Below are 57671 nucleotides of genomic sequence, written 5' to 3' on the forward strand. Positions count from 1 at the left end.
TTCGCTTTCTGCTTGAACAGAACTAACGTACAGGCAAAGGGGTTACCTCTAGCTATTTGGCTGTTATCAAAACGCTTTGGTCGACTGGTCGCTTGGGCATAAAGGTGACGAATACACTGCCACGTATTGCCGCTGTCGAGTGAGTAAAAATGCGGTTTGCGAACCCGTCCGACAATATCCCAGCCTAACGCTAATACTTCCCTGAACCAGGGTGATTTATATCCTGCGTCGGTGACGATAATGGGTCGGCAATTTGAAGGTAACATGGCGTGTAACGCCTTTAAGAATGCCTTGTGGCTGGCGGGTTTCTCTTTGGTCTTGTTGCAGTGAACTTCTTGATAAAGTGTGACGGGTCTACCCTTTAAAGATATGGCCGCGCGTAAAAGAAAGTGCGCTTTATGGTCATCTAAATCTGACCAGTCGATTGAGATAACAGGGCGAGATGTGCTGCCACAAAATAGTTGGCAAATAGATGCATAGATAAATGGTGTTTCACTTAATAAATGCGGGTTTGAAAGCAAGCGGTCGGCACGTTTAATCCGGTGTTTCTCAAAGGCTTTAGTCTCAATTCCTCGACCTATGCTGGTTACGGTTGCAGCGCTTCCGTTGAGCAGGCTCTTAACGCACGCCGTTACTGCATTCCGACGAGTTTTATGCATTTTATAGCTGACAAGCGATACGACTTTGTTCACAATAGATAGGGCATTCATGACTGTTTGGCCTCAGTGAAGTTTGGCGATTGATCTGATCACCAAACGTCATGAATGTTCCTATCTTTTTTATCTTATTGATATCGCAATATTATTTGTGGGGATACCTCAGACTCTGACCCCAAAACTAGGAAATAAAGCATGACTCAGCAACTTCTGCCGTGCGTAGAGATAAACCCATCCACTACGCCTGATGCCTGCGTTATCTGGCTTCACGGTCTTGGCGATTCAGGCCATGGTTTTGCGCCTATAGTGCCCGAGCTAAAACTGCCCGAATCAATGGCGGTTAAATTTCTCTTTCCTCACGCTCCAGAACGCCCTGTGACTATCAATGGCGGCATGAGAATGCGCGCTTGGTACGATATCAAATCGTTAGATTTTGAAAGCCGTGCGGACTTAGAAGGTGTAAAAGAGTCGGCTGCTCAGGTAGAAGCGCTTATCGAAGCACAAATTGAAAGTGGCATTCCTAGTGAACGTATTGTACTTGCAGGGTTTTCTCAGGGCGGTGTTATTGCTCTGCACTTAGCACCTAGATATGCCAATAAATTTGCAGGTGTTATCGCTCTATCTACCTACATGTGCGAGCCATCACTTCTTGGAAGCGAAGCAAAAGACACAAACCGCGAAACGCCAATTATGATGGCACATGGTGAGCAAGACGAAGTGGTGCCGGTATTTATGGGCAATGCTGCGTTCAAAACGCTGAGCGAAAGTGGCTTTAATGCCACGTGGCAGACTTACACCATGCAGCACAATGTTTGTATGCAAGAGCTTAACGACATTAGTGCGTGGCTTCAAAAAGTTCTAGGGTAATGTCTTAAGAGTCTGTTGGCTCTTGCTGCAAATTACATTCACATAACAAACATCAACAGGCCCTAGTATTTAAACAAAAGAAAGAGCTGGTGACGCATCAAAAGCCAGCTTTTTCTTAGCGTAAGTGGGTACACGTCTATCGATTGAAAAGTTGCGCCTTCCGTCTCTTCTTTATTTCACGTCTATTCCAAAACTATTCGACGACTCTGTTGCGCCCCGCATTTTTAGCTTTGTAAAGGTTGTCATCGGCCTGCTTCAAACAAGCGTGCAAGTTTGTATCAGTAAGCGCTGTGGCTACACCAAAGCTTGCGGTTATGGAGTGATTAACATCACCCTCTACAAACGGGTTAGCTTCAACCACCTTCCTCATTTTTTCCGCTAATTTTACCGCTTGGCTCAACGTCGCATGAGGGAATAAGACCAAAAACTCTTCACCACCGGTTCTTGCCACCACGTCAGTAGTTCTTACTGCTTCTTTCATTAGGCGAGTGATGTGTATAAGCACTTCGTCACCAATATCGTGGCCATAGGTATCGTTGATTGTTTTGAAATGGTCAATATCTACCACCACCGCACTTAAAGGGAAATGAGCACCGGGATCTTGCATTGCGCGTTCAAAAAAAACAGCTTCAAGGAATCGCCGGTTAGGAAGTTTTGTAAGCGGATCGGTATTAGCCTGACGCATGCGCTCTAAATTTTCACGCAGCATTTCTTTTCTGCTTTGATGCCAAAAATTTTCACCTATAAAGGCGACGCAAATGAAACAGAAGGTAGCGATTAGGAAACGGGAAACATGTTCTGCTGGGTACTCAGCCACTATTTTTTCTTGATTATAGAGCATAAAAATAGCGATACCCATGGTTACTGCTACGTAAACCATGGCTGGCTTGAAACGCACAACAACTATCTGAATAAAAAGCAGGGGAAAAATAAAATAAAGCCCAGTGTTATTGAGCCCGCCGGTATAAACCAAGCCGTTTATGGTGAATGCTACCACTAAGCCTGCTAGATAATAGAAGACATCGACGCGAGGGAACATATGGGATAACGCCACATTGGCGTACACAAAAGCAGCTGACCCCGCCAGCGTTCCAACGAGCAATGGGTTGTTTGTACCCATGTTGATCCACGCCATAAACGCCATAATGGTGCCACCAACATAAGATATGAAATATAGCGTTAAGCGCCTTCGTTTTGCTTCCGCTTCATCTTGCTGAGCGCTTCTAAGTAATTGACGCAACGACGAACTGTCCATAAAAAGACTTATCTCCGCATTTAAAACTAATTAACCATTATTCTTTTCAGCATAGACTGAATGTCTAATAATAACCAAGGAGAAAACTGCGCCTAATTTCAAACATTAATACAGAAAATGCGTATACTACGGGGTATATCGTATGACGTTATGTGATACTTCGTTTTAGTTTCTTTTTATATAGTTTGGAATAGCCATGAGTCACCTCAACACTACCCGCACCGTTCGAATTGCTACTAGAAAAAGTGCTTTAGCGCTTTGGCAAGCAGAGTATGTGAAGGCAAAATTGATGGAGCATTATCCGTCAATGACCGTTGAGCTTGTGCCTATGAGCACGCAGGGCGACAAAATTTTAGATACACCTCTGGCGAAAATTGGTGGTAAAGGACTTTTCATAAAAGAGCTTGAAATTGCCATGCTTGAAGGCCGCGCCGATATTGCCGTGCACTCTATGAAAGACGTACCGGTTGAATTTCCTGAAGGTTTTGGCCTTCACGCTATTTGTGAGCGAGAAAACCCGTTCGACGCTTTTGTTTCAAATAACCACGACAGTTTAGATGCCCTACCCCAGGGCGCAGTAGTAGGTACGTCTAGCCTTCGCAGACAGTGCCAAATTCGCAAGTATCGCCCTGACCTTATCATCAAGGACCTGCGCGGAAACGTGAATACTCGTCTAGCCAAGCTAGACGCAGGTGAGTACGACGCCATTATCTTAGCTTCTGCTGGCCTTATTCGCCTTGAAATGGAATCTCGTATTCGCATGCCGTTACCTGCTGATATTTCATTACCCGCCGTTGGGCAGGGTGCTGTAGGTATCGAGTGCCGTAACGACGATGAAGAGCTAATTAAGTTGCTACAGGCGCTGAACCATACAGACACTAATACACGCGTTACTGCGGAACGCGCCATGAACGAGAGATTGGAAGGCGGCTGCCAAGTACCTATTGGTAGCTTTGCCACGCTTGATGGCGATGTGCTGACACTAACCGGTATGGTTGGTAAGCCAGATGGTTCAGAACTGCTCTTTGCTTCTGCTACAGCGTCGCGAGAAAAAGCCGCAGATATTGGTGTTGAAGTAGCGGAATCCCTTCTTGAGCAAGGTGCCGGTGAAATCTTAAAGGCGCTTTATAACTAAGTTATAGTTTGTCGAATGCGTGCAGGTTTACGCAGTAAAATAAAAGGATGAAAATTCGATAGTATGTTGCTGTTTACACGCCCACTGCCAAAGTTAAAAGCAAGCGCTTCTGCCTTTGAAAAAGCCGGAATTGACGCGGTAGGCGTTGCCACGTCTAACATCATTGATATTTCGTCTGAAAGAAAAGCTGCTGCAGAATTTTTAGCGTCAAATGCAGTAAACGCAATTGTTGTTACCAGCGTATATGCTGTAGACACCGTTATTGAAGGCTTACGCGAAACGGCTAACGAATTACCATTGATCATAGCTGTGGGCGATGCCACTGCACGAAAATTACAAGCGGGACTTCAGGCGTTTTCATCGGCGCAGGTTGCTATCCCCGAAGCCCATACATCCGAAGGTATACTGGCAATGCACCAACTTAATGAGGCAAACTGTCAGTATGTCGTTATCATTAAGGGTGAAGGTGGGCGCGACGCCATAGCCACTGGATTAGACGAAAAAGGTATTTTAGTTAATAGCTTTTGCGTTTATAAGAGAGAGCAACTTACAAGCCCAATTTACACAAAACGGTGGAAAATGGGCGAAGTTAGCGGCATTATCGCTACAAGCGAAGCAATGGCACTGCAACTAATTGCGCAATTTGGCCAAGCACTTAAATCTATTAAATGGTTAACAGTGAGCGACCGAATTGCCAAAACCCTCACTAGCCAAGGCATTAATGAGGTAGCGGTTTGTCAGCGAGCCACCGATCAGGCACTCATCGCCTGGGTAAAGGATAACTGGGAGTATTGAATGGCCAACAACAATGAAAGTAGCCCACAAAAAGAGGAACTCGTGAAAGTGGAAGCTGAAAAAGACGTTATCGAATCTTCTGCCACGCACAGTGAATCAACATCGTCGGGTGCTGCTAAAAAGAAATCGTCGGGAAATGGTCTACTGTGGTTTGTTGTAATCATCCTTTTCCTTATTGTGCTTGGTATGGCTGGCGCAGGTTACTGGTATTACATGCAGCAACAGTCGGCAAGCAAGGACTCTGAATCTGCACTTCAAACGACGACCTCTCAGCTAAACACTATTGAGCGTGAGCGCGCTGGTCTTGTTGCCTCTATCGACAAAGTAGCTCGTACCAACCAGACGTTAGAAAGCACGGTAGCCGAGTTAAAAGCGCAAAACGAAAAGCTGACGCTGCAAGCTGAATCGACCCTTGAACAACTAAATAATATGGAAGGTCGCCGCCCGGCAGACTGGCTCATTGCTGAAGCTGATTACTTAGTTCGCATGGCAGGCAGAAAGCTTTGGTTAGAAAACGACGTACGCACAGCAATTTTGCTGCTAGTTAACGCAGATAAACGCTTAAAGTCGTTGGCCGATCCGTCGGTACTTCCGGTTCGCGCAAACCTTGCAGAAGATATTCAAACCTTACAACAGCTTAACCCTGTATCACAAAGTTCCGTCGCCCTCGCGCTTACGGGTATGATTGCTCAAATTGACAAACTGCCACTTGATACCTTCGAAAAACCAGAAGACGCCAATGCAGAAGACACGACCTTATCGGAGTCAGCTGACGACTGGCAGGAGAACCTTGCGAAGGTGTGGCGTTCGTTGGTGAACGATTTTCTTACGGTGAAAACTATTGAAGGCCCGGTTGAGCCAGTGCTTTCACTGGAAGCCCAGTTCCTAGCAAAAGAGCAGCTTCGTCTACAGCTTATGCACGCGCAAACCGCCGCGCTTCAGGGCGATGCAGGGCTTTACAGCCAGTCGCTTCAATACGCTCAAACGTTAATTATTGAAAAGTTCGACACCGAAAAAAACCAAGTAACGGGCTTTGTAGATGCACTACAAAACCTCATTGCTACCGATGTATCGCGCCCAATACCTACAGAGCTAGCGTCACAAAAACCGCTAGAGCGTCTATTGGATAGCCGCGTTAAACAGGTGTTCGGACAAGGAGCAAGTGCACTATGAAATGGTTAGCTATTGCCCTTGCGGTATTAGCCGCATTCGTTGTTGCACTCATTGTTGGCCCGATGTTGTTAGGCGATAAGGGCTACGTACTAATATCACTGGGTAACACCGCTGTTGAAATGACGGTGATTAGCTTTTGTATTTTAGTGATAGGTGCCATCATTGCCTGGTACGTACTGTCTCGACTGGTATTGTGGGCGTTGAGCCTGATCACAGGTTCACATAAATGGTTCGGCACTTTAGGTGAGCGCAAACGTAAGCGTGCGTTTTACGACGGCTTACACGCAATGGCTGCAGGTGATTCTGATACAGCTCAAAAGGCGCTAAGCAAAACCACCAACGGCGATTTCGAAGGCGTTAACTATTTGGCGTCAGCGCAAATTGCTTTTGCCAATAACGATTTAGCCAAAGCCCGTTATTTCCTTGTTCAGGCAACTGACTTTCCAAAAGCGAAAGTAGCCGCAACGGTCATGCACGCGCGTATTGATATGGCTGAAGAAAAATACGATGCGGCACTAGAGAAACTTAACGAACTTGACGAGAAAGAGCGTGAAAACAAGCAAGTTGTGCAGTTAAAAGCGCAAATTCTTGCCAAGCTAGGTAAATGGCAAGTACTTCAAGAGAATTTGTCAGGCTGGCGTAAAGCATTGCCCAAAGCAGACTACACTGCGTGGAGCCAGCGCATCGCCAAAGGTAAGTTTGCCGAAATTGCCAGCAAACAAGGCGCTGTCGAGCTTAAATCGTATTGGGAAACCCTACCTCGTAAGCTTCGTCACGACGATGCTTACCGCGCGGCCTACATTCAACAGTTACTTGACCAAGGTATGCATGCCGACGCACAGAATTTGCTAGTTGAATGGCAAAAACGTGGCCCGAATAGCGCCCTGTTTCCGCTGTTCACGCAGCTTAATATTCCTGATGCATCGCCATCACTACGACTGCTTGAAAGCTGGATAAAGCAAGACGAAGAAAACGTGTCGCTATACTCCACGCTAGGCCAAGTTGCATTTAACTCAGGCGATGATGTGTTGGCGGAAAAAGCCCTGCTTAAAGCCACCAAAATGAAGTCGCGCAAAGAAGACTTATTGCTGCTGTCTGCAATTAGCGAACGCAAGCACGACACAGCCACTGCACTTCAGCTTTACAAGGAAGGTCAGCAGCTAGCCAGCTAAATGAATATTCATTTAGCTTTCTGGTAGTACTTGTATTACCCGTAAAATTGAAGATATAGTAAAAAGGAATTCTCAATTCGGGTTGTTTCAACAACAACCCGAATTGACTTAAACAACTTGTCGGAGTGCTTCACTGTTAACCCAGTAAGCTGAGACCGCGAAAGTGGGATCCGTAGAACCTGATCAGGCTAATACCTGCGAAGGGAACAAGAAAATACAATGTGCACAATGTTAAACCGTGGTTTAGCGTTGTGAAGCGAAGTTGTTTTGCTGTTGATGATACAGACACACCCATGAAGGTGCTGCTCGTCACTCAAGGTAAACTGTTCAAGTTTATCCCCAAGTCAACATCAACGGAGTAAAGGGCTGTAATCACCAAAACCTTTACCAACAATCTCGCTAAAGTAACGGGGTTATCCCCTTCAACACTTACACTTTGTATTCTCCTTCACTCCTGACAAGCATTTTTAGAACCTAAACTTAAAAGGTAAAATGCTATGTCGAACAGACGCGAACAGCGCCAACAAGCACAACAATTCATTAATGAACTTGCGGGCGAAGCTTACCCAAATTCAACACGCCACTACGAGTGTGGCAGCCGTGACGATATTCGTGTGGCCATGCGCCTTATTCACCAACACGACAGTTTAGTGGGTGGAACAGAAGACAACCCTATTTTAGAACCAAATCCGCCAATTCCTGTTTACGACACTTCAGGCCCCTACGGCGACCCACAAGAAAACATAGATGTGCACAAAGGCCTAGCTCCGCTTCGCCAAACGTGGATTGAAGAGCGTAGCGATACCCTTGAATTAGAGGGCGTTTCGTCGAGCTTTGCAAAAGAGCGAGAAAACGACATATTTACCGAAGATTTCCGCTTTATTCGCAGCCGCAAACCACTAAAAGCAAAAGCAGGCAAAAACGTTACCCAGCTTCACTACGCAAGACAGGGCATTATTACCCCTGAAATGGAATACATTGCCATTCGCGAGAATATGGGTCGCCAAGCCATTAAAGATGCCGAACTGACGCAGCAGCACAAAGGCGAACACTTTGGTGCGAATTTACCCGAGACCATCACGCCTGAATTTGTACGCCAGGAAGTGGCCGCAGGCCGCGCCATTATTCCATGCAACATCAATCACCCCGAGTTGGAACCAATGATTATAGGGCGTAACTTTCTAGTAAAGATTAACGCAAACATTGGTAATTCAGCAGTAACCTCGTCTATTGAAGAAGAGGTAGAAAAGCTGGTGTGGTCAACGCGCTGGGGCGCCGATACCATCATGGATTTATCTACCGGCAGAAACATTCACGAAACCCGAGAGTGGCTGCTGCGAAACAGTCCTGTTCCTCTTGGCACCGTACCCATCTATCAAGCGCTAGAAAAAGTAAACGGTGTAGCCGAAGATTTAACGTGGGAGATGTTTAAAGACACCCTAATTGAGCAAGCTGAACAAGGCGTAGACTACTTCACCATTCACGCTGGCGTGCTGCTTGAGTACGTACACCTTACCGCAAAGCGGGTAACCGGCATTGTATCGCGCGGCGGTTCGATAATGGCAAAGTGGTGCTTAAGCCACCACCAACAAAGCTTTCTGTATGAACACTTTCACGATATTTGCGAAATTTGCGCTAAGTACGATGTGGCGCTGTCGCTAGGTGATGGCTTACGCCCTGGTAGCGTAGCTGACGCTAACGACGACGCGCAATTCTCTGAATTACGTACCCTTGGTGAGCTGACGAAAATTGCATGGGAGTACGATGTTCAGGTAATGATTGAAGGCCCGGGGCATGTGCCAATGCATATGATTAAAGCGAACATGGAAGAGCAGCTTAAGCACTGCCACGAAGCGCCGTTTTATACCCTTGGCCCCCTCACCACCGATATCGCTCCTGGCTACGATCACTTCACTTCAGGTATAGGTGCCGCCATGATTGGTTGGTATGGCTGCGCAATGCTGTGCTATGTAACACCTAAAGAGCATTTAGGCCTACCTAACAAAGAAGACGTTAAACAGGGGCTGATCACCTACAAAATTGCAGCCCACGCTGCCGACTTGGCAAAAGGCCACCCAGGTGCACAAATTCGCGACAACGCCATGTCGAAAGCACGCTTTGAATTCAGGTGGGAAGACCAGTTCAATTTAGCTCTCGACCCGCATACTGCGCGCGCTTATCACGATGAAACCTTGCCGCAGGCGTCTGGCAAAGTTGCGCATTTCTGCTCTATGTGCGGCCCTAAATTTTGCAGCATGAAAATTTCTCAGGAAGTGCGCGATGTGGCTAAACAAGCAGAGCAGCAAGAGTTTGAGAAAGAAAAAGGCATGAAAGAGATGGCCCAGGCATTCAATCAGTCTGGCGCAGAGCTTTATCACACTGCAGATAGCAAGGTAGAGCTACCATGATGGCGAAAGCGTCCATAAGCCCTGCATCCAACAACCTCACCACTGCACTTCCTGTAGTGTGGTGTGTGGGGGGCGTTGACTGTAGCGGTGGTGCGGGCGTTACCCGCGACGCCATTACATTGGCCGATCTGAACATCCATGCTTGTGTGCTCACTACACAGCTTACCGTGCAGTCCAACTCAATCATGCTTAGTAAGGAAAGCATGTGCGCGTCGGCATTAAATCAGCAGTGGCAGGTGCTGTTTGAAGATACCCCGCCACGCGCTATTAAGATTGGCGCTATTGCTAATGATGAGCAAGCGCTGTTGTTGTGTGCACGTATTCAAAAAACATCTAACCCTCGCCCCTTCGTTGTATGGGACCCTGTACTGTCTACCTCGTCCGGTGGCGTGCTGAGTGAGTTAAGCGAAAGCGTAGTTGACGAACTGTTGAATACGGTAGATATCGTTACGCCAAATATCGATGAGCTTGCGTGGCTCACCCATTTGCCTGTTGTTGATGAAGCGAGCTTGCTAACTGCAATCAATCGGCTAAGGGGTAAAGGCGCAAAGAGCGTTTACGTTAAGGGCGGTCACGCCCACTGGCAAAAAAACGTGAGCGATATTTTTGTTTGTGCCTCTCACACTCTTCGTTTTAGCCAGCCGAAATACGCTAACGGCAACCTTCGCGGCACAGGCTGTATGTTAGCCAGCGCATTAGCGGCATTCATTGTTCACGACTACTGCATTGAAGACGCACTTACGCTTGCTAATGCTTACGTCAGCGAAGTTCGTAGCCATACACTACCAAAGCAATGCGCAGCGGCTAACGCAAACGCCATAAGTAACGAATTAACCACCTACTTTGCACAAACCAACGGCTTTCCAGCAAAACCAGAGAGCTTTCCGCTGGTGACCTTTCACCAACGTGGCGCCACTGCTAATGAAAAAGAGCGGGATAAGGATACCCTTCTTGAAGCCTCGTCTTGTAAAGAAGCCCACTTTCCTGCACTTACTCATACTCATTTAGGCATCTACCCTGTAGTGGATAGCGTGCAATGGATAGCCCGCCTCTGGCCAACGGGCGTAAAAATAATGCAGCTACGGGTTAAGCAAGGCTCCCAAGAAGACATTCGTCAGCAAATAAAAGAGGCAATAGAATTGGTGAAACACACCGACTGCCAATTATTCATTAATGACTATTGGGAGCTGGCCATAGAACTCGGGGCTTACGGTGTGCACTTGGGGCAAGAGGATATCGACACCGCAGACCTAAACGCCATCCGTAGTGCGGGTTTACGGCTTGGAATATCAACGCACGGCTTCGCTGAAATTCAACGTGTTCGCGCTTTAAACCCGTCTTACATTGCCCTTGGTCATATCTTCCCCACCAATACCAAAGACATGCCTTCGAAGCCCCAAGGTGTAGCACGTTTAGAAAAGTATGTGCAGCTTTGCGATGGCATTCCCACCGTTGCTATTGGTGGTATTAACTTATCGCGTATAGGCGATGTAGCTAAAACCGGCGTTAGCGGCATTGCTGTGGTAAGTGCAATCACTCAGGCAGAACACCCGCTAAAAGCCTACCAAGCATTGGTTGAGGAGGCTGGGTTTGCTTAGTCATTCAGCTACTCATTCACTTAGTCACTCGGTAGGCCAGCAGTTAGCGCATCAGGATATACGTCGCTACAGCAGACAACTCTTACTCGATTGCATTGATCACGACGGACAGCTTAATTTGGCGGGTGCACACGCTGTTATCGTTGGCTTAGGTGGATTAGGCAGCTTAACCGCCCGCTATTTAGCAGGCGCAGGCGTGGGCAACATTACACTTATAGATGGTGACACCGTCGACATTAGTAATTTGCAGCGCCAAATAAGCTACAACGAAATGCACCTAGGCGAGCTTAAAGCTAAATCGCTTTACAATGAACTGCGTAAAGTGAACTCGCATTTAAACATCCAGTTTAAAAGCTTATTTGCTGATAGTAACAACTTACCAACATTAATTGCATCAGCCACCTGCGTGCTGGATTGCACCGACAACGTTACGGTACGAAGGCAGATAAACCTGGCCTCGTTTCGCGCCTCTATTCCGCTTTTTATTGCAGCAGCGAGTGGGCTTACCTGGCAAGCGCTGAACTTGCCTCAAAACTCAGCTACCTGCGGTTGCTATGAGTGTTTAGTGAATAATGTTGCCGTACGCGAGGATTGCGTTAGCAAAGGTGTACTGGGCCCCGTTGTAGGCATGGCAGCGTGCCACCAAGCTACCCAAGCCTTGTTATTTCTGGCAAGAGGCTTCGATGCCGATATTAAATGGGGCCAGTACGTAAACGCCCATGCAGGCCAAGGTACGCTGCAAAGTTTCAAGCTTCCCCCCTCTTCTTATTGTGAGGTATGCCAATGACCCAAATTAATATCAACGTGAACAATCAACCAATGAGCGTGATTTCTCCTATATCACTTAGTGAATTAATTGCCCTTAAACAATTGAAAGACGAAGGCACTGCCGTTGCCAAAAACGCGGCTATTGTCAGCAAGCAAGAATGGCCGACGACGTATTTAAGTAACAACGATACGGTGGATATATTTACCCTAGTGGCAGGAGGCTAAAATGCTAACACTCGCAAATCATACCTTCCCTTCCCGCCTGTTAACTGGCACTGGCAAATTTAGTAACCCAGACACCCTGAAAAGCGCGGTACAGGCAGCCAAGAGCAGCATGGTGACCTTGGCAATGAAGCGTGTCGCCAGCCATAGTTCACAAGATGAAACGCTTTCGGCATTAAAAGCATTGGGCGTTACTCTTTTGCCGAATACGTCGGGAGCGAAGAACGCTAAAGAAGCCATATTCGCCGCTGAACTTGCTTATGAAGCATTAGGTAGTCCTTGGGTGAAGCTGGAAATTCATCCAGACCAACGCTACTTGTTGCCCGACCCCATCGAAACCCTGCTTGCCGCAGAGGCACTGGTTAAAAAAGGGTTTCACGTTTTGCCTTACTGCGGAGCAGACCCCGTTTTATGTAAACGCTTAGAAGAGGTAGGCTGCGCTGCCGTCATGCCATTGGGCGCGCCAATTGGGAGCAATCAGGGATTACAAACCAAACCCTTTTTGCAAATTATTGTTGAACAAGCGTCGATACCCGTCATTGTAGATGCAGGCATTGGTAAGCCAAGCGAAGCTATGGCGGCCATGGAGCTGGGAGTAGATGCGGTACTGGTGAATACGGCTATCGCCACGGCTAAGGACCCAGTTGCTATGGCAGCAGCTTTCGCAAGCGCCGTAGAAACGGGGCGAAAAGCCTTTGAAGCTGGACTTGGTGCTACCAGCAGTTTTGCCCAAGCCTCTAGCCCGCTTACCGCCTTTTTGGAGCCGGCGGTATGAAGGTAGCACAGGCATTAATGCAGCAAGACTTGTCGCATGTGGCTATGTCGATAAACAGCAAAACAGCAGGAGACGTAGAACGAGCGCTAGGTAAAGATACACTTTCTTTAGACGACTTCATGGCGCTGATCTCCCCCGCTGGCGCTAAGTACTTAGAAGCCATGGCCTATCGCGCTAAAGCAATTACTCGCCATCGCTTTGGCAATACCATGCAGCTGTTTGTACCTTTGTATTTATCAAACTTGTGTGCCAACGAATGTACCTACTGCGGCTTTACAATGAGCAACAAAATAAAGCGCAAAACCCTGTCTATAAGCGAAGTGTTGACCGAAATTGAAGCCATCAAAGATTTAGGCTTTTCACAGGTGTTACTGGTTACTGGCGAACATGAAACCAAAGTGGGGATGGAATATTTTGAGCAAACACTAAGCGCCATTCGCGAAAAGGTGAGCTACCTTATGATGGAGGTACAGCCTTTAAAGCGCGAGCAATATGAAACCTTGAAGCACCTGGGCTTAGACGCGGTGTTAGTGTATCAAGAAACCTACTCACCGCAGCATTACGCTAATTACCACACTCGAGGTAAAAAACAGGACTTCCTATGGCGCTTAGAAGCCAGCGATCGCATAGGGAAAGCCGGCATTGATAAAATTGGCATTGGCGCGCTACTTGGTTTAGGCGACTGGCGGGTTGATAGCGCCATGACCGCCCTTCACGGCAAGTTAATACAGCAACACTACTGGCAAAGCCGTGTATCCATTGCTTTTCCGCGCCTTCGTAGCTGTGAAGGTAACAGCACAGGGGGCAATGCCCACACCAACAGTAAACTCCCTAACGAGCGAGATTTGCTGCAGCTAATATGCGCCCACCGCATTTTTAACCCACAAGCAGAACTCTCGCTGTCTACCCGAGAGTCGGCAGTATTTCGGGATGGCGTAATGCCGCTTGGCATAACGTCTATGAGTGCAGCGTCGCAAACACAGCCTGGCGGTTACAGCGCCCCATCGAAGGCACTAAATCAATTCGATATTGACGATAACCGATCTGTATCAGATGTCGTGAGCGCACTTTCAATGAAAGAACTGGAACCCGTATGGAAAGACTGGATGCCGTTTACAGAACGTGTTTAAGCGCAAGAATACCTGTATTTTTCGTTTGAAAACTCGCGCTAAAGAGCGCACTTTTAATGGATTAATCGATTAGTTTTTGTAAGGGAAAATAAGAGAAAATTTGTTTTGCTTTCGTGCAAAACCCTCCGTACAATCCGCCCAAATTTTAGCCAGACACTTTACCTATGCGTCTGGCTTTTTTGCCTCATTTATCTCATATTAGATTTATCAAAACTAAAGGGCAGTGCGTTGGATACCGTTGAATTTATTCAAATTCGTAGATTTATAGTGAAGCTAGGCAAAATGCTGCACAAGTACGGTACCCCTGCGTTCCGTCTTGAAGCTTACCTAGGTGAAGTCGCTAAGTATTTAGGCGTACACGCTTCATTTATTTCAACGCCAACTTCACTGACTTTTGTTATCTGGAGTGACCGCCACGAAGACGAATATAACCACGCTGCGCGTTTGCTTCCAGGCGAGCTAGACATGAACGCGTTGTCGCTTACCGATGAACTGGCCAGCGAACTGCTGACGGGCAAATTAACTTTAAGTGAAGCTGACAAGCGCTTAAATGAAATAGATGCCATGGGCAGCCCTTATGGCAAATGGGTTACTGGCGTTGCCTTTGCTATGGCCACCGGCGCGTTTGCTATGCTAATGGGTGCAAGCTGGAGTGAAATTGGCTGGTCGGGTGCCTTGGGTATTGTGGCTTATCTTTGGACCTTATGGGCACAGCAGTCTAAACGCGTAAACTTGATGCTAGAGCCTGTCACCGCGTTCGTTGGCGGCATTCTTGCCTGTGCTATTGGTCAATACGTTGACCCTGGCATTAACATTCCGCTGGTTGTGCTTTCATCGGTGATTGTATTTGTACCCGGACTAGCGCTGACTATGGGCCTTGCCGAGCTTTCATCGCGAAACATGGTGTCGGGCACGGCTCGTACTATGGACGCCATCATGCAGCTGTTTAAGCTGTATTTCGGTGCTTTCTTAGGTGTGTCAGTGGGCTTTAGTGCGTTTGGTGAAAACGTGTATACCCCTGCAGAATCGCTGCCTTACTGGGCTACTTGGCTAGCGGTATTCTTGCTGTGTATTGCCCTAGTTGCGATATTCAGAACGCGTATTAAACACATTCCATGGGCATTGGCAGCAGCATTTATTGCCTACAGTGCTACCGCATGGAGCTCTGACTACATGAGCCCTGGGCTAGGTGCATTCGTGGGTGCATTTGCGTTAGGCATTTTTGCTAATGCGTTCACCCGCATTGCTAACCAACCCGCGACCATTGTGGCTATGCACGGACTTATAGTGCTGGTGCCGGGGTCTAAGACCTATATTGGCTTGAACTCGTTTATGACGGGCCAAGACTTTGTGAAGGCAGACCATTTGGGGCAGGAAGTATTTCTTATCTTTATGTCGCTAGTGGCGGGATTAATCTTTGCTAACGTGGTGGTGCCCACTAAAAAGGCGCTATAACGTAAATACAGTAACCTAAGGGTTTCACGCTAGAGCGCGGCTGGTGCCACTAGGCTGCGCAAAATCACTAGCGCAGCCTAACAAGCGGGCAAAAGGCGCTATTTAAGTAACTTGATCAACGCTCGCCCTAAACGGGCGTTGAGCGCGCCCGCAGCAATCGCTTCAGCAGAATTTTCCATAAACTTCGCCGACAAGCTGCCGCCAATTTGATTGGCAACTTCGTCGGTAGCTAAGTCAAACACGCCTTGCGCCGCAATGTTTTGCGCCAACACTTTAAGCAACTTCCAGTTGCCTGCTGTACTTGGCCTTAGCCCATACACGCGGGCCATTCGACGAATGGTACGAAAGCTAATCCATACCACAGCAAAAGTTTGAATAAGATTATTTGGGCTTATAAACGCAAGGCTTCCGGCGGTCACCGACTCTTTATTCAGCACCTTGTGCGCCTTTTCCTGAACAGGTTTTAGTACCGTGTCTTCGTACAGGCCTAATCGTTCTGGGCCTGTCATGTCGTCTTGAAGCTGCTGCTTATAACGGTCGAAACAATGCGCTGCGTAAGACCCCCGCGAAAAGCGTTTGCCGTGCTGGCTTAGCACGCGATCAATTTTCTGTGGCGATGCTTCTGTTCCCGCTGATGGATTTTGTTTCGCTGAAGGCTCTTGTTTAGCTGAGGGCTCTACCCCATTACTAGCCAGCAAATCTCGGATAACGCTTGCATCTTCCATCGCCGTATTTACTTGCTTGTAGCCTCTCCACTCTTTAAAAGTCAAAAAGCTAAAGCAGCTAACAAACCCAACTAAAAGCGCGCCTAGTACACCTGTACCGATGGGGTGTTCAGAAACGTTGGCCGCAAGGGTGGTATAAGCTTCAAAAACGAAAAAGCCAATTAATGAAACAACGCCAAACCCTAATGTTGCCGCACCTAACGACAGGCCACCTTTTTTAGTATCCACTTCCCATACATCCTCGGTCACTTGTTGCGGAAGTTTGGTTTCAGGCTGCGCTATGTCTAAGGTTTGTGTTTTAACTTTGGTTTTGTATTGCGGTTTTGTTACCGCATCACTTTCATGGTCATTATTAGGTTTACCATAACCAGTCACCGCATTATGCTGATCTTCCTCACCGACACCGCCGTAAATTGCATCGCTTCTAAGCGTAGACTGGCTTGTTTCTTCTGGGCTTTCGTCAAATGTATAAGGTTTATCGCTCATTCTTACTCTCCTTTGCCCAGTAAAAACTGAAGCAATCTATCTACGCCCTTACCCGCTAAAATACGCGCCTTAAAATCGCTAGGTACACTCACATCAGGTACTGGAAAGTGGCTACCCTCTTCCATCTCTTTCAAAGTGCTGGGAATAGGTTCGAACGTAGACTCTACATAGCGGCCATCAGTGTCTTTGTAACGAATAGCATCATCATTACTACCTTCGTCGGTTACTTGCATGCTAGACACTAAAAAATGCTCGAATTGTATGGGTTTACCGTCAAACCGCGCTCTCGCTCCTTCGGTAATTTGGGTAAGTAAATTAAGTAAGTTAGCGCGCTGACTTACAGGCACTAAATCAGACTTAGTGGCCACAAACGCCACTCTGCCTATTTGTTCTTTTTTCAGCACATTGCGTGAAAACCACGTGCTTTGCCCGTACACAAAGGTGTCGGCCAAATGACTCAGAGTTTCTTTTAACTGATACAAATGCTGTCTGCTGTGGTTAAGCCCTTCAAACAAATCGACGAGAATTATCTGCTTGTCGGTTTCTTTGAAAATGGACTGCTTCAGCGGCATTAACCACCCACTTTGGAATTTAGCAAAGTGCTTGTCGAATATTTTAAACCAAGGATGTGATACATCGCTGGTGATGCTAGACGGAAGCGGCGTAAAACCAAAGGCCTGCCAATCGAAGTCGCTCGATTCCAATAAAAAACTGCCCGGTTGAAGAAGAGATATGCCGTTGGCCTTCGCGTCTACTAAATAATCGCGATAGGCATTAACCAGCAGCTGAATACGTTGTTCGGTTGGCTCTTGCTCAAAATCAAACTGATTAACAAACGCTTTCCACTGGTTGGCAAAATACTGCTGCGGCCCACTGCTAAGCTGAGCCCACGCAGAGTCTGACCAATGAGCATAGGTTTTACTTAGCATGGGAATGTCGGTCACCCATTCTCCAGGATAATCGATAAACTCAAACACCACATCGCTATGAGGCAGTACATGACGCTTCAATGAGGCGGTTTCTTTTAAACGCACCACCAGCTTAAAACCGAATGCTTCTTCGGTGGCTTTAGGCCACTGGCCGTGTTCAAGATCAGCAATGTTCTGTATATGCGGGAACGGTTTGTAGCCTTCAATGGGCTCTATGCGCATATCAAGCACTTGGGATGGCGGCAAATAACGTAGCAAAGGCAAACACGCATAGCCCTCTTCACTACGGCTTTTCAGCATAGTGATAAGGCTGGTGAACAGCATAGATTTACCGCTTCGACTTAGCCCAGTAATGGTGAATCGGTGGGTTTCTTTGTTAAACACACTGCTAAGTTTGTCGCCAGTTAGCGACGCCATTGCCCGAGTCTTGTCAAAAAGCGTAGCGATATTTTTTTGCATTATTTTGTTTGTATTCTGCCTTTGCAGTTCCTATTCCCTTAAACCTAAACCTTTAAAAATAATACCCAGAGAGTGCGGCCTATACATTATCGCCCTCTCGTTATTATAGATATGCCTATAGGATTAATGTGGTTATTAAGGGGGAAAAGCAAGGGCAGTGCCAGCTAAACACGCCGCTTCGTAAATAAGTAACGCTAACGACGGCTAATAAACTAATGCTCGCGAGTCTTATTGAATAGCTTTTTCTTTATGCGATTTTTACTGGAATGCCAGTGATTCTTAGGTTTGCGCGGCGCGTTTTCAATAACGTGTTCAAAATCGATATCCGACTTTTTGGTGGGCGGAACGTGAGCACAAAAGAATGTATCAATATGTGACTGGGCCAGCTTTTTTAAGCTTTCGCGATATTGGTTAGGGTGACATAACGGATATGGCGGTACCAGTTCACCTTTCACCTGCACCAATACATCGGCAATGTAAGCCTGCTGCGTGGGAATGTGCTTAAGCGTTAAATCGTGGTCGGTATGGCCCGGCGTGTACATAACCTGCCAATCAGGAAAACCGGGCAGTAACTGATTGTCGGCAAGCGTCATGTCTGGCGCTAGTATTGGGTTGTACCAAATGGGCATTCTTGGCTTGCCAATACGATTGGCCACCCACCAGGTTAGCAATAAATCTATGCCGTGAGCAGTACGCCCAGCAAACCCAGCATACCAATTAATGGCTTTGGGATGAGATGCCACCTGCGCACCAGTACGTTCACGTAGTTTAATGGCGCCTCCGGCGTGATCTGGATGCATATGTGTAACCACAATCAGCTTTAAGTCACTTAACGGACGACCTAAGGTTTGCGTAATGTATCGACACACGTTGTCTACATCGGCGCGGCTACAGCCATCAAGCAATAGCAAGCCCTTGCTGTCTTCAACAAGATAAATATGCTGTATGTAGCCTGCAAGTGTGTGAATATTCATTACTGCTTCCTTTTCACCAGAACGCGCGCCAACCGTGCTATCTGATATACCTCATGCACGCTAGCACTGAACCCCGCTAATCGCTGGCAAAGTGTGAGCTGCGTGATAATGCCTATAGCGCTAAATCCTATCAGAACCTATCTGGTAAGACCAGATTCAGCGAACAAGTGTAGCATTAAATTGCGTAACCACATTAGCCCGGGCTCGCCTTCCTGCTGGCTATGCCAGTAAAGGTGTGTTTCCAACGCGGGAAGCTGATACGGCAGTTTGGTGCTAATCAGGTTATCATCGCTTACCGCATCGGCCACAGAGCCTGGCAAGGTTAACAAAGCGTTAGTGCTAGCCACCACATCTGCCGCGGCGCGATAGTTTTGGCAACGCCATAATGAAGGACGGCTTATACCTAGTTGCTGCAGCGCGATTTCTTCTACCGACGCCCCTTTTGCCCGGTTCGACACCGTTATATGGCGAGCCTCTACATACTTCTTCTTATCTATATTTTGTGCCAGCGGGTTTTGCTTATTCATAAGCACCTTGTAGGTATCGCGGCGCAATAGTGAGTGAGAAATGGGCGCATCAACAGCGCGACCAATATCAATAACAAGGTGGAGGTTTCGATTTGTTAAGTCTGCCAGCATTGTATCGCGATGTAAGCGAGTGCTTACTATTTCAACATTAGGAGCTTGTTTTTCAAGGGTTGAAAGCAGAACAGGTAAAACGCCTAATTCTAGAGACTCTTGCATGGCAATAACAAAGCGCTGATGGCTGTGTAACGGGTCGAAGTCGGCAAACTCCCCCAATGCTTTTCGAATATCGCTTAAGGCTTTTAGAATAGCGGGCGCTAACCGTTCGCAGGCTGCAGTAGGCAACATGCTTTGTTTTTCTTTAACAAAAAGTGGGTTGCCCAAAGTATCCCTAAACCTGCGCATGGCATGGCTAACGGCCGATGGCGTAATGTGAAGCGCTTCAGCTACGCGGGTCATATTCCTATGCTGCCAAAGCGCTTCAAAAACCTTGAGCAGGTTTAGATCCAACTTCTCGAATTGTCTGTTTTCGAACATTGCCACAACCATGAATGAAATTCACACCATTTAAGGATTATATTTCATTTCATTCACTTAACAACTTTCTCTACTATGCGTTTAACAAACAGTTATCGCACGCTTTAGAGACAGCCCCTACATTTTAACTTGCGGCGACCAAGTGCGAGATGCGAAGCAAATACTCTCTATATTTAATTAGTACAAGTTCAACGAATGTAAAAAGGTGCCCTATGGATTTTTCACTTAACGACAAAACCAAAGCCTTACTAGAGAAGCTCGATAATTTTATAGCCGAGCATATAGCGCCAATTGAAGATGAAGTTTACGACTTTCACCATAAAGAAAATAATCACGGTGACTGGAAAAACTGGAAGCTGCACCCTGGTACTGAAGCGCTTAAAGCAAAAGCGCGTGAAGCAGGGTTAGCCAACCTGTTTTTGCCCGATGCCGAGCTAGGCCAGGGTCTTACCACGCTTGAATATGCACCTATGGCAGAGCGCATGGGAAAATACCTCTTTGCACCAGAGATTTTTAACTGCAATGCGCCTGATACCGGCAATATGGAAGTGCTGTATCACTTCGGCAACGACGCCCAAAAAGAGAAATGGCTTAAACCATTGCTTGCAGGTGAAATACGCTCAGTGTTTGGTATGACAGAGCCTGATGTTGCTTCGTCTGACGCCACCAATATGGCCGCCACCATTATTGAAGATGGCGATGACGTAGTCATTAATGGTAAAAAGTGGTGGTCGACAGGGTTAGGCCATCCTAATGCTGCTATAACTATATTCATGGGTTTATCTAACCCTGATAACGACAAGCACAGTCGCCACAGTATGGTCGTAGTGCCGCTTGATACGCCTGGAATTACCATTAAGCGCATGCTAGATGCCTACGGCGATTACGATGCGCCTTACGGCCACGGGGAAATGCATTTCGATAATGTGCGCGTGAGCAAAGACAACCTAATTATGGGTTTAGGCAAAGGCTTTGCTATTGCACAAGGGCGTTTGGGCCCAGGCCGTATTCACCACTGCATGCGCGCTATCGGCATGGCAGAAAAAGCGCTAGAGCTTGCACTTAAACGTGGTCACGAAAGGGTTGCGTTTGGTAAACCAATCATACGCTTAGGTGGCAACTTAGAACGCGTAGCCGATGCTCGCATGGCTATTGAGCAAGCGCGTTTACTCACGCTCCACGCCGCTTGGAAAATTGACAACTTAGGCGTAAAGCACGCTATGACCGAAATATCAGCCATTAAAGTGGTGGTGCCGAATATGCTACAAAACGTGGTGGATATGGCACTACAAATTCACGGCGGTGCGGGTATGTGTAGCGACTTCCCACTGGCGCGATTTGCCGCGGGTGCAAGAGCCCTTCGCTTAGCTGATGGCCCTGACGAAGTGCATAAAGGCATGGTGTCACGACTAGAGCTTAAGAAGTATCAGTAGTTATAATTGATACAAAAAATGCGGCTTCATTAAGCCGCATTTTTTATAGGTTAAGCAGCTGCACCAAACAGCGCTAGTTGCCTTCTTCCCGCTGCTTTATTTTACGGTGAATAGCATCAAGCTTTTTGAAGCTTTCCCATAACTCTGGGTGTGTTGCGATTAATGCTGCAACATGGTCGTGATTTTCTTCACGAGTATTTTTGGTAAGAAATTTAATGTCGTCATCATGAGGTAATAGACCAAAGTTGATGTACGTATTATCGCTAGTCGACGTGTTGCTGGCTTTTTGTATCATCATGGACCTGTAAGACTTCAAATACCTAGGCTCGCAATGCTTACGCACAATTTGGCTACCGGTGGGCTTACTGCGATGACATATCATGTCAAATTTAGCAACGTTGTTAATTTCGTTGTAGAGCTCCAAAAAAGCAAAGCGTTCTTTCTCAAAAGCTGTTACGAGTTGAGGCGTTGTTTTCTGCCCCACAACATCGATTCGCTCTACTTTCTGCTTATCTAACTGGGCCATTGCGTGGCCACTGGTTAGTGAAAAAAGCGCTAAAGCAGCGCTTAGTGCCAAATGTTTTTTAAGAATACGGTTCATTTTAATTCCTGTGATTTTCATGAATTAATCTTCGTAAACTTCTTCTTTACGCTGCTCAATGCGCTGGTGAATAGCGTCTAGTTTAGTAAAGCTATCAAATAGTTCTGGATGGGTGGCAATCAACGCTGCAACATGCTCGAAAGCATCTTCTCTCGTGTCGTTAGTAAGAAAGCGAATATGGTCATCGCTGGGTAAGCGGTTAAAATCAATTCCCGGGCCAGTAGACGAGACTTGCATCATCATTGAACGAAAGTCTTTCACATAACGCGGTTCGCAACTTTTACGGGCAATTTGGCTTCCAATTGGCTTGTGGTATTTACAGATTACGTCGAACTTTGCGATCTCATTAATGCTGTTATATAACTCTAGAAACTCGAAACGTTGCTTGTCGAATGCGCGTTTCAGTTGGGGAGAAGTTTTCTCACCTACTACGTCGATTGTTTCGTAGTTTTGTTTATCGGTATGTGCGGCGAGGTGGCCGCCAAGAAAAACACCTAACGTTAGTACTGACAACTTAACGGCATTTGGGAACACTTTGTTTAAGTGTTTATTCATTTGAAACTCCATCTTCTGAACGTTTTAAAACAATAGCAACTGGTCTAATTTTAATCAATTAATAAAAATTTAAATTAAGAGTCTAGGAAAACTGCTTCATTAAAGAAGGATCACAAACAAAAAATGCGGCCTAAGCCGCATTTTAATTATTCATGTTTTGGTTCATATTAGAACGTATATGATGCACTCAACTGAGCGTTGATCCCCGCACCGTAGTAACCAACCGTATGTAGGCTGTTGATGTACTTCTTGTCGAAGATATTATTGATGTTCATGCGAACGGTGAAATCTTCTGTAAACGCATGTGAAGCATAAACGTTGCCTAAGAAGTAAGCGCCCTGCTTAACATTGTAGTCTACGTTGCTAATTTCAGACTGCCATCTACCACCAAAACCTACTTCAATTTCTGGCGCTTGCGGCACGGTGTAACCTAGTTGGAACGTCACTACATCACGTGGTGCCCATAGGTTAGCGTCGTTACCTTGCTCGTCTTCTACATCAATGTTGGTGTAAGACGCATTAATGCGTAGATCATCAGTTAACTGACCCGCTAGCTCAATTTCAAAACCGTCAGACTCTACCGATACGCCTTTGTAGTAGTACTGAAGAGTTTCAGGGTTAGTACCTGCATATGCTGCCAAGTTATCTTGTTCAGCGGTGAAGTAAGCGAAAGTTGTTAGTAGTCTGTCGTCGAACCACTGTGCCTTGAAGCCCGCTTCAAAGTTCTTACCTTTAGTTGGGTCAAGGTATTGGCCGTTTACGTCATACTGTTCTTGTGGCTGGTACACGTCAGAGTAGCTCACGTAAGCATTAACATCTTCTGTTACCGCGTAAGTGGCACCAACATAAGGGCTGGCTTCGCTTTCTGAGTTATCGATAACCGCGCCTGCGTTTTGGCCCGTACGCTCGAAGTCGATCGCGTTAAAACCGGCGATGATGTGCATTGCGTCGGTTATGCTGAATCGAGCAGAGCCGAAGTAACGCGTTAGTGTTTGCTCAATATTTGAGTACTCAGACACACCTAACCACTCAGGCTCAGCAATCGCATCCAAACCGTACGGGAATGCTGGTGTTGGGCCGTATGCAGGAGTAGTAGCGTAGTCAAACGCATGAACAAAAGACACGTCGTCGCTAGTAGCGTGACTTACACCAAAGTTAACTTCATGGCTGCGACCAAACAGCTCGAAATCACCGAATACACGGCCTTCTAACAGGTGAGAGTCAATTTCAGAATCGTAACGACCTGGCCAGCCAACTAAACCAAGGCCAGTCTCTTTATCAATGGCACCGTAAGCATAAAACAGCTTACTTTCATCTTCGTAACCACGGAAGTTATAGCTAAGTAGCAATTGCCAATCGTTGTCGAATTCATAGTCTAGTTCAACAAAGGCGTTAGTGGTTTCAGTATCCCACTTAGTCCATTCTTGCGTAGTGGTGTCATTAATATCCCACTCAGCTTGCGTACCGTCGGTATAGTTGAATACTAGCCCGCCCCACGTGTTGCCGTCGGTATTGGCGTCTTGGTATGACAAACCGAAGGTTATCGTTGCGTTATCCGTTAGCTGACCGTCAATAACGCCGTATACAAAGCCGCGATCGTTTTCTAAACCATCTAGGTGAGACTCTTTATCTTCAAAGCTACCTACTACACGCGCCGCCCAGCTGCCGTCTTCTGTAAGCAGCATAGAGTAGTCGCCTTGAACGCGCTTGAAGTTGTAAGAGCCAATGCTTGCACCCACTTCGCCGCCTTCTTCGTTAGTAGGACGCTTGCGCACATAGTTGATGGTGCCTGACGCATTACCTACACCAGTAAGCAGGCCGTTCGCACCACGAATAACTTCAATTTCTTCGTAACCGTAAGCTTCAACCGAACCGGTAACAATACCCCAGTCGTTAGGCAGGCCTACACCATCAATTTGGGTGTTTTTAATTTCAAAACCACGTGCGGTGTAGTTAGTACGGTTAGTTTCCCACTCTTCTACGTTAATACCTGGTGCTAGCTTTAGTGCGTCATTAATGTTGAACGCACCGAACGACTGCATAAGGTCTTCAGAAAGAATACTGATAGACTGAGGCGTTTCACTGATTTCCATGGTTAAGCCAGTTGCACCGCGGCTAACACGGTTTTGGCGAACACCTACAATACGAATTTTTTCTACGTCTGCTTCTTTAACTTCTACTGTATCGCTTTGAGTTGTTTGCGCATTTACCGACAAAGCAAACGCGATAGGCGTTAGTGCAAATAAACTGCTTAGTTTCATGGTTTTCTCTGTTATTTGGTTATGAAGGGTTAAGAACTTTACGGCGGGGGAGTATAAGATAAATTAAAGCTAATTTAAATGATAATTATTGCCATTTAAGTTTCTAAAAAGAGATTTCACAAAGTTGTAAAGGTAGCTGCGTTTGTGGGAATGCGATAATCTGTACCTCAGATCAGGGAGGCATCGACATTTTGACTAGCAGTACAAAAAACACCATTAAGCATTACAGTGAAAAAGCGCAGCATTACTTCGACTTATACAATTCGGTTGATGCAGAAAGTGTGCACACTGACTGGAAAGCATCTTTACAGCAAGCTGAAGTAGGCTTTGCGTTAGACGTAGGTGCTGGCAGTGGCCGCGATGCAAATTGGTTAGCCGAAAAAGGATGGAAAGTAATAGCTGTAGAGCCTGCAAATGAGCTAAGAAACCTAGCACAAGCCAATTCACATAACAGTGTTACATGGTGTAACGCCAGCTTACCTGCGCTTACCACCCTACCCCAAGCGCCAAAAACATACGACCTAATACTGCTTTCTGCTGTTTGGATGCATTTACCAGAATCTGAAAGGCCACTCGCGTTAAACCGTTTAGCTGATTTACTTTCAGAAAATGGAATCATGTATATAAGCCTTCGATTCGGCCCCAATGATGATGCAAGGCCCATGCACGCTGTCAGTTATGAGGAGTTGGCGACTTTAGCGCAAAGCAGCGGACTAACTGCACGCAATTTAAACCCTGTTCCAAGCCAAGATGGCTTGAAGCGAGATGATGTGAAATGGGTTACGGTTGAATTGGTGAAAAGATAGTGTCAGTGAAAAATGGCATAACAACGGATTTAAATGGATGAGCTTATCAAAATTGTTAGAGCGAAAGGGATTTCAACTCATCGACTCACAATACACCTCATACCTATATAGTGACGCCGAGCAACAGACTGGAGTTATTCTCGATACTCAGTTTTATGGCAATGACAGGCCTCAATATCGATATCATGAATATACGGGTTGGCAAAATATGCTTATGCATAAATTTACCAAGCTTTACAGATTCATTGATGATCAAGAATCGGACAATAAGTGGCTCGTTGATGCTGTTTTAGGTGAAACAAACGAGGAATATGACTTTCAACATTACGGTACTGACAGGCACATAAACGAAATAGATCCAACGAAGCCTGAATACAATTTCGAAAGTCTATTCGAGCAGGTTTACGGCTCTAAATATCTATATGCTTTGGAACGTGAATATCAATATATCGATCTGCTGGGTAAAAGCCGCTATGTAGACTACATGCTAAAGACGCAAAGCGGTGAGATTGCAATTGAACTAAATGGAGAAGCTTTTCATCACCCTTTGGTTATTGATAGGAAGCGTTATCTTTCACAACTGCTAAAACAGAACTCGTTAGTGAAAGACGGTATAAAAGTGTATCGTTGGTCAAATGCGGGAATGGCAGACGAAAAAAAGTTTGCTGATCAAATTCACCTGTATTTTGGAGCGCCAGAAACGTTCTGCGAAAAACCCTCAGCAAGTCAGTTTCGTCATATCTGTTTTTCACTTTTCAAATATCAAGAAGACGCACTGTCTGACATACAAAATAATAGGGAAGCGGGAAAGGATACTTTCTTACTGATACTTCCTACTGGTACAGGCAAGACAGAAGTATTTATTGCAGACCACCAAAGGCAGCGGAAGTTGGGACGGGCTAAACGTGCATTGGTCATAGTACCTTTCAAAGACCTTCGCGACCAAACAAAATCACGTTTTTTGGAGCGCAACTCTTCCCTAGTAGTATCTTCGGATATAACCGATACCGAAGCAGATGTAATTGTACAAACAACACGAGCCATACAACGAAGCTTCTTTTCTCTTTCATCAGATTACTTTGACTATATTGTGGTGGACGAGGCACACCATGCACCAGCACAAGGTCTTAAAAGGGTTTTAGAACACTTCAAGCCCAAAACCTTACTTGGTTGCACAGCAACCGACAAACGGCTAGACCAGAAAGATTTAGCTAAAATATTTGGTAGATACCAAATAAATATGACCTTAGAAGAGGCGATAAAACAAAGCCTCTTACCACCTATACGGGCTTTTCGATTAGAGAGTAATATTGATTTTTCACAAGTACGATTCAATGGGAAAGAATTCGTAAAAAGCGACCTAAATAAAAACGTCATTATTCCTTCTCGAGATCAGCTGATCGTTGATGTTATTTCTAAATACTTTAGCCAAGAAGACACCACTACCCACCAATCTCTATCGTCACTTCAAGGTGTAATATTTTGCGTAGACGTAAAACACGCTAATAGACTTGCTGCACTGCTAAATAAACACATGATTAGTGCAGAAGCAGTATCAGCAAACAGCCGCGAAGGCCTTAAAAAATATAAGGATGGAAAACTACGGTTTTTATGTGCATGTGATTTATTAAATGAGGGGTGGGATGCGCCTAACACTTCAATTGTCGTAATGGCAAGACCAACAATGTCCAAAGTGCTTTACATGCAACAGTTAGGAAGAGGTACAAGGAACTACCTAGGCAAAGAAGCGCTTTACGTAGTTGATGTGGTTGATAGATATGGACCTGCGCTCCAACCGTGGAGTTTGCACAGTATATTCAATTTAACTGATTACAAGCCTTTCGCTGATGTATTCAACCCTAACGCAGCACCTGTAGGTGAAGAGATTGTTCTAGATCACCTTTATGAATCCGAAAGAATTCTAAGACCTATTAAACTATTTAATTTCGAGGATGAATTCGGCGATTATGTAAATGATGAACAACTTGCAAGAGAACTATTTGTTTCCACGGGCACAGTAAAAAAATGGGTAGAAAACCTAAGTGTAGTTCCTGACAAGCAATTACCGTTTGGCAATAAAATGCTTAACTATTACAAACAAAGTAGAGTTCACGAGATACGCGAAGAAAAAAACCTGAAGCTTCGTAGCGAAGCCACGAGAAGGGATGATTTTTTCGAGTTTTTAGAGCAACGAGATTATACGTTTTCATTCAAAATCATCTTTTTGCTATTGATGCTTAAGCACGCAGATAAAACTGGCGAAGTATCACTTACATTGCTAAGAGATGATTACCAGTCATTTTATAAAGACTTACTGACAAAATACGGAAAAGCTGAAAAACCAAACAGCCCTCTGAATAATGAAGAGTTTTTAAACGACAAAAGTCGGCTAACTAAAAGCATTCTTCAGAACCCATTCGAAAAATTCGAGCGCAAAAGCTTTATGTACCACGCCAAGGATTTAGACAAACTAGCCTTTGATGCTGTTTTGTGGGAAAAGCTTAAGAGCAGCGATATAGAGTTAATTAGGAAGCAAATGTTTGAAGATGGGAAAAGTTACTTCAATAAAAATGTTGAAGTTGGCGCGTTCAAAAAAGGAACTCTTTAGTGAGTAGTTTTTTCAATTGATGACTTGGTGAGACTAAGTCATTTAGAAGCAGAATAATATTAATATTGCTCAGAACTTTTAGCCTGGTATTATTGCTCAGCATTTTTTTAATATAGTGGCTATTGTGAAAACAGGTGAAGTTTTAGTAATCGATTTATTTGCCGGTCCGGGTGGGTTAGGTGAAGGAATATCTTCTTGTCGGCACAAAAATGGAAGTAGTCCATTTCAAATCGGATTGTCTGTTGAGAAAGATCCGCATGCGCATAAAACTCTAACAACAAGAGCATTTTTCAGAAAACTAAAAGGTTTGCCTAGTGGTCTAGATGATTACTATGAATATGTCAGGGGCAACCTTTCTAGAGAAGCTCTTTTTCAACGCTATCCTGAACAAGCGAGAGAAGCGAACATTGAAACTCTAGAGGGGCCAAGAGAGCTAGGCGCTGATAACAACTTAATTCATGAACGTATCCGAGAGTTAACGGAAAAGCATACCGGGCCGACAGTGGTAATCGGGGGCCCCCCATGCCAAGCTTACTCTTTGGCCGGAAGATCCCGCAATGCCGGTATCAAAAACTATAAAGCTGAAAAAGATTCCCGTAACTTCCTTTATCTTCAGTATTTGAAAGTGCTGTCCATTGCCAAGCCAAACGTATTTATAATGGAAAACGTTCGCGGAATTCTGTCTGCAAAATTAAACGGCAAAGTAATGTTTCCGCAGCTTTTGAAGGATTTAAGAAATCCAAGTAGAGTGACCAAAGAAAAGACTGGCCCCAAATACAAAATATATTCACTTGTCGTGAGTGCAGAGAATTCAGAGAACCCTCAATATAAAGACTCAAGAGATTTTCTTATTAAATCAGAGGAGTATGGAATTCCTCAAGCTCGTCATAGAGTGATTTTGATTGGTGTTAGAGAAGACATAAAAGCAATACCATCAACGCTGGAAAAAGCAGACAATACGATTAGCGTGGAAAGTGTGCTAGGAGATCTACCGCCTCTTAGGAGCGGATTTTCTAAGAAAACCGAAAATGAGCAGCAGGTTTGGACAAGATTAATTTCTAAAAACGCCACGTACTTAAAGAAGTTATTACTTAAGTCCCCAATTCACTCGAGTGATGTTATTGACGACTTGGACATAGAGCCATTCAACAATCTAAATAGAAGGGGGTCACAACATATTGATATTGACAAAAACCGACTTCTTCCCCCTTTGAGAGATTGGTTATTAGATGAAAATTTAAAGTGTGTATTGAATCATGATACTAGAGGGCATATGGATTCAGATTTACTTCGTTATGCCTTCTGCGCTGTACACGCGAAGTTACACAACGGAGTGTCTCCCAAGTCAAGAGATTTTCCTAAAGAGTTAGCCCCAAATCACAAAAACTGGGAGTCAGGAAACCACGCAGACCGCTTTCGAGTACAATCTGCAAATAAGTTCGCGACAACGATCACTAGTCATATCTCTAAAGATGGCCATTACTTCGTGCATTATGATCCTAAACAGTGTCGCAGCCTCACAGTAAGAGAGGCTGCTCGTTTACAGACATTTCCTGACAACTACTTTTTTGAAGGAGGAAGAACACAACAGTACGTCCAGGTAGGAAATGCTGTTCCCCCTTTTTTGGCACGACAGATTGGCAATGTTGTAATGGAGCTGTTCAATCAATCTACTCAAGGTTTAAATCGCTAGGGCCGAATCTACTAAACATCAAAGAAAATTTGACTCAACAATCGCCTAGTTTGCGAATAATCGCTATCGTCCGCTGTTATAAAATAACAGCTTCAAGTTAGAGTTGAAGCTGCATTGCAGTGATATCGCTAGCAATTTGTGCACTAAGATCTAGACTAATTCAGTATAGGCTATCAAAATAGCCATCTCCATTAAGTTCCTTACTCGTCACGCACCCCCTATCAATTAGAGTATTGAAATTTTCACACGACGTTTCTGGTAACAATGCACAGTTATGGCATGCTGCTAAATTCATTCCGTACGGTCCTTGCCCTCCTTTGTCTCCTTGCTCTCTACAAATTGGATCAGAACTACACCAATTCGAACTATCTATAGACTTTCTCAAAATAGCTTCAAACTTTTTAGGCTCAGCCATCCTAACCAAGCCCCCCAAAGACCCCTCACTATCTCCAGCTGCCGTATAAATCAACAAGCCATACATTTGTGTTTCAGGGTCTTCGCTAACATAGATTCTTTCTCTTAATGAAGCTGTGCTGTACCCACAGTCAAAAATCATCTGGTTAATAAGCAAATGTGAAAAAGTATGAATAAGCAAATATGCTGGCGACAGTACTCCTACTTTTTCATGCAATGAGCTCATTAATGCTTTCTCTTGAAGTTTCTTAAACTCTGTCTTCGTCGAAAAATCGCGCGACCAGCTTTTTATTGCAGTTGAATTAAACTCTATAAAGATTCCTTCACCATATACTTTTACAGCGGGTAACCAGCCTTTCGTAGCACTATTATTTTCCCACAAGTCATTTTTATAACTATCGATTCTTCTGTCTTTGCTAGGTTGTATCCTATCAAAGCCATAAAAAGCATTCGTTACAGTAATTTGTTTAACTTGTGTAATATTAGAGAAGTAATTCGATATCCAACTGTCGTATTCACTAATTTCACGAAGTTTTGTGACTAGACACCCATCATGATTATTCTCTAAAAAATGGTGATACTCTTGAAAACGATAATCGACCTCAGAAAGCTCAAAAACCTCATGTTCGACTTGTTCGTAACTTTTAAAAAAGTTAATTAACTCAGACTTTTCAAATTCAGCTCCAAAGTACATAGCTAAGATTCCAGCCTTGGTTTCAATATCCCCTCCACCTTCGATCAACTTTTTTGTATCACTTGGGATTTTTTCATATTCCGAGTAAACCCTATTAATTGATTCGTTATCACTTACAGGAAGAAGAATTGAAGAATCTGTTTTTGCAAAATATACATTTGTAGCTTGACGTAGAGCTGTAACTAAAGGCTCTTCACACGCAGTTACATGCTCACTGCCCAACCAAGGTTTAGCACCAGAACATTTTATCCCCTTTTCAGATAGTGCAGACGACTTCACTCTATCTCCATCTTTTTCGTTTTGAAATACACCTCCCAAAGATACTGGCTTAGTGTTATGCGTTACACACTTAACTTTAATACCTGCGCTCGTTGTACTACCTGTACCTACCAACTTGAGTTGACAGCTTTCAGTGCACGATTTCCCTAGGTTATTATTAATCCACTCTATCCAAGGAAAGTCTTGCAAGTGACCATGGCTACATAGAGAAATAAACCTCGACTGATACATAGTTGAATCGCATACAGGACACCTGCTTTGATCATCCTTTATTGACGACTCTTTTTTCATTATTTGGCAGTTTGTATTGGAACAGATATGCCAATAAGGAAACCTTTGAGCTGGCAGTGGAAGGCTAATTTTTCGTTCTTTAAACTTTATTGATGCATCAGGAGGGTTACGAAACTCTTTTACACCAAGCTTACTAGCTAGCCTTTCATCTTGTATAATAAACTTCTCAATGGCTGATTTATCTATGCTAGTGGATGTTCCTGATTCAGCGAACCAATAATCTAAACCGCAAGCCAACATTGATATACCATCCTTATTAACTTGCATAGCCCCAGGTCCAAAAGTATGAATTAATTGAGACTTCCTGGTTTTCACTTCACTTTTAGACATCCCAATCTCCTAAATCTTCTATTTCCGAATAGACATTTGTGATCCACATGCTTGATTCACCGTCTACATTTCTCATACTCGTTGGACAAGGTAATTTTCCTTTAAAATTGCCATTTAGTCCTAATGGGTAAATGAGATCGTTTTGCTGAACCTCTCCATTAATGGTCAACTTACCCCATTCATTGAACTTGCTTACTCTTCTAGGCCAAGAGTCCAACAACCTATTTAAAGAATCTTGAACATCTCTCAATTCATCAGCCGACATTGCTATTTTCCTAGAGTCGATAAGCTCTGCAATCCACTTTTTGAGTAATCCAACATCAATATCTTCAGGATTAGTGTCAATAGGTGAAAGTTGCCTCAGAGCGGCAACCGTAATTGCTGCTAGCCCCCTTTTTAAAGCTGGTCTAGAAAAAGGCGTGACACTAGAAGGCTCAACTTTGGCGTATAGTCTTTGATGATACCCTCTAAAATCTTCATAATGAGATTTATCTCGTGGTTTCGAATTATTATAAATCGTTATAACTAAACCCGGTCTTTCTGGAACTCTGCGACCTACACGCCCTGATACTTGGATATACTGTGCTGTTGTTTTAGGTTGACCGACAATACTCATAACAGCCAAACGATCAATATCAACCCCAACTTCAATGATACTCGAAGCTAAGCAAAATGATTTAACATAATAATTCAAACATAGTTCATAAAACTTTTTAGAACTATTTGGTAATTTGGCGTCTTTATTCCTTAAAAAATTAGATATACATTCTAGGTCATGATAATGCTCTAGTTTTATTCTCTTATTTAAATCAATACTATTAATTATTGCTGACGCATTTGGCTCTAGTTCTTGGTATTTACCCACCAATTTTAAAAGCTCACCTTTTATCTCCAGATATAGTTGTTCGGTCAAAATATTTGTGTTAACTGACGTCTCTAATTCAGCTATAGCTTGTGGTATTTCATCGTCTTTTAAACGACTAGTTAATTCCCTTCCATTTAGAAACTTCCTAGGTAGGATATCTCTTGGATACCTTCTTTTTTGCTCTAGCAAGTAGCTAACTATGTCTGATTGAAATAGTGTTAAAGCACCACCAAGTTCACGGATACTATTATAAAAAGAAAGGAGGGTTACCCATGGATCTCTATCTTCAATTTCAACTTTATTAGGTGCAAAAAGAAGAGCAGACTGAGTCCTAACTTGTGTAGTTAATATAGAGCCTAAACCCGGAGCACAGACTCCTACATATTTTCTACCAGGTGACAGCTCACCATTGCCATCTCTTTGATATTTAGAAAAGAAAGAGTCTTCAGCACTTAAGCCTGGTGCAGGAAAAAGAGTTACATTACTTCGACCATAAATACTTAAAATTTGCTCCCGGTAACCATTGGTTGTTGCCGTAGCACAAACGATTTTAGGTTTAACAACTTTTCCATCTAATTCGTAAGTGCATAATTTTTCGATTAAAGGTTCATAAAGCGCAACCATCGATCCTAACGGACCTGATATTAAATGAAGCTCATCCTGGATTATCAATTGCGGTGGTTCAGAAATACGCTCTCCTTGAGAACCTATCCCAAACATACTTCTAATACGGGGCTGCCATGCTAGCATAGCAAACTTATCAACGGTGCCGATTACAAGTGACGGACGATGTTCATAAATATCTTCATCAATGACTGTCACTGGAATAAATTTGTGAAAGTGACATTTAGAGTCAGTGCAGGTAAATATTACACTTTGATGTTGCCTACTTGCCTTATAACCTAAAACTTCTTGCTTGCTCTTATTTTTCACTACACCCAACTGAGCAGCGCAGTACGGGCATCTATCTAATAAAAAAGGATTATCATATCTACGACCGCGTTTTACATTAGACTTCAAAGTCGTTAAGTCAGATAAAGCTTTCTTTCGACTGTTGGGGGTATTACTTCCCCCAACCCAAAGCCCAATACTAAAAGGTTGACCAAGTAACCCTTGCTGATCACGAATAACCTCTAAGCAACAAATCAAGGTGGCGGCACGCTGTAACTGCTGTGCGGTTAATAAACGTAAAGTGTAACGCATGATTACCTGTACACCTTCAGCCTTCTCTCCATAAACAATGCGCTGATAAAGAAGAGTAAATGCAGCCAATCCCAAATAAGCTTCTGTTTTACCGCCACCAGTTGGAAACCAAATTAACTCTACATTCTCTCTTTCAATAGAATTCTTTTCAGATGCTCCTTTCAAACTCATAAGTAAAAAGCCAATCTGAAATGGTCTCCATTTACCTAATGCTTTGTTATCTTTATATGGCATAGATATTTGACCATGCCCGTTTTCATCGAAAGCTACCGTTCTTAATCTTTTAGGAGCATGCTTTTGTTGTTCATACATTGCTAGGTTTGCAAGTTGAAAGGCTTTTTTAACGTTATTACAAGACTTAATTAAACTATAACCTTCCTTCATTCTGCCTAAAATAGAGTAGCAATTGTCTATATGTTCTTGTGCTTTATTTTTTAATTCTGGCTGCTCAATTTTATCTATCAGACTCTTTTGTTGATCAATCCATGCATCGTAACTATCAATCATTGTTTTCAATTGAGCATCGCCTACCGAATTACTTTCAATTGTGGAAAGCTCTTTCATTTCTATAGATAATGGAGAACCATCAGGCATTTCAATATCAGCCGAAACACTAGGCGTTTCAAATGAAGGTAAGGAGGTGGTGTAGACTTCTGAGACCCTTTTGACCTCTGTATAGGCTGGCGCGTCCCAATCTGTTGCCACACCGTGACCTCGGCTAAAGACAGGAGAGTTTCTGTATAGTAGTAGATTACTTATATCATCAGAAGTACCAGTAATAGGCTCAGGGTAAGGTAAAATAGCCCCTACAGAATCAGGGGTTTGAACTCTTAAAGTTGTTTGAAAAAGTGAACTTCGATTTTTGTCAATGAAAGAGGAGCAAGTATTACGGTTAACCAAAGATATAGTTAGCAATAAGTTCTTTTGATGTTTTCGAACTATACCCTCTAAATAAAACCCCTTCAGGTGTTCATTTGGAAGCTCACTACACTCTGACGCTAAGTTAATCTTAAAGTAGGGGGACAATCGTTCAATACTTATTGAAACGTTTAATTTAAAGGGTTCTCTATACCACCAAGTTTCTTCATAACGTTTACCCTCGTTAACCATTGAAGCTGTAAAGTCTTTATAAAAAGCTCCTTCAATAGAGAATTCTAAATTATTCAATTCAGCAGAATCAGCTAAAAACGAAATTCCAATTGCTGATGGTGCAAGAGTATTGGTAAGGGATATATCAAAATCCTGATCTTTATCACAAATACCTTTTAATGGTGAAGCCGGCTCTATCTTTACTTCATCAATAGAGGTTTCTTCACTAGAATCAGAAGTTGTAGTCCCTGCGTCTTCTAAAACATCGGTTTTTTGAGGATATATCACTCCCACACCGTACCTTTGAGTCGGATATACTTTTAAAATCTCTTCCTTGGAATGCTTTGTTAGAAAAGGTTGATTAAACTTGTCTTTGGAAATTGAAGAAATCGACAATACATCTAATTCGTTTCCATAAGCACATGGACCAACTAATTCTTCTTGTAACGTATTGAATACAATTTCGTCTCTTATTTGTGCTCCATTATTCATTACCTTTTCCTTCCATTAACAAGCTAAAAAAACTAGCTTTAGTTGAATTATTAAACAAATAGTGCACTGAGTCTGTAGCTCTGCTAGCCCCTGTAAAAACCATTTTTTTCGCCTCATCCGAATCCAATTCATCGAAGTCGGTCAAAATTATAAAAGGTGCCTCTAACCCCTTGAATTTATGTATTGATGTATAGGAAACCCCTTTTCTTTCTAATTCAAAAGGCAATATACCCAACTCCTTGCTAAAATTTTTCGAAATTGATTTTGTTTCAGCCTTTTTCGATAAAATAACGATGTCGGATGCTTTAAAACCAGAATCTAAACCTTTTTTTATAAGTGAAGAAAGCTGCTTCATTTGACCTAATTCATCTTTGTAAAATAGATAACTGGATTTTACTATTGAAGGGGTGTGTCTAAGATAACTTTGATAGGGTGAAGCAATAGCAGCCAACGATAAGCTCAATCGGCTACACTCTTCTGTGTTACGACAATTTCGCGTTAATGAGCCTTGTGCTGATGATGATGTCCTGCTTAAAAGATTGTTTTTTATGTCAGCGGAAACGTCATAAATATTATATATTGTTTGTAAGTTGAAATCCCCAAATGCCATCCACCTACCATTGGAAAGGCCTTCTTTTAAAATTAAATCTAAACAATCTAACCAAAAATTGTTTCTTAGAATGTCTTGCGCTTCATCAATTATGAGGGTATCAAATTTATCTAACGTCTCTTCGATTTCTAATAAATTACAATATGCCTCTTCTGGTAAGGTTTCGTTCCAATATTTATTGCTGTTTTCAAACTCCGAGCTTCCTGAATTGTCTTTCAGAAACTTATGTAATGTCACTACTTTTATATCTGGGTTGTCTAATTTAGTATTTAGCAGGCTGTTTAAAAGTTTATTCATACAAATTAATAAAACCTTTTTTCCAGCTTTTGCTTCTCTCATCGCCGATTCTATTGCTAGAAATGTTTTACCTGTACCCGCACTTCCATCAAAAATGACTCTTTTATTACCTGACAATGTATCTAATGCTAAGAACTGCTCAGATGTATATTTAATTAACTCTTTTTCTATTTTACTACCTATATTTAAAATCGTTTCTGAAGGCTCAATCTTTGGTCGAATAAGTTGAACAAGCTGTTTTATATCAGTTTTGTTTGGGTTGCAGCCTTTTTGAACTTTTAACCAACGACCAGACACTTTCTCAGAAACCATTTGCAGTCGACTTTTAATCCTTTCATTTAAAAGGTCTGAGATTGGCTTTGAACGATACTCTCGAGAGCCTACGTAGTCTTTAGAACTCCACTCAACACTTTTAGTTTTAAAATCAAAATTCGTAAAAATTACTAACGAGAAAATTGGGAGACTTTTAAGATTCTGGTTATTTTCCGATATATAATTCATCAGACTGAACATAGACTCATTTACTTGCTCAAATGGTGACCTACGGCTTCCTTTAGTATCGCTTCTTCCCATATACCATATACCGTCAATCACTTTTATGAATGAATGAGCCTTAATTTCAACTGCTAAAACCCCAACCTGGGGAACAATAACTAAGAAGTCGATTTCCCCCATTATTCGAGTTTGATGATGTGCAATATTTAAAGAGTGTAGTACCAACCAGTCATTTGTTTTGATATCACTACTTATCCTTTTAAAAAAGTCGACCTCTCCAGGGCTCAACGTGTCCTCATCTAGGTAGCTAGGAATCATTTTTGCCATGTTTATACTTTCACCTCATCAACTTGAAAACTGATTCCATATGAAACAAAATAACCAACAATTTCTTGATTCTTGTTAATTCTTTCTTGAATATTTCTCTTTACTATTTCACTTGCTAGATATGAACGCTTATGGCCGATACTTATAGAGTCACTCCTTTGTTTGTAGGCTAAGTAAAGATAGTTTTTAATTTGTTCCTCACTATCGATACCAGCAAATTTTAATACGGCCCTGAAATCGCTTTCCGATCTTGGAGCAATTCGATTAGAATCAGCCCAATTTTTAATATTTTGTTCACTTGCTTTCACCGCACCAAGATTTTCAAGGGTTTGAATCAAACTTGGACTTTTTAAATTATCTCTCAACGGCTTTTTCCATACTTCCATTATCTTAGTTTGTTCTTTTAATAGTGATTGAATATTTGCGCACGAGGCATCTATGGAACTTACAATATATCTAACATCTTCTAAGTCGCTTTCAGTATCAAAAGAAGAAAACTTCAAACTATTGTCTCTCATAATTGTTAGATAGACTCTATTAGAAAACAAGTTATTATTAGAAGTTAAAAGTATATTTAAAATATTAACTGGATCCCTTTCAAATTCACTGTTTATTAATTCATCTTTCTCTTTAGGGTCACTTTCGCGAGTGTTTTGCTTAGGAAATTTATTATAGAAATCAGGTATAGGTTCGATACTGAAGCTTGTTTTATTTATTTCATTTTCTAATGAGAAAATCTCTAGAGATTTGCCACTATTTAGCGTCAAATGGCTATCAATTTTAATATCGTAGTCTAAGTTTTTAGGGTAGATAAAATGCAACACATCAGATGGTGGGATTATTAGTGTAGATTCAAACCATTGGGGCAATGCAAAAAACAAGATTGGCATTTCAAAAAATTTATTTTTTAGATCATTTTTTAAAATAGGTGAAAATATTTCTTGCAAACCTAAATCAAATATTACTTTTTCGTGATATTTCCATCCCTCATTTGACTCTAATAAGATGTTAACTTGTTCAATATCATTGTTTAAATAAAATGATTCAAACACTTGGTATTTTACTAAGTCAAAATCAATAAAATCTATCGAGCGATATAGTAAACGGCAGGTATTAGTTCCCTTTTTTCTACATAACTCCTTAATATATTCGATATCTTGATTACACGCTTTTTTTCCTGAAACAAATCTATTAATAGTTTTTCTGCAAAATTTATTAATTTCAGCATGTAGAGAATCTATTGACTGAGTTTTTTTCAGTTCTTTATATGCTGCCAATACTATTCGAATAGGCTCATAATCAAATCTGTTTAAATTTATATCTACTGATTTATAGTTAGAAAAGTAGCTCATTCGAATACTCTACCGAATAAAGAAAACCTGTAGCACTTCTGTTCTGATAGTAAACAGCGAAGCTCGACCGGCAAATCATCAGCCTTACAAGCTATTAGCTTCTGGTCATGATACAAGTCATTAACTTCAATCATTTTTTGTTCAAATGATGATAGATACGGTGATAAAACAACCAATGCTTTACCACGAAATTTTGAAGGGGGAACTTTATTTATCCATATCGAAGGATTTGCGCTACCATTTAACTTATATTGACTAGCAAACTGTATATCACTATATGGAGTTTCATTTACATTTATAGCGGTTATGTCTGCAAGAGACTTTCCCTTTTCATTAGAGATTTTTAAATCCGTCTTGAACCAAGAAATAAACTTTAATTTGTTGCCGACAATATAAGGAAAATAAGAAGACTTATTTCTGAGTTTTTCACTACTTGATAAATCAACATCATGCTTGCCTAGCCATTCTCTCTCATCGGCATAATGATTAACTATTCCATAATCTTTAAAAAACTTTTCAGGCTTTGCTTGTAAGCCAACATCACTTATTTCAAATTGCTTTTTCAAATTTCTCTTTCGAGGTTTCCTAAACTTATAGTAATAGAGTGCTTGACCATTTATAAACTCTTCCCTTTCTATTACGATGTGCTGCCACTTGGACGTGCCGTCTAGCTTAGGAATTAAAAAGCATTTTCCAGCTTTAAATATGTTTTCCTCGCACTGAGCACCGAGAGATGCTAATGATGCAGATAAGTAGGGAGTTTTTGATAGAACAACCGCAATAGAAAAGCCTTTTTCAGTGAAAAAAAACTTCGAAAATTTATAAATCTGCTGAAATGCAATGGGATAACTTTCAACAACCACACTAAATCCCTTTATTCATATTCCATAAACTATGATACTTTTGATAAGTGAGCGAGCAAGTTCATGGCCGCTTAAAGGCTCAATTTGCACAAAAGTACTTATGAGCTTAATCGCTTATCTGGCTATTCAATTTATGAAGTCCTTAACTTAAATGTAATTTTTCTAGCTAAAATTGTAAATAGATATAGACGAATAATGTCATAAGAAACGCAACTGACGTCTCCACACTAGCGCTGAAAAACTCGCTCGTAGTCGAATATGGATGAAGGATTCACAGATTACCATTTCAACGTAAGCGATAGATTATTAAGTAAATTAAGCAGCTCACATTTCCATTCAGGACTCAAAAAATAAGCTGCGGCACTGAAGCGATACCGAGCTTTTGCTGTGTCGTAGGGGATAAGTCTAGCCAGCGTTCGGCTAGCCAATCCACAAGTTGAGTTCCATTCATTAAGTTAACACTTAAACCGTCCGCGTGCTGTGTAACATCTTTAGTGAAATCACCTAATGATACTACCCATCGATAACAATCGTCTTTTTTCTCAACCTTTGCTATCTGGTCGATAGCATGCTTATCGGTGTAACCTACATGATCTTTTACTTGAATCAACAGCTCTTGCGTAATGAAAGGGTTGCGTGACTGGGCTTCTATATCAACATCTACGCCAACCTCGTGACTTTGCTTACTAGGTATAACAGCGGTGTAACCTTCAATTTCAAGCAATTCTTTTACAAGGTGTTCTAAGCCCTGCCCACCAGCTTCCAAATAATGATTTCTATTTCGAAGGTTATCTAACAGTTTTGCTTTAAACTGCTCTAATTTTTCCCCAGCTTTTTCGTTAATTTTGGATAGGGCACCGCTACTCACATTATTTTTAATGTCGTTGTAACGCTCTATGATTTCGTCTTTAAAGTAATCTAAGTCTGCAACGGTTAAACGTATACGCAGCCTAGATTGTAAACCTTGCTTCAGGTCTGTACGTGCGATAGAGATTGGCTCGTTTTCAGCATCGCAGGGAAATGTTACTTCTATTTGGTTTTCGCCCCACGGTTTGTCTGCGCAGAATCGTTTCTCGCCAGTAGCGATTCCTATGTATATACGGGCAGGCGCTGGCACCACGATGAAATCGCCTTGCTTAACTTCAATAAATCGACGCAATTGATTACCACTACGCCCCACACTTTGCTGTGTGCTATTGAGATGTTCATAGAACTCATCGGCAGTGGTAAAATTCCGAAGCTGAAATTGCCCCCACCCGATTCCAGCATATCCCTCGCTGATCAATTCTACAGGTCCCCTCATCAGGAGTACTTTACTATTTTCGAAATCAGGCCCCATACATCCCTCGTATTTTAGGTAAGTTATATCAATGTTTAGTTTAGAACATCATAGCAATCTAAAGTATTTATCCTTTATCCACCAACCCATTAAAAGCCTCAACCGCCTTATCAAAGCTTTCATTAGACACCTCGCACTGCGATTTTGCCACCCACTTTTTTAATACGGTAATTATTAGCGCGATTTGAGTTTATAATAGCGGTTAAACAGTTTTTGAATTTCATCGACCAACGTGAGTAGATCATGGCCCATAAAGTACGTTATAAGTTTAAAGGTGTGGCAAAAGAGATAAACTTTTCTTACAGCCGCCATCAAAATATGCATGAAGCCGTGGCCGAAGCTGAGGGAATAGACCTTTCCCAGTTCCTGCAAACTGAACAGCAACTTGCCGCTATCAGTAAAGACAAAAAAACCGTAAGAAACTTCAGAGATACCGAATTTGCAAAAATGGGGTTTTCTGATTTGTACTTTTTAAAAAACGGTCAAGAATGATGGTTCCGCCCTTTCAACACATACTAGGCCTTTGAACAAACTTGCTATTGGGGATTAACGGCCAAACCTTAAAACTGGAGGGCTCGATAGTGTTCGAACCTGTGACTCCGGAGCGCAAAACCACCAATTAAATTTTTATGGGTTACCTTCAACCAACCCATGAAAAGCCTCAATCGCCTTATCAAAGCTTTCGTCATTATCGAAATAAAGCTGACTTAGTCGGCTTTTCTTGATTTTGTAGGTAGCGCTGGCAAAGGCTAGTGCTTCTCTAAAGCTGCTAAATTCTTCATTGAATACCTCGCGTTGTGGTTTTGCCACCCGCGTAATACTCCCATTCACTTCATAATCGAACCCTGCAAATTGAAGGCGGGAAAGGGTTTCTTTGCCTAATCGCATGCCGCCTTTTAGGCTTATTTGAAATGCCGCGTCCATTTCTTCAATTTCTTCCATACTCCAGTGGTTAAACACCCGAATGGCCTTTTTGTACTTTTCCGCCAACCGCTTTTTTAACACGGTTATTCTGGGTTCTAGCGTGGCGTTGTTTTCATTTTTTAAAAGATCAGTGCATTCGTTGCATGCAGGCACGGAAATAAAATCGGCCTGTAGATGTCCGTCTTGCCAGTCGTGAATGAATTTTATGGGTGGAATAAAGTCTTGCCGCGCAGCTTCGCAGCCGCAGTAAATGCAGCGATTAAAATCAGCCGAATGTACCGCGTTTAGTGGCTGATAGAATTTTTGATAATTCTTAACTGACATTCTGCTACATACGTAAAGTTGAAAGGGTGCAAACGGTGATTACAGTACCACAGTCGCTTTTGTAGGGTACGCTAATTGTGCTCAATTAATACAAACGCCGCCCGTGAGCGGCGTTTGTTTCATTCAGTTACGATAAAAGCTACAACCGCGACGGTCTGCTGTGCGGGTCGCCCTCAACGTGGCCTTTTGGCGGTCTTTGTTTAGGCTTTGCAGCAATAGGTGTTTGGCCATCACTCTCTTCGCCCTCTTCATCAATATCCCATGTGCCTTCTTCGCTCCACGGGTCGTCGTCGGGGAATTCCCCTATATTGATTTCTTTTACCGAGTAATCGGGCTGGTAACGCATGTCGTAATTGGCCGCCCGCACTATGGCAATACATAACATTAAGGCCACAGCTAATAGCGGAACGCCCCCTATTATCGACGCCGTTTGAAGCGTTTCTAACCCACCTACAAACATAAGCACTATAGGCATAAACGATAACGCGAATGCCCAAAACAAACGGTTCCAACGCAATGGCTCTTCGTCTACTTCTTTTTGCACTACAGCTGCCAGAATGTAAGAAATGGAGTCGAAGGTAGTTGCGGTAAAGATTAGCGCTAACAAGGTGAATACAAAAATGACTATGTAGTCCAATGGCAGCGTGTGTAGCATGGCGAAAATCGCGGCCGTAGGGCTTTCTTGGTTAAGAATACTCACCACATCTAGTTCACCCGAAAGCTGCAAATACAAGCCATAATTCCCCATTACCATGAAGAACAAAAAGCAGCCCATGGTGCCGAAGAACATGGAGCCCGCGACCATAGTGCGAATGGTGCGCCCCCTTGAAATGCGCGCGATAAAAAGCCCTACGCTTGGTGCAAATACCAGCCACCATGCCCAGTAGAATATGGTCCAGTCTTGAGGGAAATGCGTGTTTTGAAAGCCATTAAATTCGGCAAAAGGCTCTAGCCAGGTAGCCATTTTAATAATGTTGCTAAGTACGCGGCCCAAAGCATCTAGGCCGGTATTGGCCATAAACAACGTAGGTCCCACAACAAATATAAATAGTAGCAACCCTATGGCCAGCCAAAAGTTAATGTCTGACAGCAGCTTAATGCCCTTCTTTAAACCTACATACGCGCTGTAACCAAAGATAGCTGTACAGGTTACTAGCACCAGAACTTGGGTAGTAAGCGATTTAGGCACGCCGAATAGTTCGTGCACCCCTTCGTTGATCATAGGCGCAGCCAAACCTAACGTGGTCGCCCCGCCGCCTAACATTCCGAAGATAAAGCTGATATCGATAATTTTACCCAGCCAGCCGTGAGCCATTTTCTCGCCAATAACCGGCATGAGTGCTTCAGATATTTTAAGTACGCTGTGATTGCGCACATAGTAGAAGTACGCAATAGGTACGGCGGGAATGAGGTAAATAGCCCAGGCAAGCGGGCCCCAATGGAAGATACCGTAGGCTGCAGCCCATTTCGCGGCTTCGGGGGTTTCACCTTCTATATGAAACGGTGGCGCTTGGTAGTAGTACACCCATTCAATCATTGACCAATACAAAATAGACGCGCCAATGCCTGCACAAAACAGCATGGCAGCCCATGATACTGGCGAGAACTCGGGTTTCTCTTCCGGGTCGCCTAGTTTTATTTGCCCGATGTCGCTGAACATGATGTAAACCATGAACCCACCAGCGCCAACACCAAGCAAGAGATATAAAACACCAAGTTTACTGGTTACGAAGTCTTTTGCGGCTGCCACCCACTGTGCGCCTTGGTCCGGCCAAATAATTAGGGGAATGGTGACAGAGAGAAGAAGAATAAGAGAGCCAAAAAAAGTGGGCTTGTCGATTACGCTAAACGCGCCTTCCTGTTTAATAATGGCCTTGGTGGAGGCCGCTTCTCGGGTATTACTACTCATACACGATCCTTTGTTTTGTTTTTATAGATGCCTTATACGTTTGGCTTTAAACGGGCGATCTCAAAAAACAGTTTATCAGAATTGTGTTAGCTAATGGGTTACTTCAAATCGATGTGCGTTTATTCATTCGTGCTTTGGTTGTTAGCATGCCCATGCCCAATGCGGCCATGGATACCGCAATAACGCCGTTTAGATAGTTGAAGAACGCATAGGGCACGTAATCGAGCACGTCAACGCCCAGGGTGGCAGAGTAAAACGCACCAGCCGTTGTCCACGGAATAAGGCCTGTGGTCATAGTGGTACCTTCTTCTACCGACCGAGATAGCACAGCGGGGTCAAGGTTCTGCTGTTCATATTTCGGTTTAAACAACTGGCAATTCAAAATGATAGAGATATAGGCCTCGCCCATGGCCACATTGCCTAGAAAACCAGACGCAATGGTCACGGCTATTAGGGTTGCCGTGCGTTTTACCCGTTCAATAATGCCTTTCAGCAACGCAGCTAGAAAGCCGGCACCGTGCAGTATGCCGCCCAATGCGATTGCCATTAAGGCGAGGAGCAACGTCCAGCTCATACTGCTAATACCGCCTCGTCCTAGTAAGGCATCTAAATTTGCGATACCCGTATTTTGAGGGGTGTTTTCCCACAACGCGTTGAGCACGCTAATGGTATTGGTGTCTTGATAGAAAATAGCGATGATAACGGCAAGCAGAATACTGCACGACATGGTTACTTCAGCCGGCACTTTCTTGATGCTCATTACCGTAAGCAACACCAGCGGTAACAGTGTTATATAGGGTGCAAGGTTATAGTGACTGGCGAGTGCTGCTTTTATTTCAATTATTTCGTCAACATTTAAGCTTTGGTTTGCGTAGCTAAAGCCAATTACCAAGAAAATTACAAAAGTTAGAAGAAAGCTAGGTAGTGTCGTTAGCAGCATGGCGTACATATGCCGATACAGGTTGGTACCCGCGCTCATGGGTGCGAGGTTGGTGGTATCAGACACCGGGGACATTTTATCGCCAAACGTCGCACCACATACCACCATGCCTGCCACAATGGGGAGTGGTATGTTCATGGCAGCGCCAATACCCATCAGCACTACACCCATAGTGCCCACCGTACCCCACGATGTGCCTGTAGCTACCGACATTACCGCACACAAAATTAATCCCACCGCAAGGAAGATACTGGGGTTTAGCCAACTTAAACCGTAAAAAATTAGCGTTGAGATAGTGCCGCTTTGCATAAAGCTGGCGATAACCATACCAATGAGGATAAAAATATAGATTGCTGGCATGGCCCGGGTTAATGCGCTGGTCATTAAATCGCGGATTTGTAGGTATGTGTACCCCAAGCTAAAGGCATTGATACCAGCCCATAGCAAACACAGAAATAGTAATGCATGCAGGCTAATGCCCAGGCCAAATAATCCGCCTGCTATAAGTGCGACAATAACACCAAAACAAAGTAGTGACTGAGTAAAACTTGGGCGTTGAATAGGCTGCGGCGACATTATAGGCACGTTGATACGCTTAAAAATAAACTAGTGAAAAACAGTATAACGACTTTGCTATGCGTTGGAATGACTTTGATGTTGCATTGGATTGGACGTTAGAGTTGCAGCCACGTCTAAGGTAGGCGTGCTCGATTCTGATATAGAAAGGCTGAAGGAGATTATTCCTTCATAGGTCACTAGAAAAGGAAATGGCCCGCCCTAGAGGATTCGAACCTCTGACCTCGGCCTCCGGAGGGCCGCGCTCTATCCAGCTGAGCTAAGGGCGGATCGTGCTACGGTTGTAATAACCGTGTACGTTCGCAAAGGAAAAATACGCAGTTAAATGTACGCTGCAAACGGGGCGTAATAATACTTACGCGGTGGGTTGGCTTCAACTCATTTATTAAAATCTCTTTAGGTGGCTTGGAACAAGTGTTAAAAATCCTTACTTTTTATGGGTAATTGGCTTCAAATAGTTGTTCAACCCCAATTAACCGTTATAATCTGGCCAGTTATATTTTAAACAAATTCATCATTGCCTGGAGACAGATGTGAAATTAAAGACTTGGTTAACTGTTGCTGCTACTGCGCTAACTGTTTTTGCAGCACAAGCACAAGAAATGAGTAACGATGAAATTGCCGATCGCATTAAGCCGGTAGGTCAGGTACACGTTGCAGGCGCAGCGGCTGAAGGAAGTGCTGGCGCAGCTGGCGGTGCAAAGTCTGGTGAAGACGTTTACAACTCTGCATGTGTTGCATGTCACTCAGCAGGCGTTTTAGGAGCTCCTAAAGTTCACGTTGCAGCAGACTGGCAACCACGTCTAGACGAGCGCGGTCTTGATGGCGTATGGCAAAACGCATTGAACGGTATTAACGCTATGCCTCCTCGAGGTACATGCGGTAACTGTTCTGATGACGAAATTAAAGCTGCAATCGAGTACATGATTGAAGGTATCTAATACCCGCTAAATCATAACAACTTGATGGAAAAAGTAGCGTTTTACCCTCTAATCGGGTAATTTAACTCTTTGGGGAAACGTTACTTTTTTACTGGCGAGCGGAATGTCACAAGATTCGACGCAACATGAGTTGACGGAAGAAGAACTGCGCGAACTTATACCGCAGCTTCAGCAACTCACCGACAAGTACAAGCGCGCTGAACGTGTTCAGAAGGCGCTTTTCGACATTTCTGAACTTGCCAGTTCTGTAAGTCACCTTAATCGCCTTTATTCCGCTATTCATGAAATCATTGCCGATTTTATGAATGCCGATAACTTCTTTGTTGCCTTTTACGAACCCGACAGTAACGTTGTCGATTTCGCTTACTTCATTGACGAATTCGACGAACAAACCGTTCGCCAGCTCCCCGCTGAATCGTTAATGGACGGCATGACCGGTTACATTCTTAAAACCGGTGATCATCTATTTTACAAACGTGACGATGAAGAAAACTTTGCCTCTCAGCATGATATAAAGCTAGTTGGCTCACAGCCGTTTGAGCTGCTGGGCGTGCCCCTTAAACGAGGAAGCCAAGTCATAGGTGCCATGGTAGTGCAAACTTATGATGAGGGTGTGCACTATACGCAAGAAGATTTAGAAGTACTGCTGTTCGTTTCTCAACACATTGTTACCACGGTTGATAGAGTAAAAAACCGTGAGCTCACTGAACGCACCATCCGCGAACGCACCCGCCAACTGCGAAAAATTAATGACGACCTTCAAGAAGAAATATTAGAGCGCCAAAAAGTAGAGTCGCTACAGCAGGCTTTATTCGAGATATCTGAGCTGGCGGCTAACCTTGAAGGCGATATGGATGTGTTTTACTCCAGTCTGCACGAAATTTTAGCTAGGCTAATTAGCGCACCTAACTGTTACATTGCCATTCTTGATAAGGAAAAAGAGCTACTCGCATTCCCGTATTTTAGTGACGCACAAGAAAAGAACATAAGTTCAAGGCCTTTGGGGCTTGGTCTAACTGAATTCGTATTGCGAACGGGGCAAGCTGAGCTGGTTAACCCACCCAGAGTATTGGAGCTTGCAGAGTCTGGCGATTTAGATGTGTCGGTTGCGCAAACCATGCTAAACAGTGCGAACTCGTGGTTAGGTTCGCCGCTTGTTGTAGATGGAGAAATAGCAGGTGTTATTGCTGTACAAACCTACGGTAAACACGCTAAATACAATTCTCGCGACCAAGAGCTTTTGCGTTTTGTATCACACCATATCGCGGTAGCCATTGAGCGTAAGCGCAATACCGAGTCGATGCAGCGCTATAACGTTGAGCTTGAGGAGCGCGTTAAAGAACGCACAGCCGAGCTAAACCGTGCTAATAAGTTCTTAAAGCAACAAATTGAAGAGCGTAAAGAGATTGAGCTTAAGCTTATTCACGACGCGCATCACGATTCGTTAACTGATTTACCTAACCGCGCCATGTTCACTAGTCGCCTAGAGCTGGCTATAGCCAGTAAGCAGCGTTACAGCGAAAACATGTTTGCGGTGCTGTTTATCGACCTAGACCGCTTCAAAGTTATTAACGATACCCTAGGTCACCACGCCGGCGATGAGTTCTTAATTGAAGTAGCTAGACGTATTGCGCTGTGTATTCGTGGTCACGACCTGTTAGCGCGCTTAGGCGGTGATGAATTTGTTGTACTGCTTGATAACTTTGAAGATGAAGCAGACGTAGAAGAAGTGGCTAGCCGTATCATTTCATCTATTTCCGAACCGTTCTTGCTTGATGGTCGAGAGATGTATTCAGGTGCAAGTATTGGTATTGCGCACTTAGAAACCTACTATCGCGCCGCAGATGAAGTGCTTCGTGATGCCGATGCCGCTATGTATCAAGCGAAAACGCTAGGCCGCGGACGCTTTGTTATGTTCGACAAGAGCATGCGCGACAGACTTATTGAAGAGCTTGAGCTTGAAAATGAATTCAGACGTGCACTGCGTGAAGAAGAGTTCGATTACTTCCTACAGCCCGTTATAAAGCTTAATGACGACAGCACACTGTATAAAGAGATGTACATTCGCTGGTCGCACCCTGCCTACGGCAAGATTGCCAGAGAGCAGTTTAGACAAGTGGCAGAGCATAGTGGCCTTACGCTAGATTTAGACTTGTTCCAGCTAACCAAAGCCTGCGAGCTATTAAACCACTATAAAAACACCGACGACCCGATCAATAAAATAGCGGTTAACGTTTCAATTAATCATTTGCTACAGGCATCTATGGTAAACCAGATGATTAATGTGATTGAAACATCAGGTATTACGCCTAGCCAGCTGGTATTTGAGTTTGATGAAAACGACTTAAATCGCCGCTCTCAGTTCATTCTTCCTGCTATTAAGAAGTTAAAACGTGCGGGCGTAACTTTGGTGCTGGATAACTTTGGAAGCGGATTAGCTTCATTAAGTTATTTGTTTGCCTACCCCTTCGACTTCATCAAAATTGATCATCGCTTTGTTAAGTCACTGCCTCGCTCTCAACGAAACTTAAAGCTTATTCAGTCTGTCATGCTTATTTCAGAGCATTTGAAGTTTCAGGTTATTGCTGAAGGCGTAGACTCACAGGCACAGCTAGATGCGCTTAACGAAATTGAATGTATTTATGGCCAAGGCAAAGTATTGAAGCACGCCAAAGTGCTGGATATGACGTCGCTAGCAAGCTGATAGTTAGTACTTACTTGCCAGCGTAACCTCGCCTCAATTAGCAGACTACTTTTTCCCTAGAATATCTCGTAGGTTAGCAATTCCCACCTGTGCCTTTTGCTGGCGCTCTTCTTTTGTCGCCTTCGGTTTCTGATTTTCCCACTGTACATCGTCTGGCGGCAGTTCGAATAAAAAGCGGCTTGGCTCTGGGTTAATCACTTCACCAAACTGTCGACGCTCTTTAGCAAGGCTGAATATAAGCTCGCGCTGGGCGCGAGTAATTCCCACATAAGCAAGTCGGCGCTCTTCTTCCACGTTGTCTTCGTCAACGCTGCTTTGGTGCGGCAATAAGCCTTCTTCCATGCCCACTAAGAATACAATAGGGAATTCCAAACCTTTTGAGGCGTGTAGCGTCATTAACTGAACTTGATCCCCTTCCCCGTCGTCTTCGCCACGCTCCATCATGTCGCGCAATATCAAACGGTTCACCACCTCGGTTAAGGTCATAGGTTGGTCTAGGTCATTGCCTTCCAACATATCGTTAACCCATCCAAATAAGGTACTTACGTTGGCCATGGCCATTTCGGCGGCTTTGGGGCTGGCGCTGGTTTCATATAGCCATTCTTCGTAGCCCATAGTGCGGATCATGGTGCGAACCGCGTCAGCGGTGTTGCCACGCTCCGCGTTGTCCGATTGCTCTACTATCCAGCGGGCAAAGGTAGAAACCGAATGAAAGGCTTTGTCGGGCAGCACGCTATTTAAGTTAGGGTGCGTCGCCGCTTCGAACATAGACACGCCCAAGCTATTTGCAAAGTTACCTAGCTTTTCTAGCGTAGCGCGGCCTATACCGCGCCCTGGCGTGTTAATAATGCGAAGCAAAGCGTTATCGTCGTCTTGGTTCACTAACAACCGTAAATACGCCATGATGTCTTTCACTTCGGCACGGCCAAAGAACGACATACCACCGCTTATTTTGTACGGAATGCGGTTACTCATTAACAGCTTTTCAAAAATACGGCTTTGGTGATTCCCACGATACAAAATGGCGTAATCTTTAAACTGGGTGCGGTTCATGAACTTATGCGCCAGCAGTTCTGCCACCACGCGCTCACCTTCATGCTCTTCGTTCTTCGCCTCTATCACTTTTAGCGGCTCGCCGTACTGCAGTTCTGAGAACAGGGTTTTATCGAACAAATGCGGATTGTTCTGAATAAGAATATTCGCGCAATGCAGAATACGGCCTGACGAGCGGTAATTTTGCTGTAGCTTAATGACGTTTAAGCGCGGAAAGTCTTGCTGTAACAGGTGCAAATTCTGCGGCTTAGCGCCACGCCATGAATAGATAGACTGGTCATCGTCGCCCACCACGGTAAAGCGCGCACGCTCACCTACTAATAGCTTTACCAACTCGTACTGACTGGTATTGGTATCTTGGTACTCATCCACCAGCAAGTAGCGAATTTTGCTCTGCCATTTGACTCTTATTGCTTCGCTACTTTTTAAAAGTAATGTAGGTAATAAAATTAAGTCATCGAAGTCTAGCGCGTTATATGCCTTAAGGTTGTCTTGGTAGCGCTTGTAGGCTTCTGCAAACTCTCGCTCGCCCGTGCTGGTTGCTGATTTTAATAAAGCATCAGGCAAGATAAGGTCGTTTTTCCAATTCGATATGCAGCTTTGTAAAAGCTGAAGCTGATCTTTATCGCCATCGAGGGTGTCGGACGTCAAATCGTTAAGCAACGCGAACGAGTCTTTATCGTCGAATAACGAGAAACCTGGCTTTAAGCCAAGATCTTTCACATGCGCTTTAATAATGGTTAAGCCCATGGTGTGGAAGGTCGACACTTTTAGCCCGCGCGCCTCCGGCTTGCCCAAGGTCTGCGCTACACGTTCTTTCATTTCACGTGCTGCTTTGTTGGTAAAGGTTACCGCTGCGATGTAGCGAGCTGGCATATCGCAGTTTCTAACTAAATGAGCAATCTTATTGGTAATTACGCGCGTTTTACCACTACCCGCCCCAGCCAGCACCAAACATGGGCCAGACACAAAGGTTACGGCAGACTCTTGAGCTTCATTTAGTTTCATTTAATACCTAGAACAACGTACATTTTTGGCGCGACACAGTTTTCATTGCATGTCGTGTCGATACCGATAGAATAGCTTTCATAATTTGAGCTGCGCATTATAAGGGAATTCCATGTTGGATCCGAAGAAACTCGAAGATTTAGCGAAACAAATTGCTGAGGCCGTTCCACCTGGCGTTAAAAACATGGCTGAAGAAGCCGAAGGTCGAGTAAAGGCGGTATTGCAGTCGCAGCTGTCTAAGCTTGATTTAGTGACTCGCGAAGAGTTCGATATTCAAAGCCAAGTGCTTATTCGCACTCGTGAAAAGCTAGACGCTATGGAAAGCCGCATTGCTGAGCTTGAAGCGAAGCTAGCGGAAAAGTAGGCGTTCAAAGCTTACAGAAACTCAAAAAGCGCCTTTATGGCGCTTTTTTTGTGGCTGAATACCATAAACAATGGTTTGTATTGGGCTAGTTACTTTTACTGTTACACCAAATAAAAATGCAGTGCCGTTCCTAGCGTGATGGCTAAACCAATATAGTGATTTTCAATAAACGCGGTGAAGCAGCCTTCACGCTGACGGCGTTTAATAAGTTGATACTGGCGCACGCATAGCAGAGCCGAAAACAGCACGGCTAAGTAGTAAGGCCAGGTTGCGTTAATAGCACAGCCTATACACCACAAAATGGCAAGGGCAGCGGCCTGTAGCAGCATGACTATGAGTACGTCGTTTTTTCCAAATAATATGGCCGTAGACTTGATGCCTATTTGTAAGTCGTCATCGCGGTCTACCATGGCGTACATGGTGTCGTAAGCTACCGTCCATAGTAAGTTAGCAATAAACAACCACCAGCCGTACGCTGGTACTGTTTCTATCACAGCCATAAATGCCATAGGAATGGCCCAACCGAACGCGGCACCCAATACCACCTGCGGTAAATTGGTGTAACGCTTCATGAAGGGGTAGCTTGCTGCTAGGAGTAAGGCTACCACCGACAACGCAATGGTTTGCCAGTTAAGGAATAACACTAAGACAAATGCTAAAGCGATAAGCGCACCAAAAAGTTGTAGTGCTTGTTTAGCCGACACTTCTCCGGTTGCAAGAGGACGCTGGGCAGTTCGCTTTACGCTACCGTCTACTTTTCTGTCTGCATAATCGTTAATTACACACCCGGCTGAGCGCATGACAACTACGCCAGCCACAAAGATGAGCGTAATGCCTAAAGGCGGTAAATCCTGTGCAGCCATAAGAAGCGCCCACAGTGTTGGCCACAGTAGAAGGTAAATACCGACTGGTTTATCAAGGCGCATCAGTCGCGCATAGGCGTTCCAATTGTGCTTCATAATTGTTTTTCGCTTTCCTTTTCGTTTTTAGCAGTGTGGCTATACGCCGGTGAGGGCGGAAGAAACACCTCTGCCACTATCATGCTGTAGTTGCCTAACGTAAACAACGAGCGCCTGCCCCACAAGGTTTGATTACTGTTAATACCAAACTGCGAAGCTGGCACTGTACACAGTTGAAACGCAGAGCGTGTAAAGCGTTTATCGTTAAACAAACGTTTTCCTAAAGGCTCTCGACCAAGATTTGAAAGCTCGCTGTCAACAAAGGCTTGAGGAATGATAGAACGTGCAAACACCCATGGCTTATGATCGCCACATAAGAGAATTTCTCGCGCTTGATAATGGGTTTCACCGTTGTCGAGTAAAAACGACAGTTCATTGTCGTGAGGAATCTGCTCGTGCTGGCCAATAAGCTCTAGAGAAAAGTGGTTGCTTAAAGACTGTACTCGTTCGGTTAACGACCCAGTGTCTAACAGCCAGTTTTTTAGCTGTGCATTAGGAATTGTGATGCCAGAAGGTGCTTGCCAGTCAACCGCCAAACCCACTGGAAAAGTGGCATTAAAACTCACACGAAAAGCCCGAATAATGAATCTGTTAGTATGATAACACGTCATGTTCAATTATTTTCACTCGGTTAAACTTTTGCAGTAGTGTGTTTAATCAGAGTTTTGCTACACTACCAAGTGAATTTATTACTTTGGTGTTTCGGGCTTCACTATGCTTAAGTCTTTAGTTTTACGCGTATTTGCGGTTAGTTTTTTCGTTCTTGGTTGTAACGCAGCAGTGGCGCAAGACAAGGCCAACTATGCTTATTTGGGCTTAGAGCCAGAGATTGTTACCAACTACATTAGCGATAGCGCACAAAAGCTAGGCTATGTACGCGTGTCAGTTGAATTGATGATCCACGATGTTGATCAGCTTGAAATTGCTGAACACCATATGCCGTTGCTGCGCTCTACTGCCATTGAAATATTCGGTCAGCAACCGGCAGAGAAGGTTAAATCACTAACTGGTCGTGAAGACATTCGCCGCGCTATTCTTAAAGCGTTGCAAGAGCACATGAAGCAAGAGACAGGCGGCGAAGTGGTGAAGAACGTCATCTTCACCAAATACTTATACCAAGGCGGTTAAAAGTAGATAACGGGCTAAGAGGCTAACGTACGCCTTTTAGCTACATAAAACGCCACTAGCGTTTACCCGACCCAAGGCTTAAGGCCCCGGCGAGCAAACATCCGGAAATAAGCCCGGCTGTATGTGCAGCATTCGCCATGTTTACCCACAAAATATCGGCATAACCCAGTACCAACCACACCAACATAAAGCCCACAATTGAATTTGGCAGCGATAAGCCCCAACTTGGTCGCAGCCAGCCTAGCCACCACACAAAGCCCATTACGGCATACACCACACCAGACAAGCCGCCAAACAAGAACAGGTTGCCTTGCACAGGGTCGCTAAACAGCGCTTGCGCGGCGTTCGAAATAGTGGCCGACACTAAGAACACAATAAGCAGCATACTCATGCCAAGGATGCGTTCGATTTTAGCTCCCAACATGCCCCACCACAGTAGGTTAAATATAATGTGCAGCGCCGAAAAATGAATGAACGCAGGGCCTAGTAATCGCCACCATTCGTGATTTTGCGACAAAATGGAAAATGGCTGCATCAATAAATGCTGTGCGATAGGGGCAAACAGTCCAAACAATGACAGTAAATAAACCGCAACACACAGAATAAATACCACCGAGGTAAAAGGCGCTTTCACGGCATCGGCAATGATATTACCCATGGAAAAGCCATTACCCAAAGGCGCCAGCCGTACGTTCTTGCCATTATCCCATGCTGCTTGCTGGTACTTCGGATCAGTAGGGTTTGCCAAAAAGCCATCTGCAATCACTTTTGCGCGGTCGAGATGGTCGTGATTATCTAATACCACCACGAACTCTTTATCGTGCTGTACTACAGCGGCCTGAATGTGCTGACTGGTTAAATAATTGGCGAGAAGATGTGCAGGACTTTGCTGATTGAACGCAATTAAAGGATGAGCCATAAGCTAGTTGTTACCCCGAAGCAGAAGAATATGAATGCGATATGACATATACCAAGGGCGCGGTATATAACCTCTTTATACTGAAATACTGCAGTAGCTGCAAAAAATAAAGGTGCACATTGTGCACCTTTATCAAATCGCTATGCCGTGACTACCGGATTTGCCAGTCGCCATGCTTCGAAGCCACCGTCCATACTATAAACGGTTTCAAAGCCTTGCTGTGCAATCACTTGGGCCGCCTGCTGGCTGCTTACGCCGTGGTAGCACACGACAACCACTGGGATATCTTTGGGCGTTTGGTCGATAAACGCTGCAAAGTTGTCGTTGTTCAGCTGCGCTGCGTTAGGCATGTGTCCATTAGCAAACGATTGAGGATCGCGAATATCCACAATGGTTACGTCACCTTGAAAGTTTGCAACGTCGTTTACGCTAATGTGTGAGAATGTTGTCATTATTGCCAGTCCAGAATAACTTTACCTGAGTGTCCAGACCCCATGGTATCAAACCCTTTCTGAAAGTCATCAATAGAAAAGGTGTGTGTGATGATAGGCGATAGATCTAAGCCGCTCTGCAGCAAGCTCGCCATTTTGTACCATGTTTCAAACATTTCACGGCCGTAGATACCTTTTATCACCAAGCCTTTGAAAATAACCTGATTCCAATCGATGGCAACATCTTGTGGAGGTATTCCCAGCATGGCAATTTTGCCGCCATGGTTCATTTTGTTCAGCATGTCTCTAAAAGCCACCGGCACACCAGACATTTCCAGACCCACATCGAAGCCTTCTGTCATACCAAGTTCGTTCATTACGTCTTTCAAGTCTTCCTTGCTTACGTCAACGGCGCGGGTTGCACCCATTTTTTTAGCAAGCTCAAGACGGTAAGGGTTAATGTCGGTAACCACGACATGACGAGCACCTACGTGCTTTGCAACTGCAGCAGCCATAATACCTATTGGGCCGGCACCTGTTATCAGCACGTCTTCACCCACCAAATCGAAACTTAGTGCAGTGTGAACAGCGTTACCAAACGGGTCAAAGATAGACGCAAGGTCGTCACTAATGTTGTCTGGAATTTTAAACGCGTTAAATGCAGGAATTACCAAGTATTCAGCAAAAGCGCCCGGGCGGTTTACGCCTACGCCTTCAGTGTTACGACACAAATGTACGCGACCTGCACGACAGTTACGGCAATGGCCACAGGTAATATGGCCTTCGCCCGAAACACGGTCGCCAACCTTAAACCCTTTCACTTCTTGGCCCATACCTACGACTTCGCCCACATACTCGTGGCCTACAACCATAGGTACCGGAATGGTTTTCTGTGACCATTCGTCCCAGTTGTAAATGTGCATGTCGGTGCCGCAAATGGCGGTTTTGCGAATTTTAATCAGTAGGTCATTGTGTCCTACTTCAGGTTCTGGCGTGTCTTGTAGCCAAATGCCTTTTTCTGCTTTCGCTTTAACTAGCGACTTCATGAAATTACTCCCAATTCACGGCCAACTTCAATAAATGCATCTACCGCTTTATCAACATGTTCAAGGCTATGACCTGCTGACATTTGCGTACGAATACGGGCCTGACCTTTCGGCACAACAGGGTAAGAAAAACCGATAACATAGATGCCTTTCTCAAGCATCTTGTCTGCCATTTCGCTAGCTAAACGAGCATCGCCTAGCATAACAGGAATAATAGCGTGATCTTTACCAGCTAATGTGAAGCCCGCTTCTTCCATACGCGTACGGAAGTGATTGGCGTTGCGCCATAAATTAGCGCGAAGCTCGTCACCTTCTTTCATCATTTCAAACACTTTAAGCGATGCTGAAACGATAGGTGGCGCAACCGAGTTTGAGAAAAGATAAGGACGCGAGCGTTGACGCAACCACTCTACAACTTCTTTTTTGCCCGTGGTATAACCGCCAGACGCGCCGCCTAGTGCTTTACCTAGAGTACCGGTGATGATGTCTACACGACCCATAACGCCACAATACTCATGGCTGCCTTTGCCGTTTTCGCCAAGGAAGCCCGTTGCGTGACAATCGTCTACCATTACCATAGCGTCATACTTGTCGGCCAGGTCGCAAATAGAGGCTAAGTCGGCAATCACGCCGTCCATTGAAAACACACCGTCGGTGGCAATAATTTTGAAACGTGCGCCATCGGCATCAGCTTGCTTCAACTGCTCTTCTAATGCTGCCATATCGTTATTGGCGTAGCGATAACGCTTAGCTTTACACAGGCGCACACCGTCAATGATACTGGCGTGGTTTAACGCATCAGAAATAATGGCATCTTCAGGGCCTAATAGCGTTTCAAATAAACCGCCGTTCGCGTCGAAGCACGATGGGTACAAAATGGTGTCTTCTGTACCGAGGAAGTCGCTGATAGAGGCTTCCAGCTGCTTGTGAATGTCTTGTGTACCGCAAATGAATCGTACAGATGCTACACCAAAACCATGGCTATCCAGGCCTTTCTTTGCTGCTTCAATCAAGCTTTCATTGTTTGCAAGACCAAGGTAGTTGTTGGCACAAAAATTAATAACGTGCTCGCCGTTAGCAACACCAATATCCGCTTGTTGTTGCGACGTGATAACACGCTCTTTTTTGTACAAACCATCTTCTTTCGTGGCTTCAATTTGCGATTGCAAATGAGAAATAAATGCCGCAGACATGCCATTCTCCGAGTGTAGGTATATTAAAACCGTTAGTTTAATGAAAGCGCGGTAAAGGGTACACACCCTTGCGCTGTATTTAATGGGTTTGTCGACTAAGTTTGTAAATTATTCAGCACACTACATTGATGAAGCGTGCCCCTTTTGAAACGGTAAAGTCGCCCTAGGCTGATTCTTTCCAAAAACCAAACTCTACTTTGTCGCTTAACACGTCCCAAATGTTAACCTCAGGAATAGGTCTGCTGATAAGGTAGCCTTGACCCAGGTTGCAGTCGAAATGACACAGCAACTCGTACTGTTCACTGGTTTCAA

The 57671-nt window shown here is 44.0% G+C and carries 47 protein-coding genes, 1 tRNA gene and 1 riboswitch (1 of these 49 running past the window's edge); of the genes, 21 read left to right on the forward strand and 27 right to left on the reverse strand.

All coding sequences use genetic code 11. The annotated features are described in order from the left end of the window. The coding region (locus tag MHM87_RS15130) for an IS4 family transposase (RefSeq protein WP_239259951.1) at positions 1–710 on the reverse strand (710 nt) is incomplete at its 3' end. Between the two features lie 141 nt (positions 711–851). Here MHM87_RS15130 and MHM87_RS15135 point away from each other — a divergent pair. Then, on the forward strand, positions 852–1523 hold the full coding sequence (locus MHM87_RS15135; RefSeq protein WP_014977932.1) for an alpha/beta fold hydrolase: 672 nt from the start codon (positions 852–854) through the stop codon (positions 1521–1523). A gap of 193 nt (positions 1524–1716) precedes the next feature. Here MHM87_RS15135 and MHM87_RS15140 read toward each other — a convergent pair whose 3' ends face one another. Then, the gene (locus MHM87_RS15140) at positions 1717–2778 is read right to left on the reverse strand and encodes a GGDEF domain-containing protein (RefSeq protein ID WP_049587575.1); all 1062 of its coding nucleotides are present in this window, start codon (positions 2776–2778) and stop codon (positions 1717–1719) included. A gap of 196 nt (positions 2779–2974) precedes the next feature. Between MHM87_RS15140 and hemC the strand changes: the two genes are divergently transcribed. The 11 genes from hemC to MHM87_RS15195 all read left to right on the forward strand — a co-directional run bounded on the left by hemC (position 2975) and on the right by MHM87_RS15195 (position 15409). Further along, entirely contained in the window at positions 2975–3913 is a 939-nt protein-coding gene (hemC, locus tag MHM87_RS15145; RefSeq protein WP_014977931.1) for a hydroxymethylbilane synthase, read from the forward strand. Positions 3914–3976: 63 nt separating this feature from the next. Further along, complete coding sequence (locus MHM87_RS15150; RefSeq protein ID WP_239259953.1) at positions 3977–4708, forward strand: uroporphyrinogen-III synthase; 732 nt, start codon at positions 3977–3979, stop codon at positions 4706–4708. After that, positions 4709–5881, forward strand: coding sequence for a uroporphyrinogen-III C-methyltransferase (locus MHM87_RS15155; protein ID WP_014975313.1), 1173 nt, complete (start codon positions 4709–4711; stop codon positions 5879–5881). It begins immediately after the preceding gene. After that, positions 5878–7053 carry a heme biosynthesis HemY N-terminal domain-containing protein gene (locus tag MHM87_RS15160; RefSeq protein ID WP_014975312.1) on the forward strand — a complete coding sequence of 392 codons (1176 nt, stop codon included), beginning with the start codon at positions 5878–5880 and terminating at the stop codon, positions 7051–7053. The genes MHM87_RS15155 and MHM87_RS15160 overlap by 4 nt, the downstream gene beginning before the upstream one ends. 111 nt (positions 7054–7164) lie before the next feature. Continuing rightward, a riboswitch (TPP riboswitch) is annotated at positions 7165–7276 on the forward strand. Positions 7277–7550: 274 nt separating this feature from the next. After that, entirely contained in the window at positions 7551–9461 is a 1911-nt protein-coding gene (gene thiC / locus MHM87_RS15165; RefSeq protein WP_239259955.1) for a phosphomethylpyrimidine synthase ThiC, read from the forward strand. Further along, the gene (gene thiE, locus MHM87_RS15170; RefSeq protein ID WP_239259957.1) at positions 9458–11059 is read left to right on the forward strand and encodes a thiamine phosphate synthase; all 1602 of its coding nucleotides are present in this window, start codon (positions 9458–9460) and stop codon (positions 11057–11059) included. Before thiC ends, thiE begins: the two co-directional genes overlap by 4 nt. Next, entirely contained in the window at positions 11052–11846 is a 795-nt protein-coding gene (locus MHM87_RS15175; protein WP_239259959.1) for a HesA/MoeB/ThiF family protein, read from the forward strand. Before thiE ends, MHM87_RS15175 begins: the two co-directional genes overlap by 8 nt. Then, the gene (thiS, locus tag MHM87_RS15180) at positions 11843–12052 is read left to right on the forward strand and encodes a sulfur carrier protein ThiS (protein ID WP_014977924.1); all 210 of its coding nucleotides are present in this window, start codon (positions 11843–11845) and stop codon (positions 12050–12052) included. The genes MHM87_RS15175 and thiS overlap by 4 nt, the downstream gene beginning before the upstream one ends. Position 12053: 1 nt before the next feature. Then, complete coding sequence (locus MHM87_RS15185; protein WP_239259961.1) at positions 12054–12824, forward strand: thiazole synthase; 771 nt, start codon at positions 12054–12056, stop codon at positions 12822–12824. Beyond that, positions 12821–13954 carry a 2-iminoacetate synthase ThiH gene (thiH, locus tag MHM87_RS15190; protein WP_239259963.1) on the forward strand — a complete coding sequence of 378 codons (1134 nt, stop codon included), beginning with the start codon at positions 12821–12823 and terminating at the stop codon, positions 13952–13954. Before MHM87_RS15185 ends, thiH begins: the two co-directional genes overlap by 4 nt. Before the next feature lie 228 nt (positions 13955–14182). Next, complete coding sequence (locus MHM87_RS15195) at positions 14183–15409, forward strand: threonine/serine exporter family protein (protein ID WP_131137846.1); 1227 nt, start codon at positions 14183–14185, stop codon at positions 15407–15409. Positions 15410–15507: 98 nt separating this feature from the next. Here the strand turns inward: MHM87_RS15195 and MHM87_RS15200 are convergent, their stop codons facing one another. The 4 genes from MHM87_RS15200 to MHM87_RS15215 all read right to left on the reverse strand — a co-directional run bounded on the left by MHM87_RS15200 (position 15508) and on the right by MHM87_RS15215 (position 20043). Continuing rightward, positions 15508–16620: a YcjF family protein gene (locus MHM87_RS15200; RefSeq protein ID WP_239259965.1), complete on the reverse strand. Its 1113-nt coding sequence runs from the start codon at positions 16618–16620 to the stop codon at positions 15508–15510. A gap of 2 nt (positions 16621–16622) precedes the next feature. Further along, positions 16623–18008 carry a YcjX family protein gene (locus MHM87_RS15205; protein WP_239259967.1) on the reverse strand — a complete coding sequence of 462 codons (1386 nt, stop codon included), beginning with the start codon at positions 18006–18008 and terminating at the stop codon, positions 16623–16625. A gap of 212 nt (positions 18009–18220) precedes the next feature. Continuing rightward, on the reverse strand, positions 18221–18982 hold the full coding sequence (locus MHM87_RS15210) for an MBL fold metallo-hydrolase (protein WP_014947788.1): 762 nt from the start codon (positions 18980–18982) through the stop codon (positions 18221–18223). A 137-nt stretch (positions 18983–19119) separates the two neighbouring features. Further along, positions 19120–20043, reverse strand: coding sequence for a LysR family transcriptional regulator (locus MHM87_RS15215; protein ID WP_239259969.1), 924 nt, complete (start codon positions 20041–20043; stop codon positions 19120–19122). Positions 20044–20255: 212 nt separating this feature from the next. Between MHM87_RS15215 and MHM87_RS15220 the strand changes: the two genes are divergently transcribed. Next, positions 20256–21476, forward strand: coding sequence for an acyl-CoA dehydrogenase family protein (locus MHM87_RS15220; protein WP_239259971.1), 1221 nt, complete (start codon positions 20256–20258; stop codon positions 21474–21476). A gap of 73 nt (positions 21477–21549) precedes the next feature. Here the strand turns inward: MHM87_RS15220 and MHM87_RS15225 are convergent, their stop codons facing one another. From MHM87_RS15225 to MHM87_RS15235, 3 genes are all read right to left on the reverse strand, one after another. Further along, positions 21550–22077 (reverse strand): hypothetical protein, encoded by a 528-nt coding sequence (locus MHM87_RS15225; protein WP_239259973.1) that lies wholly within the window; start codon positions 22075–22077, stop codon positions 21550–21552. Positions 22078–22101: 24 nt separating this feature from the next. Next, the gene (locus tag MHM87_RS15230; RefSeq protein WP_239259975.1) at positions 22102–22632 is read right to left on the reverse strand and encodes a hypothetical protein; all 531 of its coding nucleotides are present in this window, start codon (positions 22630–22632) and stop codon (positions 22102–22104) included. Between the two features lie 167 nt (positions 22633–22799). Then, positions 22800–24893 (reverse strand): TonB-dependent siderophore receptor, encoded by a 2094-nt coding sequence (locus tag MHM87_RS15235; RefSeq protein ID WP_239259977.1) that lies wholly within the window; start codon positions 24891–24893, stop codon positions 22800–22802. 191 nt (positions 24894–25084) lie between these two features. Here MHM87_RS15235 and MHM87_RS15240 point away from each other — a divergent pair, with 191 nt between their 5' ends. The 3 genes from MHM87_RS15240 to dcm all read left to right on the forward strand — a co-directional run bounded on the left by MHM87_RS15240 (position 25085) and on the right by dcm (position 30000). Continuing rightward, on the forward strand, positions 25085–25699 hold the full coding sequence (locus tag MHM87_RS15240) for a class I SAM-dependent methyltransferase (RefSeq protein ID WP_239259979.1): 615 nt from the start codon (positions 25085–25087) through the stop codon (positions 25697–25699). Between the two features lie 37 nt (positions 25700–25736). Beyond that, complete coding sequence (locus tag MHM87_RS15245; RefSeq protein ID WP_239259981.1) at positions 25737–28307, forward strand: DEAD/DEAH box helicase; 2571 nt, start codon at positions 25737–25739, stop codon at positions 28305–28307. 124 nt (positions 28308–28431) lie between these two features. Beyond that, the gene (dcm, locus tag MHM87_RS15250; RefSeq protein ID WP_239259983.1) at positions 28432–30000 is read left to right on the forward strand and encodes a DNA (cytosine-5-)-methyltransferase; all 1569 of its coding nucleotides are present in this window, start codon (positions 28432–28434) and stop codon (positions 29998–30000) included. Between the two features lie 160 nt (positions 30001–30160). Here dcm and MHM87_RS15255 read toward each other — a convergent pair whose 3' ends face one another. From MHM87_RS15255 to MHM87_RS15280, 6 genes are all read right to left on the reverse strand, one after another. Then, positions 30161–32008 carry a DUF1998 domain-containing protein gene (locus MHM87_RS15255; protein ID WP_239259985.1) on the reverse strand — a complete coding sequence of 616 codons (1848 nt, stop codon included), beginning with the start codon at positions 32006–32008 and terminating at the stop codon, positions 30161–30163. Then, the gene (locus tag MHM87_RS15260; protein WP_239259987.1) at positions 32001–35657 is read right to left on the reverse strand and encodes a helicase-related protein; all 3657 of its coding nucleotides are present in this window, start codon (positions 35655–35657) and stop codon (positions 32001–32003) included. Before MHM87_RS15260 ends, MHM87_RS15255 begins: the two co-directional genes overlap by 8 nt. After that, entirely contained in the window at positions 35650–37386 is a 1737-nt protein-coding gene (locus MHM87_RS15265) for an NERD domain-containing protein (RefSeq protein WP_239259988.1), read from the reverse strand. Before MHM87_RS15265 ends, MHM87_RS15260 begins: the two co-directional genes overlap by 8 nt. A 2-nt stretch (positions 37387–37388) precedes the next feature. Continuing rightward, on the reverse strand, positions 37389–38738 hold the full coding sequence (locus MHM87_RS15270; protein ID WP_239259989.1) for a hypothetical protein: 1350 nt from the start codon (positions 38736–38738) through the stop codon (positions 37389–37391). After that, positions 38735–39601 carry a hypothetical protein gene (locus tag MHM87_RS15275; RefSeq protein WP_239259991.1) on the reverse strand — a complete coding sequence of 289 codons (867 nt, stop codon included), beginning with the start codon at positions 39599–39601 and terminating at the stop codon, positions 38735–38737. Before MHM87_RS15275 ends, MHM87_RS15270 begins: the two co-directional genes overlap by 4 nt. Before the next feature lie 343 nt (positions 39602–39944). Further along, positions 39945–40904, reverse strand: coding sequence for a restriction endonuclease (locus MHM87_RS15280; RefSeq protein WP_239259993.1), 960 nt, complete (start codon positions 40902–40904; stop codon positions 39945–39947). 279 nt (positions 40905–41183) lie between these two features. Between MHM87_RS15280 and MHM87_RS15285 the strand changes: the two genes are divergently transcribed. Continuing rightward, positions 41184–41432, forward strand: a complete 249-nt coding sequence (locus tag MHM87_RS15285; protein ID WP_014947779.1) for a DUF2960 family protein — start codon at positions 41184–41186, stop codon at positions 41430–41432. Positions 41433–41567: 135 nt separating this feature from the next. Here the strand turns inward: MHM87_RS15285 and MHM87_RS15290 are convergent, their stop codons facing one another. The 4 genes from MHM87_RS15290 to MHM87_RS15305 form a co-directional block, all read right to left on the reverse strand. Next, on the reverse strand, positions 41568–42188 hold the full coding sequence (locus MHM87_RS15290) for a hypothetical protein (RefSeq protein WP_239259995.1): 621 nt from the start codon (positions 42186–42188) through the stop codon (positions 41568–41570). Positions 42189–42327: 139 nt separating this feature from the next. Then, positions 42328–44097, reverse strand: coding sequence for a BCCT family transporter (locus tag MHM87_RS15295; RefSeq protein ID WP_239259997.1), 1770 nt, complete (start codon positions 44095–44097; stop codon positions 42328–42330). Positions 44098–44200: 103 nt separating this feature from the next. Next, positions 44201–45613, reverse strand: a complete 1413-nt coding sequence (gene nhaC / locus MHM87_RS15300) for a Na+/H+ antiporter NhaC (protein ID WP_239260001.1) — start codon at positions 45611–45613, stop codon at positions 44201–44203. Positions 45614–45805: 192 nt separating this feature from the next. Then, positions 45806–45882: transfer RNA gene (locus tag MHM87_RS15305), tRNA-Arg, on the reverse strand. A gap of 264 nt (positions 45883–46146) precedes the next feature. Here MHM87_RS15305 and MHM87_RS15310 point away from each other — a divergent pair. Both MHM87_RS15310 and MHM87_RS15315 read left to right on the forward strand, forming a co-directional pair. Next, positions 46147–46554, forward strand: coding sequence for a c-type cytochrome (locus tag MHM87_RS15310; RefSeq protein ID WP_014947775.1), 408 nt, complete (start codon positions 46147–46149; stop codon positions 46552–46554). 103 nt (positions 46555–46657) lie between these two features. After that, a complete protein-coding gene (locus MHM87_RS15315; RefSeq protein WP_014947774.1) occupies positions 46658–49258 on the forward strand; it encodes an EAL domain-containing protein in 2601 nt (866 codons plus the stop codon). 45 nt (positions 49259–49303) lie between these two features. On the opposite strand, the gene rep is transcribed toward MHM87_RS15315, so the two are convergent. Continuing rightward, positions 49304–51319 carry a DNA helicase Rep gene (gene rep / locus MHM87_RS15320; RefSeq protein ID WP_239260004.1) on the reverse strand — a complete coding sequence of 672 codons (2016 nt, stop codon included), beginning with the start codon at positions 51317–51319 and terminating at the stop codon, positions 49304–49306. 112 nt (positions 51320–51431) lie between these two features. Here rep and MHM87_RS15325 point away from each other — a divergent pair, with 112 nt between their 5' ends. Further along, entirely contained in the window at positions 51432–51683 is a 252-nt protein-coding gene (locus tag MHM87_RS15325; protein ID WP_239241409.1) for an accessory factor UbiK family protein, read from the forward strand. Positions 51684–51784: 101 nt separating this feature from the next. Here MHM87_RS15325 and ubiA read toward each other — a convergent pair whose 3' ends face one another. Together ubiA and MHM87_RS15335 are read right to left on the reverse strand one after the other, a co-directional pair. After that, positions 51785–52642 carry a 4-hydroxybenzoate octaprenyltransferase gene (gene ubiA / locus MHM87_RS15330; RefSeq protein WP_239260006.1) on the reverse strand — a complete coding sequence of 286 codons (858 nt, stop codon included), beginning with the start codon at positions 52640–52642 and terminating at the stop codon, positions 51785–51787. Further along, complete coding sequence (locus MHM87_RS15335; RefSeq protein WP_049587578.1) at positions 52639–53208, reverse strand: chorismate lyase; 570 nt, start codon at positions 53206–53208, stop codon at positions 52639–52641. The genes ubiA and MHM87_RS15335 overlap by 4 nt, the downstream gene beginning before the upstream one ends. A gap of 148 nt (positions 53209–53356) precedes the next feature. On the opposite strand from MHM87_RS15335, the gene MHM87_RS15340 reads away from it, so the two are divergent. Beyond that, positions 53357–53770, forward strand: a complete 414-nt coding sequence (locus MHM87_RS15340; RefSeq protein ID WP_049587539.1) for a flagellar basal body-associated protein FliL — start codon at positions 53357–53359, stop codon at positions 53768–53770. Positions 53771–53825: 55 nt separating this feature from the next. Here the strand turns inward: MHM87_RS15340 and glpG are convergent, their stop codons facing one another. From glpG to MHM87_RS15365, 5 genes are all read right to left on the reverse strand, one after another. Then, positions 53826–54689: a rhomboid family intramembrane serine protease GlpG gene (gene glpG, locus MHM87_RS15345; RefSeq protein WP_239260008.1), complete on the reverse strand. Its 864-nt coding sequence runs from the start codon at positions 54687–54689 to the stop codon at positions 53826–53828. A 140-nt stretch (positions 54690–54829) separates the two neighbouring features. After that, a complete protein-coding gene (gene glpE / locus MHM87_RS15350) occupies positions 54830–55141 on the reverse strand; it encodes a thiosulfate sulfurtransferase GlpE (RefSeq protein ID WP_014947767.1) in 312 nt (103 codons plus the stop codon). Continuing rightward, positions 55141–56166, reverse strand: coding sequence for an L-threonine 3-dehydrogenase (tdh, locus tag MHM87_RS15355; RefSeq protein ID WP_014947766.1), 1026 nt, complete (start codon positions 56164–56166; stop codon positions 55141–55143). The genes glpE and tdh overlap by 1 nt, the downstream gene beginning before the upstream one ends. Further along, positions 56163–57359, reverse strand: a complete 1197-nt coding sequence (gene kbl, locus MHM87_RS15360) for a glycine C-acetyltransferase (protein WP_239260010.1) — start codon at positions 57357–57359, stop codon at positions 56163–56165. Before kbl ends, tdh begins: the two co-directional genes overlap by 4 nt. 163 nt (positions 57360–57522) lie before the next feature. Continuing rightward, a protein-coding gene (locus tag MHM87_RS15365) for an EAL domain-containing protein (RefSeq protein ID WP_239260012.1) crosses the window boundary here: on the reverse strand, positions 57523–57671 show its 3' portion. Its footprint extends 2296 nt past the window's final position; only the last 149 of its 2445 coding nucleotides appear in the window; its start codon lies off the right edge, out of view; its stop codon occupies positions 57523–57525.

It is taken from the genome of Alteromonas sp. Cnat3-28 (assembly GCF_022348265.1).
Taxonomy (GTDB): domain Bacteria; phylum Pseudomonadota; class Gammaproteobacteria; order Enterobacterales; family Alteromonadaceae; genus Alteromonas; species Alteromonas macleodii.

Coding starts and splice junctions, on each gene's coding strand:
- MHM87_RS15135 (WP_014977932.1), top strand. CDS start 852: ATGACTCAGCAACTTCTGCCGTGCGTAGAGATAAACCCATCCACTACG.
- MHM87_RS15140 (WP_049587575.1), bottom strand. CDS start 2,778: ATGGACAGTTCGTCGTTGCGTCAATTACTTAGAAGCGCTCAGCAAGAT.
- hemC (WP_014977931.1), top strand. CDS start 2,975: ATGAGTCACCTCAACACTACCCGCACCGTTCGAATTGCTACTAGAAAA.
- MHM87_RS15150 (WP_239259953.1), top strand. CDS start 3,977: ATGTTGCTGTTTACACGCCCACTGCCAAAGTTAAAAGCAAGCGCTTCT.
- MHM87_RS15155 (WP_014975313.1), top strand. CDS start 4,709: ATGGCCAACAACAATGAAAGTAGCCCACAAAAAGAGGAACTCGTGAAA.
- MHM87_RS15160 (WP_014975312.1), top strand. CDS start 5,878: ATGAAATGGTTAGCTATTGCCCTTGCGGTATTAGCCGCATTCGTTGTT.
- thiC (WP_239259955.1), top strand. CDS start 7,551: ATGTCGAACAGACGCGAACAGCGCCAACAAGCACAACAATTCATTAAT.
- thiE (WP_239259957.1), top strand. CDS start 9,458: ATGATGGCGAAAGCGTCCATAAGCCCTGCATCCAACAACCTCACCACT.
- thiS (WP_014977924.1), top strand. CDS start 11,843: ATGACCCAAATTAATATCAACGTGAACAATCAACCAATGAGCGTGATT.
- MHM87_RS15185 (WP_239259961.1), top strand. CDS start 12,054: ATGCTAACACTCGCAAATCATACCTTCCCTTCCCGCCTGTTAACTGGC.
- thiH (WP_239259963.1), top strand. CDS start 12,821: ATGAAGGTAGCACAGGCATTAATGCAGCAAGACTTGTCGCATGTGGCT.
- MHM87_RS15200 (WP_239259965.1), bottom strand. CDS start 16,620: ATGAGCGATAAACCTTATACATTTGACGAAAGCCCAGAAGAAACAAGC.
- MHM87_RS15205 (WP_239259967.1), bottom strand. CDS start 18,008: ATGCAAAAAAATATCGCTACGCTTTTTGACAAGACTCGGGCAATGGCG.
- MHM87_RS15210 (WP_014947788.1), bottom strand. CDS start 18,982: ATGAATATTCACACACTTGCAGGCTACATACAGCATATTTATCTTGTT.
- MHM87_RS15215 (WP_239259969.1), bottom strand. CDS start 20,043: ATGTTCGAAAACAGACAATTCGAGAAGTTGGATCTAAACCTGCTCAAG.
- MHM87_RS15220 (WP_239259971.1), top strand. CDS start 20,256: ATGGATTTTTCACTTAACGACAAAACCAAAGCCTTACTAGAGAAGCTC.
- MHM87_RS15225 (WP_239259973.1), bottom strand. CDS start 22,077: ATGAACCGTATTCTTAAAAAACATTTGGCACTAAGCGCTGCTTTAGCG.
- MHM87_RS15230 (WP_239259975.1), bottom strand. CDS start 22,632: ATGAATAAACACTTAAACAAAGTGTTCCCAAATGCCGTTAAGTTGTCA.
- MHM87_RS15235 (WP_239259977.1), bottom strand. CDS start 24,893: ATGAAACTAAGCAGTTTATTTGCACTAACGCCTATCGCGTTTGCTTTG.
- MHM87_RS15245 (WP_239259981.1), top strand. CDS start 25,737: ATGAGCTTATCAAAATTGTTAGAGCGAAAGGGATTTCAACTCATCGAC.
- MHM87_RS15255 (WP_239259985.1), bottom strand. CDS start 32,008: ATGTCTAAAAGTGAAGTGAAAACCAGGAAGTCTCAATTAATTCATACT.
- MHM87_RS15260 (WP_239259987.1), bottom strand. CDS start 35,657: ATGAATAATGGAGCACAAATAAGAGACGAAATTGTATTCAATACGTTA.
- MHM87_RS15265 (WP_239259988.1), bottom strand. CDS start 37,386: ATGGCAAAAATGATTCCTAGCTACCTAGATGAGGACACGTTGAGCCCT.
- MHM87_RS15270 (WP_239259989.1), bottom strand. CDS start 38,738: ATGAGCTACTTTTCTAACTATAAATCAGTAGATATAAATTTAAACAGA.
- MHM87_RS15280 (WP_239259993.1), bottom strand. CDS start 40,904: ATGAGGGGACCTGTAGAATTGATCAGCGAGGGATATGCTGGAATCGGG.
- MHM87_RS15285 (WP_014947779.1), top strand. CDS start 41,184: ATGGCCCATAAAGTACGTTATAAGTTTAAAGGTGTGGCAAAAGAGATA.
- MHM87_RS15290 (WP_239259995.1), bottom strand. CDS start 42,188: ATGTCAGTTAAGAATTATCAAAAATTCTATCAGCCACTAAACGCGGTA.
- MHM87_RS15295 (WP_239259997.1), bottom strand. CDS start 44,097: ATGAGTAGTAATACCCGAGAAGCGGCCTCCACCAAGGCCATTATTAAA.
- nhaC (WP_239260001.1), bottom strand. CDS start 45,613: ATGTCGCCGCAGCCTATTCAACGCCCAAGTTTTACTCAGTCACTACTT.
- MHM87_RS15315 (WP_014947774.1), top strand. CDS start 46,658: ATGTCACAAGATTCGACGCAACATGAGTTGACGGAAGAAGAACTGCGC.
- rep (WP_239260004.1), bottom strand. CDS start 51,319: ATGAAACTAAATGAAGCTCAAGAGTCTGCCGTAACCTTTGTGTCTGGC.
- MHM87_RS15325 (WP_239241409.1), top strand. CDS start 51,432: ATGTTGGATCCGAAGAAACTCGAAGATTTAGCGAAACAAATTGCTGAG.
- ubiA (WP_239260006.1), bottom strand. CDS start 52,642: ATGAAGCACAATTGGAACGCCTATGCGCGACTGATGCGCCTTGATAAA.
- MHM87_RS15340 (WP_049587539.1), top strand. CDS start 53,357: ATGCTTAAGTCTTTAGTTTTACGCGTATTTGCGGTTAGTTTTTTCGTT.
- glpG (WP_239260008.1), bottom strand. CDS start 54,689: ATGGCTCATCCTTTAATTGCGTTCAATCAGCAAAGTCCTGCACATCTT.
- glpE (WP_014947767.1), bottom strand. CDS start 55,141: ATGACAACATTCTCACACATTAGCGTAAACGACGTTGCAAACTTTCAA.
- tdh (WP_014947766.1), bottom strand. CDS start 56,166: ATGAAGTCGCTAGTTAAAGCGAAAGCAGAAAAAGGCATTTGGCTACAA.
- kbl (WP_239260010.1), bottom strand. CDS start 57,359: ATGTCTGCGGCATTTATTTCTCATTTGCAATCGCAAATTGAAGCCACG.